This is a genomic window from Vibrio sp. 9-16B-A1, assembly GCF_056726165.1.
In genome coordinates, this window is record NZ_JBSDZD010000002.1 from 1 (window position 1) to 57,671 (window position 57,671).

Here is a 57,671-nt window from a genome sequence, read left to right on the forward strand (position 1 = left end):
TCTGACCGAGCAGATTGGGAGTCATCCCATCTAAGTATTCTTTTGCAACGATGAACTTAAGTTCTCGACTGTATTTGGACATAAAAGATCCCCAATAATTGGTGTCCAACTATTGGGGGTCAGTTCACCTCCGTGGGAATACATACCGGCGTTAAACCGTAGAAGCGGTAGCTAACTGCATGTCAGATATGCATTACCACGCGGAGCGTAGGAACGAGATAGCTGGGGTCCGCGGTACTCGGCGCGCGGGGAGAAGAATGACACGAAGATGCAGGGAAAGGGCTTGTTCCGCGAACCTAGGACCGAGAACCGCGAACCCGCCCCCCAAGGGGGCGTTACAACATCGTCAGCGCCAGTTTCGCGAGATTATACGCATCATCAAATCCGCTGTGATGACGCCCTTCCCACTCGATGCCTTTGGCTTCCTGAGCGGCTTTGTGGCCGATGCGTTTGTCTTTCAGACGGTTCTGAATACGGTAGATGGTCGCCAGGTTGATGAATTCGTTAAACGGCATCTCCAGCCCTTTATCCTGACACTCTTTTAAAAGGATCAGATCATCGCGCCCCCAGGCGGCATAGATCTTATTCGCGCCACCGAAGTTTTTAATCATCGATTTCAGAACATCCGCCAGCGGGCGGCCCTGCTTTTCGATTTTACGCGGGGTAATGCCGGTCAGTTCAGAGCAAAACAGGGATACTTCATCGTGCTCAGGTTTGGCAAAATACTGGGCGCGTTTCACCACCTCGCCTTTCACAAGATCGATCTCTGCCAGGCCGACCTCGATGATTTCGCCGGTCGTTCCGACGCCATCAACATTCCAGCAGCACATTTCCAAATCAAAACAAACGACGCGATTGTAGTTCATCACCAGCCTTACTCTTTAAATTTTGCCGCATTCTACCCTACCCGGCCGTCAGGTTGAACCCACCGGCAGCCGATCGGTGATTTACTGGCTATTATGGCTGACAATGCGCTCAACACGGCGGTTTTTTAAGCTGTCAGACCTTAAATGACAAGGGTTTGTCAATTATTCTTCCGCCCTGTTGACTTGAATATGGTACAGTTCGCCCTTATTTCCGCTATATCGGGCATGTTATTGCATATCGCAAAACACACTAGCTATAGAGACTGAATTTATGAACTTTGACATAAACCTGATCCCAACCACCTTCGACATGCTGCACACCGGCCTTGCCGCGTCCAGCGTTGCACTGCTTCTTCTGGCTGTTTCCCGTAAATCCAAAGTGATCGAGAAAGTGGTCGAAAAACCGGTTGAGAAGATTGTTGAAGTAGAAAAGCCGGTCGAAAAGATCGTCGAAATTGAAAAAGTGGTAGAAGTAGAAAAAGTTGTCGAGAAAGTTGTGGAAGTAGAATCCAAACTGGCAACCGCGTCTACCGACTCTGCGCTGCAGCTGCTGTCTATTATGCAGCAGGAAGCGCGTCTGATTGATTTTCTGCAGGAAGACCTGACCCACTTCGCTGATGACGAAGTTGGTGCTGCTGCACGTGTGATCCACACCGGTGGCCAGAAAGTACTGAAAGAATACCTGACTCTGTCTCCAATCCGCAGCGAAGACGAAGAGACCCGCATCACGGTTGAAGAAGGCTTCAACCCACAGCAGATCCGTCTTACCGGCAACGTAACCGGCAATGCGCCATTCTCTGGCACCCTGGTTCACAAAGGCTGGAAAGCAGACGCGGTTAACCTGCCAAAACTGGCAGAGAACTATGACGCCAGCGTAATCGCTCCGGCGGAGGTAGAGCTGTAATGGAGCAACATATGCAAGCCAAATACTCTGTTGGTATTGACCTTGGCACCACCCACTGCGTGATGTCATTTGTCGATACCACTATTGAAGACGCTAACGTTGAAGTAGTAGCGATTCCTCAGCTGACGGCACCGGGTACCGTTGAGAGCCACAAACAGCTTGGCTCATTCCTGTACCAGCCTCACGAGCACGAAATGAACCCGGCTTCACGCGTACTGCCGTGGAGCAGCGAGCCAACCGCTCTGGTGGGTGCTATCGCCCGCAACCTGGGTTCGAAAACTCCTATTCGTCTGGTCGCCAGTGCCAAATCCTGGCTGTGCCACGGTGGTGTAAACCGTCGCGACGCATTCCTGCCGGCAGGCAGCCCGGAAGAAGTGGCAAAAGTGTCACCGCTGCGCACCACCGAGCTTTACCTGGAGCACCTGAAAAATGCCTGGGATCATAAAAACCCGGAGCACCCGCTGTGCGATCAGGACGTCACCATTACAGTACCGGCGTCATTTGACCCGGCAGCCCGTGACCTGACTGCAGAAGCAGCGCGCAACGTTGGTTTCGCTCACCTGACTCTTCTTGAAGAGCCTCAGGCAGCCCTCTACAGCTGGATTGACAACAGCAACGATGAGTGGCGTAACGAAGTCGAAGTCGGTGATGTGGTACTGGTGGTCGATATCGGTGGTGGTACTACCGACCTTTCCCTGGTTGAAGTAACCGAGGAAGACGGCAACCTGAATCTGAACCGTATCGCAGTCGGCGAACACATTCTGCTGGGCGGCGACAACATGGATCTTGCCCTGGCCTACCGCCTGAAAATGAAACTGGCACAGGAAGGTAAAGAGCTTCAGCCATGGCAGGTACAGGCGATGACTCACGCCTGCCGTGACGCCAAAGAAGCACTGCTGAACGATGCAGAGCTTCAGTCAGTGCCAATCGTTGTACCGAGCCGCGGTTCTAAACTGCTTGGCGCGACACTGAAAACCGAACTGACTCAACAGGAAGTACAGCAGACTCTGGTCGATGGCTTCTTCCCGCAGGTAGCTGTCTCTGAGCACCCGGCTCAGCGCAGCCGCGGCGCACTGACTCAGATGGGCCTGCCTTACGCGCAGGACGCCGGCATTACCCGCCATATCGCCGCTTTCCTCAGCAAGCAGGCTAACGCCCAGGGTGGCGCAGAACAAGGCGACCAGAACGGCGGTTTCGACCCGTTTGCCAATATGCCAGGTATGCCGGGCATGGCGCCGCAGAGCAGTGACTTCATCAAACCTACCGCTATCCTGTTTAACGGTGGTGTACTGAAATCATCCCTGCTGGCAGAGCGTCTGTCAGGCACCATCAACAACTGGCTCTCTTCTGCAGAAGCGCCAGAAGCCAAACGCCTGAGCGGCCTGGATCTGGATCTGGCAGTAGCCAGCGGCGCGGCTTACTACGGCTCTGTTCGTCGTGGTCAGGGCGTTCGTATCCGTGGTGGTATCGCATCGGCTTACTACGTGGGTATCGAAAGCGCTATGCCGGCTGTACCTGGTATGGCTCCTCCAATGGAAGCGCTGTGTGTGGCTCCGTTTGGTATGGAAGAAGGCTCAGCAGTTAACGTTCCAAGCCAGGAGTTTGGACTGGTGATCGGTCAGCCGGTTCACTTCCAGTTCTTTGGCTCTACCACCCGCCGCGACGACGAAGCCGGTACTCATCTGGACCACTGGGCTCCGGAAGAGCTGGAAGAGCTGCCGGAGATTCAGGTAACCCTGCCTGTTTCTGAAGGCCGCCGTGAAGGTGAAGTGGTGCCGGTCACCCTGGCATCACGTGTGACTGAACTGGGTACCCTGTACCTGGAAGCCATCGCAGCGGATAACGGCCAGAAATGGCACGTAGAGTTTGATGTGCGTGAAGATGCCCGCGATGAGAGTGAAGAAGGCCAGCAAGAGCCTGATAACCACTCAGCACAGCACCATTCAGCGTAATTTGAAAACGGCACCTCAGGGTGCCGTTTTATCAGGAGTTTTTCATGTCCTCTCCCCGTTTTCTGGTCGGTATCGACCTCGGCACAACCAACACTGTTGTTGCCTACTGTGAAATTACTCAAGACTTAGAGCACTCCCCGGTCTCCCTGTTTGATATTGACCAGCTGATCGGCCCCGGTGAAGTCGTCCGTAAGCCTCTGCTTCCTTCATTCCGTTATCACCCTGCCGAAAGCCAGGTCGCCCCGTCTGACCTGACCCTGCCGTGGGACCACCAGCAGGTAGAGGGCGACATTAAAAACGTCATCATTGGTGAATGGGCACGCGATCTGGGCGCCAAAGTCGAAGGCCGCCAGGTATCGAGCGCCAAAAGCTGGCTCTCCCACTCTGCCGTTGACCGCAGTTCTGAGATCCTGCCATGGGCGGCCGGCAATGACGTTGAGCGTGTCTCTCCGGTTATCGCCAGCGCCAGTTACCTGAATCATATCCGCCTGTCGTGGAACTACCGCAACCCGGGCAACAAGCTCGAAGATCAGGAAGTGGTCGTGACCGTTCCTGCCTCGTTTGATGAAACCGCGCGTAAACTGACCCTGGATGCCGCTAAACTGGCTGGCCTTGAGAATATCGTCCTGCTCGAAGAGCCTCAGGCAGTATGCTACGACTGGTATGCACGTCACCAGCAGACCGCGCCGGAGCAACTGGCAGAGCTGCCGCTTATCCTGGTATGCGATGTCGGCGGTGGTACCACCGACCTCAGCCTGATTGAAGCAAAACACGATCAGCAACTGACCCTTGACCGTATCGGTGTTGGTGAACACCTGATGCTCGGCGGCGACAACCTGGACCTTGCGCTGGCCCATATGGCCGAGCAACGCTTCAACCAGAGCAAGAAACTTAACGCCGCAGGCCTGACCAAACTTATTCAACAGACCCGTCAGGCAAAAGAGCAACTGCTTTCCGGCAATGCGCCGGAAGAAGTCAAAATCACCATGCTTGGCAGCGGCTCAAAACTGCTTGGCGGAACCCGCAGTATTGCCCTTTCAAAACAGGAAGTGCACCAAATCGCGCTGGACGGCTTCTTCCCTGTCACCGGGTTTGAACAACTACCGGATAAACGCCGCAGCGCCGTAGTAGAATTTGGCCTGCCTTACGTTTCTGACCCTGCTGTCAGTAAACACCTGGCTGAGTTCCTCCACCAGCATCAGCAGGTCTCCAAAGCCGCGCTGGGAACAGACGCCAGCCCGGCTATCCCGGTTGCAGTGCTGCTTAACGGCGGTGTGTTTAACAGTGAACTGGTGACAGGCCGAACCCTGGAGCTTCTGGAAAACTGGCGTGGTGGCCCGGTTACCCTGCTGGATAACCCGCACCCGGATCACGCCGTTGCCCTTGGCGCTGTCGCATTTGGTAAAGCCCGCCGCGGCGCACAGCTTAAAATCGGTGGCGGTGCTGCCCGCTCCTACTTCCTGCATCTGCAGGAGAAAGGCCGTAAAGGTCAGGCGCTGTGCCTGCTTGCCAAAGGCACCGAAGAGGGACACGAAATCCGCCTCAGCGGCCGCCGTTTTAACCTGACTCTGGGTGAACCGGTCAAGTTTAACCTGCTGACATCCACTCACGACCAGGCAACCGACGGCACCCGGCTGCAAAACGGCGTCATGCTGAACGTTGACCCGGATATGTTCGCCCCTCTTCCGCCATACATCACGACCCTCGAAAGTGAAGGTGCTGAGCTTCAGGCAAACCAGAAAGAGCGGGTGGAAGTACAGCTCGCTTGTCAGCTGACCGAAGTGGGTACGCTGAAAATGGAGTGCGTACGCTGCGACGACGAAAACAAACGCTGGCTGCTGGAGTTTGAAGTCCGCAACCAGCAGGCAGATGAGGCCGAAGAGAAACAACGCGACCCGAAACTGGAACAGTGCCAGGCGCTGATCACCAGTCTCTACAGCGGCAACAAGCAAAACGCCGATGCCAAAGCGATAAAAACGCTGGCCAAAACCCTGGAGAAACAGCTCGGTAAGCGGGACAACTGGGACTTCACCCGCCTGCGTGCCCTGTTTGATACGTTTGCACAGGGACGCAAACGCCGCCGCCGCTCAGAAGCGCACGAGAAAAACTGGCTGCGCCTGGCAGGCTTTGCCCTGCGCCCGGGATTTGGTGACGCGACAGACTCCTGGCGTATGGAGCAGGTCTGGAGCCTGTACCAGCAGGGTATCCAGTTTAAGAACCATCAGGGCTGGAGCGACTGGTGGGTATTCTGGCGCCGTATCGCCGGTGGCCTGGACCAGGAACAACAGGAAACCATTCTGGCCGATATCGCCAAGTATCTGCACCCGGGCGCGATGCGCAATCCAAAAGCCTGGCAACAGGCTCAGGATATGGGTTATGAAGCCATGGTTCGCCTGTCGGCTTCGCTTGAACACCTCGAAGTGGAAGACAAAGTGCTGCTGGCCACCTGGTATATGAACAAGGCGATGAACCAGAGCCAGTTCGAGCAGGCCCACTGGTGGGCACTTGGCCGCCTCGCATCACGTACCCTGCTCTACGGAAGCCAGCACAACGTGATCCCACGTGAACAGGCCGAACAGTGGCTGCCTAAGCTGCTGGAACTGGACTGGGTTAAAGAGCCAATGGTCGCCTTCGCGACTGTGCTTATCTGCCGTAAGACCGGTGACCGCCAGCTCGATATCAGTGATGATTTCCGCGCTCAGGTTATTACAAAGCTGAATCAGAGCCGCGTTCCGGAAGGCTGGCTGACACTGGTCAGCGAAGTGAAAGAGCTGTCTGAAAACGAAACCAAACGCGCGTTTGGTGACGCGTTGCCGGTTGGGTTGCATTTGGTGCGGTGAGGGGGTAACTCTCTGGGCTGAATGCGTTCATAGCCGGCTTTCAGATCGCTATATGAGATCCCGGCTCAAGGCCGGGATGACGAATTTTCATATATAACAACAATATAAGAACCCGTCATCCCGGAAATTCTGCCCACTGAAGGTGGTGTGAGGCACACTGCCCGAACAGAATTATCCGGGATCTCGCAAAGCGGGCTATAGCCTTTGCAGTTACTCCCGCAGAGCAACAAGTTCAACCCACCAGATCCCGGCTCGCGCCTGCCTGTGAGTGTGTGAGCAGTACAGTGGAGCGCGTCTGGGATGACAAAAATCTTTTTACAAATAACAAGTTAAACGCTCACTCGCCCCTTCCCCACTAATCAATTACCGCAATCAAAGCTGATCATAAGTCAGATTCACCATCACATCCTGCATGGTATATCAAACCCTGAATCCTGCATTCCCAGCCAGCAGGTTTCGAGTTCGCTCATCACCACCAAAAACGAAAAGCCAAAACATTCGAAATCGAACAGTTCTTGCGTAAATATTCGATTTCGCGCCCCGGTTACTTTCGGTTTCTCACATAGCGGGAAAGCCTGCTTTTTCCTATGCTTAAAGTGTGGTCAGATTACTTACATCTTTGACACTTAGCAGTGGATCATCCGGCTGTTCCTGCCCGGGCTGCTCTCTCAGGCGCACTCTATGGAAATATTGTTTCTTATCTGTCTTATAGTTTTAAATGGCCTGTTTGCCATGTCTGAAATCGCCCTGGTCGCGGCTAAACCCGGACGACTTAAAGCCATGGCTGAAACCAGCAAATCCGCCCAAATCGCACTTCAGCTTAAAGACAACCCTACCCGCTTTCTCTCTACTATTCAGATTGGTATTACCGCTATCGGCCTGCTGAGTGGCATCGTGGGTGAAGCAACGCTGTCAGAACCCATGGCAGAGCTTCTTGTCTCGATAGGCGTTCAGCAGCAAAGCGCCGGTATTGTTGCCACTGCGGGCGTCGTGATCACCATCACCTACTTTGCAATTGTTGTCGGCGAACTGGTTCCCAAACGCCTCGCGCAGGCCAATGCCGAGCGGATCGCCGTTCTCGCCGCACGGCCGATCAGCTGGGTTTCCTGGATAGCCGGGCCATTTGTGGCTCTGCTTTCAAAATCTGTCGGGCTTTCTCTCAGGCTATTTGGCCGAAAAGACGAGAACCAGGATCTGGTGACAGCAGATGACATTCATGCCGTGCTGAGCGAAGGTTCCGAATCCGGCGCCATCGAACCCCGCGAGCAGGAGATGATGAAAAACATCCTCCTTCTGAATGACCGAAGCGTTTCGTCCCTGATGACACCCCGCGCTAATATCGACTATATCGACCTCGCACAACCACCTGCGTCAGTGCTGAAAAAAATCCGTAACAACAAACACAGCATCTTCCCGGTTTATCTGGATAACGTCGACAACGTTATCGGCACCCTGTCAGCCAAAGATCTGCTTCGGCAGATCCATCAACTTCCACAAAAGGGACTCGGCGCACTGGTTAAACCGCCGGTCTATATCCATGAGTCTGTACGGGGGCTTCAACTTCTGAATTACCTGCAAACCAACCGCACCGAAATGGCGCTCATCATTGATGAATACGGTGATTTGCAGGGGCTGGTAACCTATTACGACCTGCTGGAAGCCATAGCGGGAGAGCTCTCCCTTTATCCGGAAGATATCTGGGCCAAAGACGCCAGTGAAAACAGCTGGATCATGGACGCGCTAATCCCGGTCGCGGAGCTCAAACAGAAACTCAATGTCCAAACTCTGGAAGGTGAAGAGCAGGAAGGCTACCAAACCCTGAACGGCCTGCTGCTGTGGAAATTCGGCCGGGTGCCGGAGAGCGGCAGCATCGTCGTTATACAGAACTGGCGTTTCCAGGTGCTGGAAGTAAAAAACCACCGGGTACTGACGGTTGAAGTGACGCCGGCACCGGAAGAACCTTCAGCATAATCGCACAAATCCATCAAAGCGTCTGACTGGCATTCGCCTTTTTTGCAGGTACACTAACGCCTGTTAAGTAAAAGAAATACAGAGAGAATCCGGATGTACCACGCTCATGTCTACTTTGCGCTCAAAAACATGGATGAAGCCAAAGCGCTTCACCAGAAAATCAAACAGGAACGCAGTGATGTCACCGCCATTTTTCCTCTGGTTCCTCAACTGGTGGGGCCGCATAAAATGCCGATGTTTGAGCTGCACTTTAACAACGATGATCAGGGTCTCATCGCCTGGCTGGATCAGGAGCGTGGCGATATGCCGGTGCTTATCCACCCGGTCAGTGACGAGCATCTGGCTGACCATACTGAGCGTGCTGTCTGGCTTGGGCGCGAACTGGGTGTTTTCGAAGATAAACTATGACACAGTTTAACCCTGACACATCAGACTCCGCTATCGATGTACTGCTCTTGTCGTCCTCCAGGCCGGAGTTTGATGCGCCAGTTCACTGCCACAACAAAGGCCAGCTGGTTATGCCTGTCACCGGCTCAATGGTGTGTGAAGTAGAAAATGAGATCTGGATGGTTCCAGCCGGTTCCGCTGTCTGGATACCAGCCGGGTTGATGCACAGAAATGCTCCGGCCGCTTCTGCCACGTTTAGCTTTGTTTTCTTTGAACCAGAAAAGACCACACTGCCCGATAAGTGCTGCACACTTTCCATCACTCCGCTGATCAAAGAGATGGTGCTTCATCTTGGCGCCCTCTCTCCCGAAGAAGCAGCGCATGATAACACTGCAATGCTTACCGAAGTGTTACTGAACATGCTGGGGCAGATGCCAACAGAGAAGCTCAATTTTGCACTGACTTCAGATACCAGATTACGAAAAGTCGCCACGGCCCTTATCGCCAATCCGGGTGACCGGCGTACTGTCCGGCAATGGGCTGACTGTCTCGCGATGAGCGAAAAAACGTTCTCCCGCCTTGTTCTCAGGGAAACCGGCATGACCTTTGGCCTGTGGCGTAAACAACTGCACATCGTCGTCTCACTGCAAAAGCTGCTGGAAGGCGAATCGGTACAATCTGTGTCGGAAGTTCTGGGGTATGAGTCAGTCAGTGCCTTTATCACTATGTTTAAGAAAACACTCGGTAAATCTCCCAAACGCTACATCAGTAGCTCACCTCCTCCCGCCAGCCAGCAGATTGACCGTTTTTAGTTATCTCTAGTCTATTTATCTAAATTCAACCAATGATATCGTCGTTAAGATAGGCCGCTGAAGTTAATCCAATTTAGGTGTTTCTATGTACCCTGCATCAGTGATCAGCGAGCTGCGACTCGGCAAAGCTAAGCCATTCTTTTCGATAAAAAGCGCGATAGACAAAAGCCCGGCCGGACATTGCCAAATTGAATCAACCGGCCTGGTGGGAGATGAGCAGGCGGAGAGCTTTCATGGGGGGCCTGAGCGGGCTGTGCTGCAGTTTGACTCCGGGCATTACGCACAGCTGCAACAAAGGTATCCAAATTCTGCTGACCTGCTGACAGCAGGTGGATTCGGAGAAAATCTGGTTGCCGCAGGCATGAATGAACACAATATGTGTATCGGGGATGTGGTGTCAGTAGGCAGCGCGGTGCTTGAAGTCACCCAGCCAAGGCAGCCCTGTTTCAAACTAAACCACCGCTTTAAACAGCCAGACATCTCCCGCTACGTGCAGGACAACGCCAAAACCGGCTGGTTCTACCGCGTACTTCAGCCCGGCACAGTCAGAGCCGGAGACCCGATAAGTGTTATCCACCGCCCATTCCCGCAATGGAGCATCGCCAGAGTTCAGCACTACCTCTATCTGGAAACAGAAAACCGGGAAGCCACTAAGCAACTTGCACAACTGGTGCCACTGGGTGATGAAGTTAAAAGCGTTTTTCAGCGCAGGCTGGAAAGCGACAATGTCGAAGACTGGACATCACGGCTGTCGGGTAAGGAGTCAGTTCTGGAGATGCGCATTGTAAAAATCGAGCGCGAAACTGACAGAGTAAAACGCTTTTTCCTCAGCCGGACAAATCTGGCTGAGCTGGAAAACTTCTCTGCCGGAGCCCATATTACCCTGCAGCTTCCAAATGGATTATCGAGAGCATACACACTGTGCGCCCCTCTGAGTGACGATACCTATCAGATTGCGGTTAATCTGGCTGATAAAAGCCGGGGGGGCTCATACTATCTGCATCATGAAGCCAGAGTCGGCGATACGCTGCTGGTTTCCGGGCCGGCAAACGGATTCAGAATGGCCCGGGATAAGCGCCACATCTTTATCGCAGCGGGCATCGGTATTACGCCGTTCATCACCATGATAAAAGAAGCCCGGCACCATTCTGAGGAGTTTGAACTTCACTACTGCGTCGACAACCCGCAAGAGTACGCTTTCATGCACTATCTGGCAGAATATCCGGGGAAAGTGTTTGTCTACGATGCCAAAAATCCGCTGGATATCGAAGCGCTGCTCGATAACCATACGAGAGGTTGCCACGTATACAGCTGCGGAAGCCCTGCATTTACAGAACGGGTCAGAGAAAGCTGCAGTCACTGGAGTGAGCAGCACGTTCACTTCGAACACTTCTCTGCTCCGAAAAACCACTCAGAGGCTTTTGTTGTCACTATCGCCCAAACCGGTCAGAAGATAGAGGTCTCTGAGGATCAAACGCTGCTCAATGCTCTAAGAGATAACGGAATTACTGTTGATTCTGCATGTGAGACCGGCGTATGCGGTAAGTGCAGGGTCAGCTACAAAGGAGAAGCTGACCACAGGGATTCTGTTTTAACCAACAGTGAAAGAAAGAGTTGTATGACACCCTGCGTTTCAAGAGCCAAAGGGAAAGCACTGACTATCTCTGTTCCCTGAACTGCGGCTGTTCACGCAGTGATGCCACGAACCTCTCCACCAGCGGGTTGGGCTTATCACCATTCCAGATAAGCCCGACTTCCCAGTTTGCGTGAGCGCCTGTCAGCGGTATATAACGGATATCAAACTGGCTGAGCCTTTTGGCGCTCGACGGGATGATGGTATAACCCAGCCGGGCTGAAACCAGTGCCAGCAGGGTCAGGATATCATCGGTCTGCTGATCTGCTTCCGGCTCAAGTTCATGCGCCAGAAGGTAGCGCTCTATCTGGCGGCTGAGGCCTGGCCCCCGCTCAGGGTTTAGCTTCAGATAATTCAGTTCAGACAGGGACTCCCACAATGCGCTCTCATCAACATGCTCCCCGCTGTGCACCGCCACTACCAGTTCATCCTGACAGAGTAGCAACGACTGCAAAGGTGCTCTGACCGGCAGGCGGTTAAAACTCAGATGCAGCTCACCGGTCTCCAGAGCGCGGAGCTGCACCTCAGAGGGAATATCGTTCAGGGAAATGCTCACCTGAGGATAACGCTGCTTGAAACCGGCGATATAGCGCGGTGCTTCGTAATAGGTCGAGACGCCAAAACCAATCCTGAGCTGCCCGCACATACCTTCTGAAGCAAGCCGGGCATAGCCTTTAAACTGGCCAAAACTCCCCACCAGACGACGGGCATCTTCGAGAAGTGTTTCCCCGACAGGCGTCAGCCTCGCGCCCTGCCTGCCCCGCTCAAAAAGCGCCGAGCCAACCTGCTCCTCCAGACGCTGGATCTTTTTAGTCAATGCGGACTGTGTAATACACAAGCGCTCTGATGCCAGCCGGTAGTTACCCGTACCGGCCAGTTCGCAAAACGCCCTGAGCTGATCAATATCCATTCCAAACACTCATCATATGTAGACTTTATTTCATTATAAGGAATGGAACAGATTAACTAAACTGGCTTCAGTTCAAAGCAGAAAGAGAAATTGTGATGAAAGATATTCGGGTCGCGTCAGTACAGTTCAACCACCGCGCTGGTGACAAATCTTATAACCTGTCTGTAATAGGAAAATACGTATCTGAAGCTGCGCAGCAGGGTGTTGAACTGCTGGCTTTTCCGGAAATGTGTATCACCGGCTACTGGCATGTCAGTAAGCTGAATAAACCGGAGATTGAGCAACTGGCAGAGCCTGTACCCCAGGGTCCGTCGAGCCAGAAACTGCTGGAGTTGGCAGATAAAACCGGCATCAACATCGGCGCAGGCCTTATCGAGAAAGGTGAAGATGGCAGGCTTTATAACACCTGGTTGTTTGCCATGCCCGGCGGCCAGTATGCCAGGCACCGCAAGCTGCATACTTTTGTCAGCGAACATATGAGCAGCGGCAGTGACTACACCGTGGTCGAGACCCCGCAGGGCTGGCGCGTAGGGATACTCATCTGCTGGGATAACAACCTGGTGGAAAACGTGCGGATCACCGCGCTCAAAGGCGCTGATATTCTGCTGGCTCCACACCAGACCGGTGGCTGCCACTCGCGAAGCCCGAACGCGATGGGCCTGATCGACCCGGAGCTCTGGCATAACCGGGACAAAGACCCGGAGGCCATCCGCGCCGAAATGCAGGGTAAGAAAGGCCGCGAGTGGCTGATGCGCTGGTTACCGGCCCGCGCGCACGACAACGGACTGTTCCTGATTTTCAGCAACGGCGTCGGCGTGGATATGGATGAAGTCAGAACCGGCAACGCGATGATCCTGAACCCTTACGGCGAGATCATTACTGAATCCAAATCTGTTGAAGGTGATATGGTCGTCGCCACCCTGAACGCAGAAGAGCAAACCATGTGTACCGGCCGCCGCTGGATAAGAGGCCGCCGCCCTGAGCTCTATCATCCCCTGACTCAACCGCTGGGTCACGAACTGGACCCGCGCCGGGCAAGATTTGACGAAGAGTAAACACCGTCGGGCGAGAGGTGGCGATTTTTACTGTATCTGAACCAGCTTTAGCGTTATGTTAGCCGGGCAACACCAACTTCCGGAGCACATAACCGCCGATGTCCGATACGGTAATCACCATCGCTCTCCCCTCTCTTATCCATCGTATTGGCGGAGAACGGGCCAAATCTGCCCGCGATCTGGCGCAGCTGTACCACTGTAAGATGGCCCGGGTTCGCCGCTCACGAAACTGGCAGATCACAGGCCCGGCAGAGCAGCAGTATCAGTTTTGTCAGCAGATAAAATCTGAAGCGCCGGAAGCGATGGCGTTTTTGATCCGTAAACTGGAAGAAGGGCTGGAAAAGCACAAAGACAAGCTTGAGCCCATGGAGGCCCGGTTAATCAGACTGATTTCAGAGAACCCGGCAATAACCCTGAATGAGCTGATGGCAATGACCAACTGCTCAATTGGTGAGGCGCGAAAAGCGCGGTTTGAGAGTGAGGAGTTTTAATACCCCCTGTATCTGTACTTCACGGCCCTGAGCACTTATCAATAAACCTTACTCAGCTCCCTGCGCCACTCCGGCTGCGTATCTTCAAACGCCCAGTACGTCTCCATTCTGGCGATACGGTTTTCTTCAAAAGTAAAAATACTGGTGGCGTAGAAACTGTCCGGCCAGGATGGGCTGGTAACGTAGACCACGCTGATCACCTTATCTGATGTGGTTTCCTCCAGGCAACGCAGTTCAAAGGTCCAGTCCTTACCGAACACTTCATTCACGGTGATAAACTCATCGACGGTTTCGTAATACTCCCGGCTGGTCGGCCAGACGACTTTCACCGTATCGGCAAACAGCACTCTGGTGCCCTCATAGTCACCAGCACCAAAATTTTTCCATAGAGTTGTTACCACTTCAGAGTGATTCATCGCTTTTGCAATCCCTTGATTAGTGTGCGTTTAGTCAATATCTTCGAAGTCAGAACACTGTGCACGCCTTTTGTTTTGATTCTGAGTTTTGCATCGGGGAACGAAGAAAAAAAATCTGACAACTACTTATATTTCCGTCAACAGAGATACAACACCCCATATCATTTAATAATCAGCAGGTTGCATAACGGATTATCAGTTTCCCCTCTGGTTTTCAGCCCCAAAACTCCCCCATAAAACCTCTGCCGCCCTCCGAAAAAAGCATCAAACTTCAATATTTTATCTATGCTTGTCTATATCCGACCTCACTCCGGACCAGGAGAAAATCATGGGACAGTTATCTCTTAAAATTAAACTGCTGATCACCACGACGCTTATACTCATACTGACACAAGTCATCAGTACCTACCTCAGCACCAGCTCCATGGTCAGCTCCTCACAACAAACCAGACAGCTGGTCAAAGATGCCGTTGACGAAAACGCGAACAGGCAACTGCATTTCCAGGCGGAATCTGCCGCAAGTCAGGTCGGGGCTTATCTTAATCACTCTTTTGTCGTACCCCTATCGCTGGCAGAAACGCTTTCCGTTACTTCAGTACACTCAAACGGAACGCCTTATTCCCGTGAGAACGTTAAGCAACTCAATCGCGACATGTTGGTGGCGAATCCCGACATCAGTGCCATCTACAGCCAGTTTGAGGAAAACGGATATGACGGTTCAGATCAGAACTATGTCAACAACACCGATCACAGCACCCCTGTTGGTACACTGGAACTCTATTGGGTTCAGGAAGATGGCGAGTATGTTTTCTATCACGTTGAAGATCCTGACGAAAAATACCTGAGTGAGAAAGATGAGTTCGGGCAGCGCGAAGCCGAATGGTACCTGTGCAGCCGGGATTCGGGCAGGCCCTGTATCATCGAACCCTACTGGGAAGAAATCACCGAAGGAAATAACGCTCTGATGACCAGCCTGGCTGTGCCGGTAATGGCCGGAGGTAAGTTCCGGGGACTCGTGGGAGTCGATATTCACCTCCCCGAGCTTCAGGAGATAGTCAAACAAATCGCCAGTGAGATAGACCGCTCCGAAGTAGTACTTTTAACGGCCCAGAACCGCCTGGTCGCCAGCACGCACATGCCGGATAAACTGACCCGTCCGCTTAAAGAAGCAGACCCGGCTTTCGCTGCAATGATCAGCAGCGGCAGCAATGATGAGTACGTCCTCGCGACTGCGACGATTGATATTGCAGCCGCCAACACCCACTGGACTATCATCATTCGTCAGCCAACCACCGTTGCCATGGCTGACTTTACCGCGCTGGATGCACAGCTTGCCCAAAGTGGCGACACCATTTTGACCAAGATGATGGTGTTCGTGGTTATTGCCGTCTCCGCAGCGGTCCTTATCTCTCTGATGCTGATAAACAGCTTTATCCGCCCGATGACCCGCATCGCCAGAAAGTTTGATTCACTGGCAAGCGCCGACGGTGATCTCACCCAGTCTCTGAAGGTCAGTCAACACCGCGAACTTATTGATATGTCTCAAGGGTTTAATGCGTTTACTAATAAACTCAAAGAGATGATCCTGGCGACTAAAAACCAGTCCAGCCATCTTGCTGAAGAAGCCGTAGTCCTGACTGACACCGCCACCGCCAGCCGCCATGCAACGGACGCTCAGAAAACCGAAATTGTGAGTGTCGCGGCTGCAGTTGAAGAAATGTCAGCCTCCAGCCATGAGGTAGCTGACCTGGCAGCAAACGTCTCACACGATGCAAAAGAGGCGTTCCACTTCCTGAAAGACACCCAGAAAGCCGTGAGCCAGACTACCGAGGATATTGATAACCTGGCCGATGAAATGAACGCCACCGCTGAGCAGATGTCTCATGTTTCCATGCGAAGCGAAAGTATTAACGGAATACTGGAGACCATCCGGGGCATTGCAGAACAAACTAACCTGCTGGCCCTGAATGCGGCCATTGAAGCGGCTCGTGCAGGTGAACAGGGTCGCGGGTTTGCTGTTGTTGCCGATGAAGTAAGGGGCCTTGCCTCACGAACTCAACATTCAACCGTTGAGATCGACGAGCTGATCACACAGCTGCAATCTGATGTCTCTGAAACGGTCGCGCAAATTAAACACAGTCAGAGCCGGATAGCAAAAAGCGTTGAAGACAGCCAGCAAAGCAACCAGCAAATTGGCCTGGCGACAGAGCATATAAACACCATCAACGACAACGTCATTCAGGTTGCCACTGCAGCGAGACAGCAAAGCGCTGTGAGCATAGAGATCAGTAATAAACTTAATGGCATCAGTCACTCAGCAGATGATCTGCTTAATCTGGCCGGACAGGTAGATGAGGTAAGTGAGCAGCTGCAGTCTGTTGTGGTAGATCTCAACGATAAGCTGTCCACATTAAAGGTGGTATAGCGCCCGGAAGCTGAAATGAGAATAAGGCTTCATTCACCAGAGTTTGGAGCCTTTTGTTTTGCACATAAATAAACCTGTCTGCCCGCAGTCCCTTCTTTCCTTGCTTACCCGACTGACCTGGAGCACGAATTCCTGGTTCCGTTCACACTCACCGCTTCCCCCGCATGATAAAATCGCCGTTTTGCAGCAGAAATAACCCATGAGTCACGAGCACTTCAAAGGCAAATACGAAGCGGAACTGAAATATCGCCTGCCATCAAAATCAGAGTTTCTTGAAACCCTGAGCCTCATACCCCATCAGGTCATGTTTGAAGATAACACCGAAAGTGACCGGTACTTTGACTTCCCCGACAAATCTCTGGAAACGCAAAACATAAGCCAGTGTATCCGTACTATGGAGCCGTCCGGCATCCGGCTTTGGATCGTAAAAGGACCAGCTTCTGACCAGTGCGAAGCCACAAACATCAACGACGCAGAAAACGCGGTGAGCATGCTGAAAACCATGGGTTATGAAGTGGTATTACACGCCCGGAAAGTACGCAGCATTTACTTCGTTGGCGAATTTCACATTACGGTAGATTCACTGGATGGTATTGGTGATTTTGCTGAGTTCGCCATCATGACCGATGACGAATCGAAACTGCCCTTCTACAAGACAGAGCTGGAAGCGCTGGCAGGCCGGTTTGGCCTGACGCCATCCTCGTTACAGACCAAATCGTACCGGCAGATGTTTGAAGAATTAGTTCGCTGACACCAATAAGGGCTCAGACAAATCCAGATAAACTACAGAAGGAAAGTACAAAGGGGACGTGAGGCAAAATACTTCTGCCTCACTATCGGAGTGTTCCCGGAACTCAGACGGCATGCGCCATCCACTTGCAGGGCTCCAGGGTCATATCGGTGAATCTTGCTGTAAACGAAGACTTCGATGGACTGCACGCATACACGCCAAAGCTTACGCTGTTAACTGCGGGCAGAGGTGGGTTGCACTGGCCCATTTCAGCAGTGGTTTCACCAAGTTTGTGCAAATGGAAAACCCGCATCTGCTTAAACACAATCCCGTCATACGAAAACTCAATCAGAAAATCCGGTCCGCGACGACTCAGGCGGTACCAAATCTCATCAGGCAACGGGATATCTGACGTTGCCCAGTCAGAGTAACCCAAATTGGTAACAACGCTCCCAAGCCTTGAGAACTCCGCGTTCTCGTACTCAATGGACGCCTTAAACCAGTTTTCACTGTCGAGATAGATGATCAGCCCGCACTGATCGAACAGCGCTTTATAGTCAAAACTGACTTTTGCAGTAAAAGTGAAATTGTCATCCGACTCAATCTGAAGCGCAGGCGCATTATCGTTACGAAACCCATAGTAAGAACGCTGCCAAAAGTCCGTTTCAGGCTCTGTTGTGATAGAGACTGACTCCCTGGTTACTTCGCTCTCTTTCGGCTCAAATATCCACTTACCTGTTGTAAAATCTACCATTATCTAATCCAACTTAATTATTATCCGCTCAACTGTCAGGTACGCACCTGCTGAGTCCAATAGCTGTAAAGCCCCTCAACATCACCAGAACAGAGGTATTCCATACACTCTTTAAGCGCACTTTCAGGCCAGTCCCACCACTGCATTTCAAGCAGCATGGCGATTTGTGACTCCGGAAAGCGGAACTTAATATGCTTTGCCGGATTCGAGCCCACCACTTCATACGGCGCGACATCTTTGGTGACCACGGCTCTGCTGGCGATAATCGCGCCATGGCCAATGTTCACACCTGCCATAATCATGGCTTCAGAACCGATCCAGACATCATTGCCAATAACGGTATCGCCCGCCCGCTTGAAACCATCGCTCGCATCGGCGAAGTTCTCATTGTCCTGATAAAAAAACGGGAAGGTGCTGATCCAGTCGTTTCTGTGGCCCTGATTACCGGCCATCATAAAGACCGCGCCGGAACCAATGGAACAGAAACTGCCGATAATCAGCTTGTCTACATCGTCCCGATCCGGGCTCAAATAGCGGGCACAATCATCGAAGCTGTGCCTGTGATAATAGCCGGAGTAGTAGCTGTGTTTCCCGACAACGATATTTGGATTCGTCACCTGCTGCTGTAGCGGGATACCTGAAAATGGGGATTCAAAGTAATTCATTCTTTTAGTTTTTCCCTGATGCCATAAAGGTCTGATAGTTAGCTGCGATGAGGATACTCTCAAAGCATGTCAGCGTAAACGCAAGGCCATACACCGGGCTTGTTACTTCCGTTCCTGTTCTGCAGGAACCAGCTTGTTCAGATCCTTATCAAACATTGCCACCAGCAACAGCTCGCCTCTATCATCGACACGAAACTGCCCGTACTCTGCAGGTTCGTACACTTCAGCATGCCCTTCCTGGAAGAAAAAAGCATTGGTGGCAAATTTCACTGCGCCGTTACGAACGCGGTAACGCAAAAGGACTTCGTTCTCTGCAAGGGGCTGATCTTTGAAAACCCCCTTGAATGTAGCTATGTTTCGCTCATCCAGACTGGCGACCACGAAACCATCTGACGCTGCAACATCATGTTGCCACCACTGGCTGTCTTCTGTTTTTGGCAGAACCTCATAAACCTCATCAGCCAGACGAAAGCGCAGCGCCATGTAATCGCCCTGCATCAGGGAACGGGGATCCACGGGAGCAAGCTGAAGGTAGACCTCCTGCCCTTCAGCCAAATGCTTTTCCTTTCCGGCAATAGACCAGTTAACAAAAGCCAGAACGATAAGAAGTGAGGCAACAGCAATTATTTTATTCATGTGGCACCTCATCGCATGCTCGAATAATCCGGTTCATCAGCCACCGGCCAAAAAGCAAAGCAAGACCAACAATGAGCAGAGACAGGGACTTCTCCATCAATGTCGCATCGAGCAGATAGTAGTAGGAAGAGATATAGAACAGCAGGGACACCACTCCGGATCCAAGCAGAAGACGATTTGCACAGAAAAAGCCCAGCCAAATGATCACAATACCCACCGTGATCCCCTGAGCATTCATGGATAACAGGCCAATGAAAAGAGTTGCCGACAAAGCAGCTACCGACAGTCGGCTTTTCACTGGTTGCCCGTACCGCTGTAATAAGCCCCACACAACGTATAACGTAACCAAAACGATCAAAAGCTCACCAAACCATGGCTGGGCGAACAAGCCTCGTTCGTCAGAGAAGGCCAGGTCAAACATTCTGTCGCCAAACAGGTTCGCTCCTTTCAATACCACCAGAGCAAATGCAAGCCCGTACCCGACAGCTCTTATCTTTTTGATATAACGCGGATAGCGAAACTCATTGAGCCAGCAATACGAAGTACCGAACATCACAATGCCGCCAACAATAAATGGGATATGCATTTCAGTAAGTGCCATCGACAAAGCAACGGATGCAAGAAAAGCAGAAATCAGGCTATGCAAAAAACCAGGCATTAACGCAACCAACACCGCCTGCAACGCAACAATGAGTAGCCAAGCAGCGGCTCCGTTGTAGCTGGTAAGCTCGAATATGGCGTAGGTAATAAAAGCCTGCCCGGCAAAACTCGTTGCCAGGCCCAGGTGTTGAAGAAACTCGTTATCCGAACTTCGCAGCACAGAATATGCACCGGCTACCATTAAAATCCCGGTGATACCTGCCACACCCGCATTATCGAAAACCAGCTCAAAAGCGATAGCGACAAACCCAAAAATAAACAGTGCCGCCAGCCAGCCGGAAAAAGCCATGAGGACTTTCACATACCAGGGCGTGTCTGAAATCTCATTTTCTGGTCGCTCACCCTGAACAATCCCCTGCTCGCGCAGCTCAACCCATACATGATCCTTCATGACTGACACTCCTTGTGAACATGCTTAAGCCATAGTGCGGCCCCGCCGCCCATAAGGATGACGAAAAAAGCAAGAGTCAGAAAAGCCCCCGCATCGCCACCCTGCAGCATATGTTTACTCAGGAACACAGTGATAACCGTTATTGCAGACAGGCAGCATCCGGCGAGCATGAAGAGTTCTGGTTGCCGCTTCCTGTAGATCCAGTACATAACCCCCAGCCACAGCATCCATAGCAGCCATGGGTAACCGGCCACATCCCGGTATCCGGCAATCGACAGTAAAACCAGCCAGGTCAGAGGGGTACCGGAAGCGACAGCCAGCAGCCGGACTGCCCATTGCTGAGCCAGCCATTGCCAGTTTTTTGCCAACAGCTGCCACACAACAAACACCAGGGTATTAAAAAGAAATGAAGTCCACAGCATGACGAACTCAGAGCCGAACCCAAAAAAGAATATCCCCGGAAAGGTCGTGTAATACAAAACGATAGAGACATTAATGAGCGCAACCCAAACAATCCAGATAGCGGAGAAGCAGCCAATAATCGCCCACGGCAGCATCAGCAACGCCCAGTTAAAAAACAACTGCCAGGGATCTGCCCCTGTCTGATAGGTCTGACCGTATAATGCCAGCAAAACGCCCAGCAGGATCGTGGCAACCAGAAGTGATACCTTACCGGCGACAGAGCCATCAGCCAGCTTACAGTAAGCAACGACGGCCAGAACGATAAGCCCCTCCACCATACCGAATTTGGCAAAGCGTCCTATGTCCTGCCAGTTATGCGCAATAAAGAACATGACCGAAAAGGCCAGCGCGAGACCACCAAGCCAGAGCAGGAGATGATCAATAAAAGTCCGCCAGCTTTTGCCATCAGGTGTCATCTTTACGACGGACAGTGCAGCATCGATTTTATCTTCAGGAATGATGCCCTGCTCTATCAAACCAGTTAACTGCCTGCGAGGTATGCTCATATTTTGAACCTTTTCCCTGGTTGTTTTGTCAGCCAGACGCCCGGTCTGCCGGCTGCCGATATGCCTCATGTACAACGATGCTATCCGGTGACATAAATAAAGTCCGTGATCCGACTCCATATAAAATATACAGCATATCAGGCCGTTGATTGAGGTGATTGAAGCTGTAATTTATTGAGGCTGGAACCTGTAAACCATCTTCCCGGTTTGTACAAAGCTGTTTCTCCCTCCTTCAGCAAGCGGGCCGCGCAGATGGGGAGTCAGAGGGGTTCCGCAGCGATCGCACAGCAAAACAGCCTATCCTGGACCGGACAGAAAACTCCGCAGGTCAGGCACCTGCCGACTAACAGTCGGCAAACAACTATCGCCATTCACTCATCACCTGATTCTGCCAGCTAACGCAGCCACCTTATTCAGCCAGGCTTCCCTGTTCTCAGCGTCAGAGCTAATCACCGGGCCAAAGTAAGCAGAAGAGATGTTTTTAATGCCGGAGAAATCCAGCACAGAGTGCTTCAGCTGTTTGTATATGGCATTTCCTTTGACGTACTTATACCAGAATGGCGGGGTGTCCAGTGTAATGATCAACTCTGAAGTGCGCCCTTTCAGCAGCTTTTGCGGGATTGTTTTGCCATCAATGTATTTGAACGAAAAGCCAGGCAAAAACGTCCTGTCGATAATGCCTTTAAATTTTGCCGGTATCGTCCCCCACCAAACAGGGCTGACAATCACCACATGATCAGACCACAAAATCTTGTTTTGAAAATCGACCAGGTCTGGCTCAAGCGGGGTCACTTTGTCGTATCCTTCATCCAGACTTAGCTGGAAACTGAGCTCTCCGATATTTACAGACCGGACCTCATGCCTGTTTGTCGCGGCAGACGCATACTCCTGTGCTAAAGACTTACACAGACTGTCAGGCTTGAGGTTTGCGTTGATAACCAGAACTTTTTTCATAAACTTACACATCCTTATTGCTCAGAAAGTGCAAGTGTAAACCCTGACCTACAGGTCAGAGTCAAGCCCCCGAAGACAATTATCAATCGACGTCCGGCAATCTATGATCCGCTGCTTTTGCTGCTCTAACTCTTTTATATTCTGTTCAACTTCTTCCTGTTTTTTCACCAGAAAATCAAGCACGGACTGCCAGTCAAAATCCTCTTTGCTGCTTTTTAAAGTCACCATATCGGAAAGCGTGACCCCAAGTGTTTGCGCTTCCTTAATAATCTTGATCAGGTTTATGTTTTGCTGGGTGTAAACCCGGTATTTTCCCGATCTGGAAACATCCAGTAGCCCCAGAGACTCATATAGCCTGATTGCTCTTTGCGTCGCTCCTGAGAGGTTTGATGCTTCTTTAATATACATTTGAACTTCCTTGTTCTGCCGACTCCAAAACCGACAATCCCTGCTCCTGTTATCCGGTTTTCTCCGCGATGACCAATCCGTGGTTACTTGACCCCAACAGAACCGGCTCATCACAAACAGAGAGATGATAATCAAGCCAGGTCTGGTATTGAGATGGATTGAAGTGATTAACGCCATCTGAAATATAACGCCCAAAACCATCGGTAGCTGAATGACTGGCGATGCCAAAGCCAGCATTCCGGACGAGATCTTCAATTTCATCAGGTGCAGCAAAGTAACCGACCCTGAAAAAGCTGTCAGCCTTTTGCGATGACACAGTGCCATGCTGGTGCAGCTCTAAAAGCACTTCAGGTGTGATCAGCTCCGGGAACTTCTGTGCAAACAGCCCTGCCACAAAGAATCGCGAAATATACGCCACCGCCAGCACACCATTTGGCTTCAAAATACGCGTGGCTTCCCTAATCGCCAACACTCTTTCCTGCTCCGTTTTCAGATGATACAGAGGGCCAAGTATGACGCATACATCCTGAGAATTACTCTCTATAAATGGAACATCGCAGGCATTGCCTTCAAAGGCGCTAAGCGTGATGTTTTCCTGCTCTGCCTTGCTCTTAAGTATCTCTACCTGCTCCGGGGCAATTTCTACAGCCGTAACATCGCAGCCCATTTTGGCGAACGTCAGTGAATAACGACCGGTTGCGGCGCCAATTTCACATACTTTGCTGCCACTGCTCAAACAGGGAGCCAGCTTGTGCATCGTGGTATCAAACTCTAACTGGGCGATGTACTGTCTGGTGAGTCTTGAGTCTTCATCTGCGCCTGTATATTGCGCTATCAGTTCTTGCATAGGGAATTACTCCTTTACCAACTAACGAATGACCTGGTCATCCAACCGGGTACTGTCACAGTTAAGCAATCACTGACAGGACAGGAGATGCCAGGTCTGATTATTCTTACTCTTGCGGAGCAAATCTGGCTGAACGCCATTTGACCCTTTGCGGTATTAAACAAACAAAAAATTCGTTCAATACAAATCTGAATGCAGAAATAAGCTATTGAACACAATAGCTTATTTGAATTTATAATATACAGGACAGGAATGCACGCAAAACGTACCATTCATCATACTGCCAGCGGAGAAGGAAGAGATTCGCGGGCTCCGGACCCTGCCCTGAAAGATGCAGAGCAGGACATTTTGAGTTTTGCAGGCCCCTGTCAGGGTAGCCATCAGGCGCTGCGGTTTGGTAAGCGCTTCAAAAGGGATTCCAGTTCGTACTGATGCTCACCGCCAAGCATGGAGATGGGCAGCTTAATCTGACCGGTTGGGAGTACCAGTATAATGACCCTGCCATTGCCTTCACCGGCATAGCGCTTTTCCTTCACAGCCAAAACTGCTGAAAAGTCACAATGTCTGGGCTTTCCAAACAGGCTTCTCATCGTGAGGCTTTCATTACTGAAAAACACCATAACACTGAGATGCTGAAGAGAGATCATGGCAACAGCCGAGATAATAAAAAGCATAGACAGCACCATATACACCGAGCCCGGCAGGTCTATAAGCAGCTGTGTAAACAAAATCAACGAGACAAAAATCGAGAACCAGCAAATGAGCGCCCCCATCAGAGACAGCTGCACACTCTTCATCCCCGCATACTCTTTTCGTACGCGCTTCCTGTAACGACTAATCACCTCAAAAGCGATTAAAAGGCAGAATGGAATCAGGGCTCTTGAATATTCGATACTTTCCATCACTCTTCCCCGTTAGTAACCCCGGCTAATCACAGTATTCAGACCACCCTTCCTCAGTGAGCTCAAAGCCAGCTTCTTTGGCCAGTTCCCACGGACGTTCACATTGCTGAGTTTTGTTACACCAGCTATAACCCGCCGAACCGAGGCATCCGTGCTCATCTCTGTCATTGCCCACTATAACGTCAGAGCCCGGCTCCTGAGCCGCGCAGCCGGTAAGAACAGAGGCCAGGATAAATGAACCTGAGATTAGTTTGATCATAAAATGTACTTTCTTATTGTGATGAACTTGCTAAATTGTAAGCTGTTTAAAGGTTTGTGCAATCCGTCTCTGACACCTGCAGGAAAAAGGCAAAACCTGAACCCACTAGTACACCCTATTTTATAGAGATACTAAAAATCTCATTGTTTACTCCACCAATAACAATCGGTGTCGCTATTTGCTCTTGCTGCACCAAAATAGTCGTGCGCAACTCTCGACTTGATTTATGAGATTTGCTTTCCCGGACGACCAACACATCTACTATGTAATCCGAGTGTTCTTTAGTCACTGAACCAGACAACTCCACATTTTCATCGTCATTACTTTTTATTGCTTCAAACCTTCTGTTTTGATGAATCTCCGTCGAAACAGATGAGTTTCCGTAGGTCAGAATCACTGATGTTGGTTCTGTGTTTTGACTACCTGAGGAACCAAATGCTACGAAACACATTGTAAGTATAAATTTTGATTTTAACTTCATTCTCTGACTTCTATTATTTACCAAATGACTACCGCTAAGCTAAGTAACGCACGCAACTCTTCAAACCACATAAATTATCGGGCTCAGGTCTTGATTCTTGCCAGTAAAAGTAAAGAGCGGCTCCTTATCGGTTAATTACAGCGGACTACTCCGGCCAAAACACTTCTTCACCAACTTCAACAACAAAACCAGACTCAACCACACTTGTCATCACAATCACATCTTTCGCAGCTACGCCAAAGTAATCCGCCAGTGCCTGAGCAAGGCCAATCTGCAGTTGGCTGATACCCTCTCCGGACCAGACAGAAGCAACAGTAAGCTGAGCGGTTACCGCATAAGCATTACCATACTGAGCGCTGCAAGGGATCAGGTTGACGACCATATGCTCTGTAGACTTATCCGAACACTTTCCCCATAGCTCTATAAGTTCCCAACCCTGAACTGTCTTCGGTTTAGCAATCTCCGGTGAGATAAAGCAGTTGGCAACTGGCATGGGTGACCTCCTTTTAATCGTGGCTGTGACAGCAATTAATCCAACGAGTCATGCACCAGATAGTCATCAATCCCGACCTTCTCATAAGTCCCTTCATCGATCTTGATTGTATGAAACTCGTATTCCCCTGATGGGTTGACGAAATTCACTTCCAGCCATAACGCGTCATACTCATCAATTAGCCAGACTTTCCAGAGCAAATCAGACTCAGCCAGCTTCTGATAGATTTCGAATGTCCGGTATAGCTCAGACTCCTTCGATTCAGAAGCTTCAATAAGATCACCTGGGATACTGGTTACATGGACCAGATAATCAATTTTCTTCATTTCTTCCCCTTTACTTAAAGCAACTGTACTTCAAACAAACATACAACAGCCAGAAGAACCAGAACAGCTCCTGCCAACTCCGTTCTTAGTGAGCCCACAGAAACTGCGCTGGCCCCTGGCGCATCAATACTACCAACGAGATCGCTACTCAGGTAACAACTGTCCACGTTAGAAATGGAGCAAATGCAATCGCTTCGTTCACTTCCCTTTTGAGACTTGTAACCATGTTCCCGGCTTGTACAGCTTGGGATACTTTTATTATCCACATGGAAAATATATTGATCCACAATCATTCTACTTATACTATACACCCGGACAATATACACAGACCGCCGCGCCCACCGACCAGGAAAGTAAAGGACAGATATGAGATATCGTTTTGCACTGCTCTTCACAGCACTTACCGCATTCTGCTCACTGGCAAGTGAAAACGAACAGACTCCCTCTCCACAGGGGGATCTGCTCAGACACCGTATGGAACTTGAACAACAGTCAGAAGAAAACCCTTTCACTCTGTCTACCCACAAAATGAACTATATCCTGCCGATCACCTATATGTCGGACATCAATACCAGCGTCTATGACGAAATTGATGATAAGGGACTCACTGATAACTTCAGAAACACCGAAGCCAAGTTCCAGCTCAGTTTAAAAATGCCATTAGTGAAGAACCTGTTCACCGAAGACAGGATATACTTCGGCATGACACTCAAATCTCACTGGCAATTCTACGCCCAGGAAGTATCAAGACCCTTTCGCACCACCGACTACAATCCAGAGATCTTCTATGTGATGCCAGTTACCACTTTTGAAGAAAAAAGTGGGCTGATTGCGATAGGGCTTGAACATGAGTCTAACGGAGAGGTGCAATACTTATCACGCAGCTGGAATCGCGCTTACGTTCAGTTTGTTAAAGACAGTGGCCACAACTATGCCGTCGCGCTAAAGCTGTGGCACCGCTTTAACGAACCCACCAAAGAGTACCCATACGACCCTGTAGGGGACGATAACCCGGACATTATCGACTATTATGGTCACGGTGAAGTGTCGGCGGTACTCAGACGTGATGAAGCCAATTACAACCTTGTAGGACGTTACAACGTCAACACAGGCAAAGGCTATCTCGAACTCGGTGTCACCATTCCACTGTTCGATAACGTTAAACTCTACACGCAATACATTAACGGGTATGGTGAGAGCCTTATCGACTACAACGTGAAACAAGAGCGCATCGGGATTGGGTTTGTGTTCTCAGATTTGATCTGATGCCAAATGCATCATAAAACGACACGGGCTCTCACTACATTTGGAGTCACCCATCATCACACTCCCTCTTTGCAAGCGGGCCGCGCAGGTGGGAGTCAGAGAGGTTACATAGCGATCTCGTAGTAAACTGGGCCAGCCAAAAAACACCGGATATCAGTCGGTTGTGGGGATCAGGCAAAAGGCAGGACCCGGCCCTCATCACTGCAATGAAACATTAACTCTCCTTGTCAGGCAAAATTTTCAACGTTCAACTCATAAGTTGTAAACTTATCGCCCAACATCTCTGTAGGAAACACCCTTCGAGACATTCTGCGTAAGAAATCATACTCTGGCCGTGTATGTAATAAATGGATATACACTGCCTCATGCCCATAGCTTTTAGACCAGGACATTAACGACTTAAACACCGCTTTACCAATACCCCAACAGCCGTCATCCAGTACTATTGCAATTTCAAAACCTAATTCTGATGACTGGATACCACACCAACCGACTATACTCCCGTCGAGCTCCACCGCTCTGACCATACAGCCGTCAATCCTGTCTTCATCCTGTTTGTCGTTAATCCAGCCTCTGAGTGAAACAGAATCAAACTCTTCGTGGGCTACAAGATGCTTGCGGGTACTTAGCTTGTTTAATATCGGGAGAAGTTTCTCTGCGTCAACTTCATCGAGAGGAACGTACTGAATTCTGCTCATTCGTCACCATTTTGCGTAAAGGCCAATTAAACAGCGGCTAACGCCACGAAACTTATACCATGCCACCATAAACACCGCTGCAACCAGCCCCCCAAAATGCCACAGGTTGGCAGTCAGGTTTTGCGATTGTTATGTTGTTGACCTATCGGTACAATCACGAACCTGACAACACAGGCGACCTACCATGCTATTTAACAACGATATCGACGAAATGATTTGCTATTTAGAGCGTTTTTGCAAAGAACCGCATATAAAAGCACTGGATAACGTTTCAGACGAGCAAATCAACTTACTACTCGATTTCTTAACGCTCGCTCACAAGTTGAAGTGTGATATTTACGCAACCAGAAACATAAATGTGTCGCATTTTATCGGTATTGGAGAGTTCGCTCTAACTCAGGACAGACCACCTCAGGGAAACCTGTTTCTGAAAGTGGAATCTGAGCGTCTTTACCTTACATTCGAGTTAGATACCTGTAATGAAGACAACTTACTATCACCGATCCGGGTCATTGACGCCCTGGTCTATCTTGCTGAAAATACGGGGCATTCTCTATTACCAGAGAGTTACCGCACCTCCGGGGTCCGGTCTTGATTCTTGCTAACAAGAGAAAGACCTGACCCAAGGTTACCCGGAACTGTTATTTAACGCCTGAGAAGTTCGTTATAGATCTCACAGGACAGATCATAGTTATACTGCCTGGCGATTTTCTGAGAAAAGAACAGATAAGGCAGTTCAACCAGCACTAACAGCATAATGATGTAAATGGCCGAAGAGTACCCTGCCACCAGAGCCACGATACTTATGATAAGCAAAGTCAGCTCAACAGCAAAATGCACGTACCGGCCCAGGTAAAAATGGTGAGCGCCGCCGAGGAAAAACCAGTTCAGCGTTGCGTAGGTGTCGGGATCTTTGAGCTTTTTCGACTGAGTTTTGTAAAACTCCTTTCTTTGCTCATCAGGTAACGCGTTAACTCTCTGCCTGAGCAGCTCTTCATTCTGCTCAAGTTGTTCCAGTGGTTCAAGCAGCCTCACTAAGGCACCTCGTCATAGATCTTTTTAACTAAGTCAGGCTGGCTGCAGCGCTTGATTCGGGCAAGCCCCAACCGCCAGCCCTTTAACGCCCCATATTTCTCAATACACTGCTTTGTGTACTCCGAGCATGAGGGTTCAAAGTTACATTCGATATTTAAGAGTTTTTTTGATCCACCAGCAGACTGATAGCGGTGGATCAATTTAAGAGAAACGAACCGAAGCAAACTTATCGGCCAAGTGTAATGATGGCAGCTTCACGGTTCCAGAACAGCATATAGCGTTTTTGTTCTATAACCTGAAAAACAAGCTGCCAGCCGTCCTGCGCATACATGTTCAGCTCAGCTTCAATTTTCTGCAAAGGAAGGCCACTTGAGCCAAGCAGGAGAGTACCGCAGCCACCTTCTGCAATATGGACCACTTTATACTCAGTAAATTTTGTCATTTTTAATACCAACTGTTTGAATAAAAACAGGATGTTACAACAAAGGATTAAATGCATCAATACGAACACCCTCATTGATGCACTGCACCCATGCAATATATCTTCTCAGGCTCAGACCTCAAAACCCTGAACACTCCGCCTTCCGGATAAGGATTTTCGAGCTCCAGTATTGAACCCTGCCAGCAAAAGGCAGGAACTCCCCTGTTCGCATTCGCTTTTGATACTTGTAAACCATGCTACCGGTTTGTTTTGTAAACTATGTATCCGGTTTGTACAGGGTTACACAGCGTTCTCATAGCAGCACAGCGGAATCGCGGACTAGCCACAAAACATGGCAAATCAATCGATTATGGGAATCAGGCAAAAGGAAAGACCTGACCTTAATCGATTTTGTCGCTTATTAGTCAAATAGGTCGCCGTTGGTTTGCTCGAGCGCTTCCAAGTGAGACACGATAAGTTTTGGTCGCTTGGCTGCAATTCGACCTTTTTCGTCGAGCCGGCTAACAGTACCTACTAACTTACAGCGCAAGAACAGAAGAGGCTTATATTTAACGACACTACCCACATCTGGATAAGCAGTAAGAATGTGACCTAGGTATTTAAAACCTAGAGAGTTTGATGTTTTATTTTCTCTTGTAACCTCGCCTTCAATAACAACCGTTGTACCATGCACTAGCTCAGGTAAAACCAAAACATCATCGTCATCTTCACTGTCATCTTTACAGAAAATAGCCTTGTCTTGTTTACCAATAGTAACTTCATCCTTAACTCCATCGTTGTATGTGCCAATTTTTAACGAGCGCCCTTCGGTTACATTACGAGCTAATTCTTCTAACAATTTTGAGTTGGAGTCCAGATAAAGATCTAATGCAGGCTTAGGAACATATATGTACTCCCCTTTCTTATTGGGAATTCCGATAAGTTCGTTATTATTTTTAAACTTTAGGTTTGACAGGTCTTTTTTCCCAGTCTCTCCTAGATGTTTGCTGATACGCGCAAACCACTTTATTCCATCCAGTGCTTTCGAAAAAATAGAGGAGAAACCAAAGTTTTCAAAGTCTTTTTCTGCCATTTTTGATGCGGCTTTGCTAAAATAGGCAGTCGCTACAACTCCGAGTCCGGCTTGCGCCCATCCGGCGACGGTTTCTGGTACTAAAGCTTCCCAAGACCCCTTTTGTACCCTCATTGGAATTTCAAAGTCGATATGCTTTAAGTCTGGTGCTTGTTTAGCAATAAGCTCTCTAACTGCTCCATCATACGCGAGTAGAGCTTTGGCTTGCCTTCTTGCATCCATTAGCCCGTCTTCTACTAGTTCGCCATCATACTTTATATAACCCAAATACTTTTCATGTTCCATTGTTAAACCTCAAAGTCATACCGATTTGAGACTGATATAGCAACGAACCAAAGTAGTAGCTATACATCAGTGCTTTAGCGAAAACCGCTCTTATGACACTACTCTGGTATGAAATTGAACGCAATAATAGAAGCGTGATGTGCCCAGCGAATTCATGATGCTAGCACTTAAAAAACATAACGCCTGCAAAAAGGTGTGCCCCACCAAACAAAGCGCACCCAAAAACCACCGAGTACACTTTCGGGGTCAAGTCTTGATTCTTGCTAGCAAAAGGAAAGACCTGACCCTCATCATATTGCTGAACACTCCGCCTTCCGGATAAGGATTTTCGAGCTCCAGTATTGAATCCTGCCAGCAAAAGGCAGGAACTCCCCTCTTCGCATTCGCTTTTGATACTTGTAAGCCATGCTACCGGTTTGCTTTTTAAACTATGTATCCGGTTTGTACAGGGTTACATAGCGATCTCGTAGTAAATTGGGCCAGCCACAAAACGTCGGATATCAGTCGGTTGTGGGGATCAGGCAAAAGGCAAGACCTGACCCTCAGCGATTTTTTAGGGCATGAATGAAATATTTTGTGGGGATCCTTCAGGACCTGACCCCTCATCGATTCACTTGACCCTCTTCGCTCTGCGGATAAGGATTTTCGAGCTCCAGTATTAAATCTTGCCAGTAAAAGGAAAGACCTGCCCTCGGCTGGCTAATGGGTGACTCTGATAGATCCTTTGCTATACTTTCGCAATAAGCAACGGATTATTATGAAACCTTAATACGCTTAGGCTAACTTCAGTCCCGACTTCCCCAAAAAAAGCATTAGCCTCTACCCCCAGTAATTTATTATTATATTTAAAAGGCTGAAGCAACTTTCGTACAACAAGTTTAGAAAATTCTTCCTCATTCTCTTTTATCCACGAAGATATGCGATAAAAAAGATGAACATCCTCAGTTACCTTATCAATAATTACTTCATTTACCTCTAATGAATCTAATCCAAACCAAACTCTACATGTGATGAAGTTTTTAGTTCCTGACGGACGCAATTCGATAAATAAGTTACTTTCTGACAAATCACCTGAGTTCCAGTTAGCTAAGAAACTAATACCACATTTAACATTTGCGACTTCCACGTCGCCATTTAAATTCACACCATCAGCAAAGTAAGTAACTCTAGTTTTGCAAACCCTAGCCCAACCGAGTTTGCCTGTACTTTCAATCATACAAATATATCTATTAGCTCTTTCGAGCTCAGTTACTCTCCCTTCAATTGACCATGAAACTAAGCTCTCTTTTTTTTGAGGCATTAAAGTATAGTTAACTGTAAAGTATTCACCCTCAACTCTAGTAACCTTACATTTAGTATTTATTTTAGATCTGCATGATTTTTTAATAGTTTTCTTAAGCCTTCCTATCCTAACACTTCTTTTTTCCTCAAGCATTCTTGCTTCGACTTTCTTCTTTCGACGGCTTTCATTCTCCTTTATCTTTACATCAACCTCTCCTAACGAGCTAATTAAAGAACTGTATTCTTTAACAAAAGGGTAAATTTTAACTTTCATATCGACTAGCATTTCCATGGTAATTTCACATCTCTTGACAGTCCACTTTTCGACAAGACTTTCCACTTCAAATACAGACTCTCGATCAACTACAACACTGGACTCTAGATTGTATGTTCCCCCTAGGGTTAAATTTTGACTACCGATACTTGCAAATTGTCCCGGAACCAAGACCACCTTTGCATGCAACCGTTCTAAGTAATATAAATTCACTCCTGATTTTTTTAGTTTGATAAGAGTGTCAATCGATGAACTACCACACGCAAAAAGTTCTGCAGTAAACAGTGTATACACATCACATTTGCTAGGTTCGACTTTATTTATAACTGTATTTGCACTTGGCGATGTTATATACGGAGAAAGCACTATTAATTTTTCTGCATTTATAGCAGCAGACTTCCATCTCCGAACAATGCTTTTGAAATATAACTCCATCAGATACCCTCAAAAATATAATGCTAAGTTAAGCTGTTTGCACACTATAATAAACAAACCCGCAAATTATCTAGGTCACCCATTAACCAGAAATCACAACGATTTTCTACATGAGCGCCTGATCTTTTTAACTTAATTTTCATTGCTATCTCAGTCGATGAAATGACTTTTGCTCAATACCGACTCCTAAAGTTGCTATCGTGGTCATAATAATTTGCCTCGTTTGGCTGGATTCTCACCTTTACCTTAGTAATTACCGATGAATCGAACCATTTCATTAAGCCTGACCCTCAGCGATTCAACACACTTTTGGGTGCAGATTTTTCTTGCTAGCAATAGGAGAGTCCTGACCCTCGTCTATTTTCTTGTGTTAAATTACTTGTACGGGAACTCATCTACTTCATATAGAGTTAAATCGCTACCGTCTTCAATACTGACTTCGGTGAATTCAATAATAGCCTTCTTAGTTTGATCGTAAGAAAACGCAATAGAAGTATTATAAGTTTCATCAAAAGTCATTTCTTTAGTGATGGTAGGAATATAAACATACTCTTTATCCACACCGTCCCAAATTGCATGTTCATAGTCTTCTCCTGATATATCTGCCAAGATACTGAACGATACTTGTAGAGAAACATATGCATTGTGATCATCGACTTCTATGACATGGATATCATCGATGTTGATTCGATTTAGCCCAACCCTTGTAACTTCAGCATAATTTCTACCCTCAAAAATAAAGCCTGAGCTCATGAACTCTTCTGACACAACCTCCTCTATCCACGATAGGTCTTTGTCAATACACTCGTGAACTACAGAAGTTAGTAACTGTTCTGCTTGGTTGTATATTTCGAGAAACTCCGAGATAGTTTTAAGGCTATGGCATTGCTCTGATGTATCGCAGTAACCGATCAAGTCACCATCACCGCTAATGACATAAACCTGCTGCTCATTGACGTCAAGCCAAGCTTGTAGGCTTAATAACGATATTGCATCAGGAAACTCATCTTTTTTCTTCCCTTCACTAAATGGGAACTTAGCGCCAAAATACCTTGAAACTAGCTCTTTTACACTGCATTGGTCTGCATCCAGTATCGTTACGTTACTTTGAAACAAAAACAAGTTCCAACCAGCGTAGACTTTACCCTGTATTGACTTATCATTGAAATCTTTTAGAGCTTCAACAAGTTCATTTGGTAAACTGCTTTCAATAAATGCGAGATCTTTAGTAAATCGTTTTTTCGAATTTATGACCTGCGCACTTTTATCATTCAGCTTACTTTCAACTTCACCTTTAACTATCTCGGAGATATAGATATTGATTAAGGAGTACTCTCCTAGCTTCGATAGTTTTTTCAGCACACCCGAATCAAAGCGAAAGCCCTGCTGCATGAATGACTGAGTGTCTATGAATACGTTCCTAGTTTTCATAATATCCTTACTTTATTCGTAGAAGCCTGAGAGTAATTTAACGCCGTGCATAAGGTGCGCTACGATGGACTCACTAAACCCACTTAACTTCAAACCAAAGCCGCCGAGTGTAAGGCGTCACCTTGATGCATTTGCTATGTTCATATGTTGCGGTGAAACAGGAGGGAATGTATAACTCAATGATTCTCTTAATTTAAAGTTAGCATATTCAGCGGCACCGGTAAGATCTGGAAACAAAGTTAAATGATTAATATTCATTTTATCAAGTGAGTTTAAAGCTCTTTTTTTCTCTGTTACTGGTATCAAGACTTTAGCTAGTGCAATATTGCCCGTTACTTTAAATTGGTTTATCCAATCAGATATACACATCATCTCAGGAGCTCGAACAAACAGCCCTCTTTGATTAAGTAACCTAGCATTTTCATCTAAGTATGGCCTTAGAAATTCAAGATGATGATGCTGAGCCAACCTTGCAACTTCAGGATATTTATTGATGTTCTTTGCTAACATCCAAATAGCTACATGCGTTGTATCATGTGATTCTGAATTGAATGCAAAATACGCAGCCACATAAGGAGACTCAGTCCAATCAAGTAAAGGTGTTTTTAAGCCAAAATGTTGACCAAGTGCCCACCATTCATTCTCTGTTAATTGAGCAGGATTATGTCCACGTCGCCCCAAACAAAAGCTCTTGAAGTGCTCAAGTATATCTTTTTCTGCATTCTGAACGTTGTAAGAGTTAGATGTCTCCAAGTCTCGCTTAAGTGTAGATTTAAGTTGCCAGTTCGCGGATGCATGTCCTCGAAAGCAATAAGCATCACTTAGATTCAAGGCATCTTTACTATGTAAAAAATCAATAAAACCAGCCCAAGAATCACATGTGACTTCAGTTCTAAGTGGACCTAATGCAATCGAATTCCAACCGTGACCATTAGTAATATATGTTTGACTCAATTTTCACCTCTTTTGAACATAACACTTGATCAACGGCACCCCGAAGATCTCCACCATAAACAAAGGCTTAACACCGCAGATCCCTGCCAGAAGTCAGGATCTGCTGCGAAATCCATGTCTAATCTTTAGGATTACACGGCAAAATGCCACCTAACATCATGATACTACTGAGACCAAAAGTAGCTCGCCATCAAACAATTCCACCAATATACCACAAACCCCCTACGCACCAAGTTGAACTGCTCACAAAACCATCCCTCTCACAAATCCCCTCACCCCATGTAAACACCCCTCCCCCCCACCAAACACTGGCATCCCCCACCCAATCCCCGTAAAGTACCCCAAACACCAACCCAACAAAGGCACCACTCATGGCAAAACGCTCCCCCATCGTTGAAATGACTTCCTGGGGTCTCTACTCCACCTGGGATTCGGGCTCGAAAGATCTGCCTAAAATTCAGGACTTCACTACGACTGTGGTGGCTGACGAAGAGGTCGAGTTTGGTTTTATTGTGAACATCAAAAAGGCCAAAGGGGAAAAGATGCGTTACTGCATTTATCACCCGGGGGTGATCAACAAAAAGGGCCAGACGCTGGCACCGTTTGATGGCGAAGAATACGTTGGCAGTAACGACTGGGATTTTTACCTGGGAGACACGATTCAGCTGCTCCACCCTGTCGATGGCCTTGAGAGCAACCTTGGTGACTGGCGTATGGTGCTGGAAATGCAGGGGCGCGTAGTGGCGGAGAAGACGTTTAAAGTGGTCGGCCGTGATGAGGGCCAGTTCTGGAAAAAACGCGGGTTTTAAATACATTATCAGCGTTGCTTCTTTGGTTGCTTCTGATACTCCGAAGAGTCTAAAAGCAACAGATTGGAAAAACCTTAATAAAAAAACCGGCACTTAAGCCGGTTTTTGTGTCTGATCGATGTCTAGTTTGCTGCCTTATACTTAAAGCTCTGTGAGTTAAGACAAGTCGTGTCAAGCGTCTGCATGGAAGCCGGGGTGTTCACTGCTTCGGTGATAAGAGCTCCGAGACAATCTTTAGACTCTTTAATCGCATCTTCCATCACTACATGCCCGCCCACATCATAAGTCAGCGACAGCTTGTTGCTGAAAGCTTTCGCCGATACTTCACCCCAGGCAGGAGGTGTCTGCCCGTCATTTGCACCATTTAGTATAAGTACAGGATAAGAGACAGCCATTGGTGCCTGATAGTAACTGGCTGGTACAGTTTTCACGTTCCAGGTTTGACAAGCTTCAGCGCTCAGCCCCATATGATGGCTCGAATCAATCGCCCTCATCACATTCTCGCCCCACTTACTCCGGCTCGGGTGCGATGAATAGTAAGCTGGTTTTACTGGCTCTTCAGAACAGATGTTTGACAGAGACATTCCAACAAAAGAATCCGGCTGCGTGGGATCATATGAACCTCCCATAATCCTTTTCGCCGCTTCTACCTGACTGTTTGTATCCAGCCTGACATAATCCACAGGGTTATAACCCTTCCAGGATGACTTGCTTTCCGTCAGCCGCATGCTCACCTGGATGAGGTAGTTAACCACCACCTGGTGATACTGGCTGTCAATCCGGCCAAACATGTCATTCAGGCTGGTCTTAAACTCATCCTCGTCACAGTAAGGAGCACTACGCTTGCAGACTTCAAGCAAACGGTCCAGCGACTGATAGTTCGCCCACGGGGTGTCTTTGATACCATTTACCTCTACCGGTAGCACACCGTCCAGCACCATCATATCTATCGCACCTTCAGACTGATAATGTTCCTGGATCTGCTTCTGTTCCTCACGGGCTATAGTCATCGCCAGGCGGGTACCATAAGAGGCACCGTATAGTTTCCAGTGGCCATTCAACTGATTCGCCTGGGTAAGCTTTTTCTCCAGAACAATAAAGTCCCAGGCATTGAACTGATTAGTGTACTGGCTCAGGTCATAACCTTCGTTCTCATACTTATTCTTACACGCTGTAATCTGAGCCTGGGTACCCGTTTCGCCAAAATCACAAAACAGAGAAGGAGTTGAAAAACCAGTACCACGCTGGTCTACGAAATATACGTCGTGGTTAAGATTAATGGCCGAACCGCGAAAATCATCCATTTCCACAATCGCACTGCCACCCGGTCCACCAGACAGAAACACAAACGCGCCTTTCTTATCCAGGCTCTGGGATGACAACTTAGCCACAGCAATTTTTATCGTTTTCTCTGTTGGTCTGGAGTAATCCTCAGGAACTTCCAACTGCCAGCAATCACCCCCATCAGCCATCCGAACATTTTCAACTTGCAGGTCACTGCACTGTACCTTAGTCAGTGTACTGCTTAGCGCTATCGAGCTGAGGTTAACCGCCGGTTGTGTTGGCTGGGACGTTGTTGAGCTGTTGGAACCGGATTCGCTGGAACCACCGCCACAGCCAGCAAGCAGTGCTGCGGTCGCTACCAGTAGTATTCTAGTTTTCATGAGGCTTATCCTTGGGGCAGATACGATTAATGCGAGGCTATTAGATAACAGCCGTCCCCCCAGGTCTGTCACTATCGGTCAGAATTTTGTCGCGAAAACTGCCCCCCGGTAGTCAACGCATCTGTGTTTAAGGCTGGTTTGTACCGAAGTTCAGGTATCAAAACAGGCTTTAAAAGCCCATCTCTCTCCCAAAGTCGCCCTCCTACCAGTACCTTAATCCCAGATCATCACTACCAATATGCTCCGCAACTGATAAAATCCGCAGGGAACAATAAGCTAAGCAGTTTGGGAAACGATGGAAGAAATCTATTTTGCCGGAGGATGCCTGTGGGGTGTGCAGGAATATATGCGTCACCTGCCGGGTGTGTTGTCTACTGAGGCTGGCCGGGCGAACGGAACTGCTTCCACCACACAGGGCCCTTATGACGGTTACGCAGAGTGCGTGCGCACCTGTTTTGACCCGCAGCAGGTCAGTGTTGAAGAACTGATGGGCTATTTCTTTGAAATCATTGACCCTTACAGCATTAACAAGCAGGGTGAAGATGTCGGCGAGAAGTACCGCACCGGCGTGTACAGCCGTTCAGAACACCACCTTGCAGCAGCCAAAGATTATATCCAAAGCCGGGATGATTCGGCCAAAATCGCAACAGAAGTGCTTGCGTTATCCAACTACGTGAAAAGTGACGATGAACATCAGGACCGGCTGACACGCTGTCCGGATGACTACTGTCATATCCCCCAGAGCATTCTGCATAAATACAAGCGCTGACCCCGGCGAATGGGGTGCCACACAATGACTATGAACGATCTTAATAACGATGCCTCTCAGGCAATAAAAACGCCCAGCTCTATCCGGCTGGATAAAGTATGCCTCGATATTCAGGGCAAACGGATTTTAAACGAGCTCTCTTTTTCCACCCAGGTAAGACGGCTTGGCATTATTGGCCGCAACGGCTCGGGCAAATCGACCCTGTCCCGTGTGCTTTCCGGGCTGATTGAAACCAACTCCGGGCGGCTGGAAGTCGCCGGTGTGAACCCGTTTAAAGACCGCAAAGCCGCGCTTTCAGAAATCGGGCTTCTGTTTCAGAATCCGGATCATCAGATCATCTTCCCGACCGTACTGGAAGAAGTGATATTTGGCCTGCGCCAGATGGGTGAGAAGAAGAAAGCTGCAGAGCAACTTGCGCGTGAAACCCTGGCAGAGTTTGGTAAAGAGCACTGGGAAAATGTGCACACCTCTGCGCTCTCTCAGGGACAAAAACACCTGGTCTGCCTGATGGCCGTTGCCGCCATGCAGCCAAACCTGATTATTCTGGATGAGCCGTTTGCCGGGCTGGATATTCCGACCAAGCGCCAGCTTCAGCGCTACCTGGACAAGTTCCCGGGCAGCCTGATTCATATCAGCCACGACCCGACTGACCTCCACGGCTATGACCAGCTGTTGTGGCTGGAGGCCGGAGAAGTCGCCGCGCTGGGCACGCCGGAAGAGGTGTTGCCTGAGTATCTGGAAGAAATGTACAAAATCGGGGACAGCGATGATATCTCTAACCTCGCCCATTGAGACCCGTGCCCACCACTGGAGCGCCGGGCTTAAACTGGGACTGCTGTGCGCCACCACGCTCGGGCTGTTCTTTATTGAGAACCTGATCTTCCACCTGGCGTTCCTGCTCGGCGTTATGGTGATGTATGCCCTGCCGGGCAAAGCGTTTTTCAAAAGCGGATTTCAGCACCTGACCGTACTGTGGCCGTTTATCCTGGTGGTCGCGGTATGGCACCTGTGGACCCAGGAAATCGCGCTGGGTGCGACGGTTATCATCCGGCTGGTTTCTGCGGTGGCACTGGCAAACCTGGTGACCATGACCACCAAACTGTCCGACATGATTGAAGTGGTGCACTTTCTGGCGCGCCCTTTCCGCCGTCTGGGGCTGAACACCCGGGCGCTGGAGCTGGCGATTGCGCTGGTTATCCGCATGACACCGGTACTGGTGTCCAAAGGACAAAATCTCTCGTGGGCCTGGCGGGCGCGTTCAAACAAACGCTCAGGCTGGCGAATCATCTTACCTTTTACCGTTCTTGCACTTGACGATGCAGACCACGTAGCGGAAGCCCTGCGCGCCCGCGGTGGTGTAACAAACATGGAGAAATAACTTATGGAAAAGAACCTCACTTACACCGCCCTGTTCGCGGCCCTGATTGCTGCGCTTGGCCTGGTGCCTAAACTCACCCTGGCGTTTGGCGTGCCGATCACCGCGCAAAGCATGGGCATTATGCTGTGCGGCACCATTCTTGGCGCACGTCGCGGCGCCCTCGCGGTACTGCTGTTCCTGCTGTTGGTTGCCCTTGGTCTGCCTCTGCTTTCTGGTGGTCGTGGTGGTCTGGGTCTGTTTGTTTCTGCCTCAGGCGGCTTTCTGATCGGCTGGCCGATAGCGGCGTTTGTAACCGGTCTGATTGTTGAGAAATGGCGCAGTGGCTCTCTGGCCGTAATCGCGACCGTGGCCTCGCTGCTTGGCGGCATCGTGGTGATGTACGTGTTTGGCATCGCGGGTATGGCGATTGTGCTGAAGAAAACCCTGATGGAAGCAGCAGCGCTGACGCTGGCCTTTATTCCGGGTGATATTGTTAAAGCAGTTATTACCGGTCTGCTGACTTCGGCGGTTTACAAAGCGCGCCCTGCCAGCGTGCTGTCCCGCGCATAGCCTGTACCTTATCCACCAGCCCTGACGGAGTGAACGTGACTGTCCTTATCTACACCGACAATGTATCGAACAACCATATTCTTTACTGGTCGCTCGGCAGACTGCTGGGCAAACAGAACGTTTACTTCGTCAACGCCAGTGAGATCCTGGCTGGCGCCCTTACCCCGGATGTTGACCTGTTTGTGATGCCTGGCGGCGCGAGCCGTTATAAGTCTGACAAACTTAACGGCCGGGGCTGTGAGCTTATCAGAGAGTATGTCGCAAACGGCGGGCGCTATCTTGGGATTTGCGCCGGAGCCTATATGGCCTGTGAGCAAACTATCTGGGCCAAAGGCTCTCCGTTTGAAATCATCACCGGCAACGCGCTGGCATTCTTTCCCGGAACCGCCGAAGGACCGCTTGAAGCCTTTGGCCGTGGTGACAACTATAACGCTACCAGGGCCCGGGTCGTCACGCTAAATGTTGGCGGCAATACAGAACGTTCGCTCTATCTGGGTGGATGCGTATTCAAACCAGAGTCAGGCTCTGGCTTTGAAGTACTGGCAACATTCAGCGAACTGCCGGATACACCCGCAGCCATTGTAGGCGGCCAGTATGGCAAAGGCCTGTGGGTGCTTTCTTCTACCCATCCGGAATATGATCAGCAGGCGATCGAGCTGATGAGCTTTGATGTGATCGGCAATGAGTATGAAGAGTATAAGCAGCTCAGCCCGGACTCCGGATTGAATCTGGATCTGCTGGAGTACCTGCTGAACTGGCGCAAAAACTGAGCCTTCTTCCCGCTACGCTTTGTTTCCTTTCCCGAGCTGACTTTCACTGTTTGACAGGTTGATAAGATCCGCCGTTTCCGCCATGGACGCAAAAAAGCGGGTGATATGCACCAGGGCATAAAATGCCAGCCCATGCTGAGGGGCGATCGTGGTTTCAAGTTCAGGGCGGATCAGTTGCTCCCAGGCAGAGATAAACAGCACCATAAAGGCCATCGCCAGTTCAATTTTGGGAAACCGTAACCAGCGGATAGCACGCTCGGCGCTGCGAACCATGGTTTTCCGCGCCGCTTTACTGGCAAAGTAAATGGCATCCATCAGTTCGCCCAGGGTTTTTACTATGATCATGGCACCGACCAGTACCAGGTTCCAGTGCCACACCTGGCCGAGTTCGACTTCATCGGTAAACTCCTGAATCGCCTCACTCAGGCCGATAATGACCAGCAGCACAGCGATCAGAATATGTATCAGGGCAATAAAACTGCTCCTCTGCAGCCACAGGGGTTTATCGTCCTGATAAAAGTTGTCCGCAGAATCTATCATAAGATCCACGCTTTCCAACAACCTCAGGATGGCTTTTAACAACACCCAGCCCCCCAAAAGAAACAACCCTCTTGCACCGCTTAACTGGTGCACCTCCTCAACGGTAAACTCAAACAGTGCAGTAATAAGCACAAAGATACCAATGACCAGATCCACCCAGGGATTCTCGATCCAGCTGACCAGCCAGCGCCGAAAACTCACGAGTTTGGATACAGTCATGGCATCTCCTTTCCTTAGCTGTTTATCGGGCGGCCAGTGCCGCCCTTTCCTGTGCAGGCTCTTCGCCGGTTAAGCGTTCAGAGCCTGTTCCAGTGATGAGTAGAGCTCAATTTCGCTGAACATTTCACTGTTTTGCAGCGGCTTCTGTACGGTTTCATTCACCGACACGAAGCACATGCGCTCATCTATAGCCAGTTTCTGTTTGATAAACAGCAGCTCGCGTATCGCCGCAGGGCACAGGCTGCTCAGCTCACTGCATTCAACGATCAGGCGATTGCTGCCCTCCATTTCACCGGCATGTTTACTGAACATTGGGATAGCACGCTCATCAAAGTCACCGCTCAGGCGCACAATGCACGCATCGGCCTGCTTTTCGACTTCCACTTTAAAGTGCTCTACACCGCTGGTCGGCGTCAGCCTGACTTTTACTGAAACCCGGTTATCAGACTGCGGCAGCTCAACGGTCAGTTCGTTGGCATCAAACTTGTCGTACGGCTGGCCGTCAATCAGTACGGATTCAATGGCAATGGAGCCTTTTGGCAGAATGTCCGGTGCCACGCGAAGTATCCTGTCGGTGAATCCGTTCGGCAGAGGCTTGAAGTGGAAGTCCATTGGCTGCTTGTGGATCAGCAGGTTGCCGTACACCGCCGCCAGGTAGCAGAGCTCGAATGAGTGGTAGCCGCTCATACTGTGGCTGCCTTTCTCCCTCTCCTGCCCCAGCAGGTACGGCAGACCGTTAGCCAGTACGTTGAAGTACACACCGCCGTTGTCCGTATCCAGGAACCAGGCGTTGTAGAAAGACTGGGACTCACGGGCGTATTTCAGGTATTCGTCTTTACCCAGAACGCCGTGCAGGATCAAATACGCCAGTATTCCCTGCTCCTGCTGCCACCAGGCTTTGCGGTCATGCCAGGCGAAGCGGTGGAATGATTCCCCGTCTGCCAGTTCACGCTCAACGACGTCATACCAGCCGGTGCGCTGTTTATCCATGCCGTGGTCCGGCATCAATGCTGCAATATGCTCAGCCATTTCCTGATAGCTGCCATCCTGTTTGGCAGAGATGATTCGCATCAGGTTCCAGGCGATCTTCAGGTTATGACCCACCACCGCACGGTTTTGCTGCCAGCCCCAGGTCTGGTCCTTGCTCCAGTCTTCATGGAATTTTTCCTGCACAAAGGCGCTGTGCTCATAGTCCTGGAAGTGATCCACCACGGTATCGGCGCAGTATGTCAGCATATCCAGATGCTGCTGTTCGCCAGAAGCCAGGTAGAGGTTAATCAGATACGCTGGCGCATGGTCACCCACTGAGTTCCAGTTTTTTCTGGCTCTGTCACGGGTCAGGCTGTCTGCTCTCGGGTTGAAAGTGATCGGGTCAACATGAGAGAAGTAGCCGCCCTGCTTATGGTCTTTAAAGTACTTCTCAAACAGGTTAATGGTCATACGGGCATCGTTAAAGATCTCCGGATCGCCACTGATACGGCAGGTCTGAACCGGCCCTGCCAGTGCATAGATCTGCTCATAGGCTGGGATGGCATCGTAATCATCACCAAATTCGGAGGCGAGGATCTTACGGGTTTTACCACCTTTCACATCAATCGCGTGGTACCAGTAAGTAATATCCTGCTGGGTATCACGGGCACGGAAGTTCTCGCGCAGGTAGAGGGTGCCTTTTTCTGCTGCTTCCAGATATTTGTCTTTACCCGTCAGCAGATAAGCCGAGGCGAAGCCGTAAACCAGGCGGGAAATGGTATCCGTCTCCTGACGCATATCCAGCTCATGACGGCCTTCCAGTGTCAGGTGAGTACGATATTTTTTGTAGTCAATTTCGCCTTCACCAAACTGGGCGTTGATATAGAAATCGGCCAGAGAGTCGATCTGCTCTATCCACCAGTTGGCTTTCTCAAAGCGATATTCCCCGGCGTTCTGACCAAGGAAAACCATATGCTTGGCTTCAAACGGCTTATCGGTTTCCGGGTAGAACACCCCGTATACAAACAGGAAACGGCCCGGCTCCAGCATATCGCGGATGTTTCCGGTGCAGTCCTGGTAAGCTTCGCCCAGATTGCGCACCACTTCGGCAAACACCGTGTCGGTGAGCTTGACCTGGAACTCGCGGCCATCGGATGTCTGCATTACAGCCACATCGGTCTTGAAATCAAATGACTGCACATAGCCTGCAATCATGTCTGAAAAGGTAAAATCTACGTTTAGCATTCTGCTTACTCCTTGCAACTGTTCTTATTTCGAAACCAAAATGACGATGCTGCGACCACCGACGTTAATGCGGTCTTCTCTCACTTCGGGACGTTGTTTTTCCTGATAAAAATTGTCTGGCGATGAAGCGGCAGTATCGACAGCGACATGCCATTTCCTGCCTTTCACCTGCGGCAGGTCGAAGCTCTCGGTCTCCCAGTACATGTTGATCATGATATGCAGATCAGCTTCTTTCCCCTCTCCTGCCAGGGTATACGAGAGCACCCTGGCGTTCGGGTCATCCCAGCCTGGTTTATTGAGTTCAATCCCGTGCCAGCTGACGCCAGGCAGGCCGCGGGCATTCTCAGTGCTGTCCGGGAAAGCGTTGGCATACAGGCAGGGATTGGATTTTCTGAAGCTGATAAGCTCGCGGAAAAAGCGCAGCATCTCCTGATTGGCATCGGTGAGATCCCAGTCAAACCAGTTGAGCGCATTGTTCTGACAATAGGCGTTGTTGTTACCCTGCTGAGAGCGGCGGATCTCGTCCCCTGCCACCAGCATCGGTACGCCACGGCTTATCATCAACAGGGTGGCAAAATTTCGGACCTGCTGACCGCGCAATGCGTTAATTGCTTCGTCATCCGTCGGCCCTTCAGCGCCGCAATTCCAGCTCATGTTGTCGTTGTTGCCATCGTTGTTGTGTTCACCATTGGCAACGTTGTGTTTTTCGTTGTAACTGACCAGGTCATTCAGGGTAAAGCCGTCATGACAGTTGATAAAGTTGATGCTGTTGACCGGTTTTCGCCCGGAGGGCTGATAAAGGTCAGCGCTGCCCGATAAACGGTTGGCAACCGCACCGACCAGACCTGCATCCCCCCTGACAAAGCGGCGCATGTCATCACGGAAGCGTCCGTTCCAGTCAGCCCAGCGGTAACCGGGGAAATGCCCAACCTGATAAAGGCCCGCAGCATCCCAGGCTTCGGCGATTACTTTGGTGTCAGCCAGAACATCCGAAAGTTCTATTTGCCACAGCACCGGCGGATACTCCATCGGTCTGCCATCCATATCCCGGCTCAGTACCGATGCTTCATCAAAGCGGAAACCATCGACGTGCATCTCTTTCACCCAGAACTCCAGGCTCTCTACCACCAGCTTCTCCACCACCGGCATGTTGCAGTCAAAAGTATTACCGCAGCCGGTGTAGTCCATGTAGTAGCGTTTCTGCTCAGGGTTGAGGTCGTAGTAAGTCGGGTTGTCGATGCCTTTAAAATTGAACACCGGCCCCTGATGATTTCCCTCATCGGTATGGTTAAACACCACATCCAGGATCACTTCGATACCCGCTTTGTGCAGCGCTTTGACCATATCCCGGAACTCATTGATATGACGCCCCTCTTCTGGCGACACGCAATAACCCGGGTGCGGGGCAAAGAAGCTGATGGTGCTGTAGCCCCAGTAGTTGGTCAGTTCGGTACCGTCATCATTAGTGCGAAGTGGTGTGATTTCATCAAAGTGCATCACCGGCAGAAGCTCTACCGCAGTGATGCCAAGCGATTTCAGATACGGGATCTTTTCAATGATCCCCTGGTAAGTACCGGGATGCTCTACCCCGGAGGAAGGTGAACGGGTAAAACCGCCTGCGTGCATTTCATAGACGATGGTTTCGTTCATCGGCCGGTTAAGGGGCTGGTCGCCCTCCCAGTCGTACTTTTCAATATCTATGATGACGTTACGCATGGAGGTTGCGAGATTGTCTGTATCCCCGCAGGCATCGCCGCGCACAAACAGCTCTTCTGTGGCACCAAAGCCATACGGGTCGAGCAGTATTTTGGCCGGATTAAACAGCAGCCCCTGATCTGGCTCGTGCGGGCCGTCGACCCGGTAGGCGTAGTGCATGCCGGGTTTCAGACCTTCAACAAACACATGCCAGAAAAAGAAGGTACGGTTTTGTGCCGGATCCAGAGCTATGGTTTGCACCGGTTCAACCGCGTCGTGCTGGTCAAACAGAAGCAGCTCCACAGCCGTGGCGTGGCGGGAAAACAGAGAAAAATTCACGCCAGCATCGGTCACCCTTGCACCTAACGGATGCTGGCTTCCCCTGCTGGTTGTATAAGAAAGCATGGTAATTCCCTCTTCATAAGGGTTAAACATCGCTCTGCCGCGGGGCAGCGCATTAACCCATTATCCTTTACAGATCACCGGTTCATTGGCTCTGCAGTGGTGGCGGACTGGCTTCATCCTGATAGCCCTGATTCAGCTCGACGATATTGCCGTCCGGGTCTTTGACCCAGGCCACCGTCATTCCGGGGATAAACTCACTCATATCCAGAGGCCCCAGTGATAGCTCAGCAGCGCTGGCTATCTCTTTCAGCAGGCTTTCAAGGTCATCCACTTCAATGCAGAAGTGACGCATACCGGTAAAGGCGTAGCCGTCTTTTTCCGGTGCAGGAATGGGCCTCTCATCGGTTGAACGGAACAGCTCCAGATAACAGTCACCGAGCTTGATCATCACCACCTGGTCTTCACCCGGGGCATAAACCCTGGCCCGCTCAAAACCGAAGTACCGGCTGTAAAAAAGCTCGGTGGCTATCGGGTCCTTACAGTTAAGCGCTACGTGGGAAAACTTAAGATTAGCCATGGCCTTTCTCCCTGCTCTCAAGCATTTCAAGGATCTTTTGCGCGAACAGATGACAGTGCATCCCGGTACGGGCCGTTACCAGATCCCCGTCCACCACCACATCCTGATCCACGTACTCAATCCCATACGCTTTGGCATCACCCAGCAAGTTGTTGTGCACGACGGCTTTGCGTCCTTCCACCAGGTGAGCAATTGGGGCCATCAGCCACATACCGTGGCAGATTATGCCTTTGATAAGGTTGGGGTTAGCAAAGGCGCGCTCCAGCAACCGGCAGGCCGGCGGCAGTTCTTTCACGTCTTCGGTGTAACGCAGACGGTCCGCCACTATGCCGGATGGCACGATAAGGGCGTCAAACTCTGCCAGTTTTTCATCGGTCAGCGCTTCAAAGCTCTCACTGCAATCGAGCGGCACCTTGTACTCATGGCCGGTAAACGTAATCGACGGCTGCCCCCACATGCGGCTCATCAGATGGAGTTCATAACCGGCTTCAGGGAAACGGAACTGGTAGTAAAAGATCTCTTTCTCGAAATAGTCACTTTCGATCAGTACGGCAATTTTCTTACTCATGATCATTTCCCCTGACGCTTGAGTTCATCGAGAAACGGCTGCAGCTTTTTGCTGTCGAGATAGTTTTTCTGCTTCACGATTTTGCCGTTCTTAACCTGGTAGACATTGCATACATCTACTTCTACCGCCTCGCCACTGGCGGTGACCGCAGAGATATGGGTCTGGGCACAGGCATGCTCACCGCTGACAAAAAACGACAACAGCTTGTTCTGGAACGAAGAGTAAACGGTGGCCAGCACTTTGGTGCCGTCTGTCAGTGCCTGGATACCATCGATTGTACCGATTGGCTCTTCGATACTGGCGTCATCGGCAAACAGGCTCAGCCATGTCTGCCAGTCTCCGGCGTTAACCGATTCAAAATAAGTAAGTACGACTTCCCGGGTTGTCTTTTCCTGCATAGCTGACTCCTTATTCAACCCTTGTGAGAATGGTGATGATGTCTTCTTTGCTCAGCGCTTTTGCCGTGCCAACGCCACCAAAGCGCAGGGTGCGCTCGGCAATGGTTGGGATAAGGCCGGTGTCCACACCGCTGGAAGAGAGCGACAGGTTGATGCCAAGCTCCCGCCAGTAATCTTTTGTCGCTTCAATCGCGGCCTGACCGTACGCTTCATCACTTCTGCCGTTTCTCGGCAGTTGCCAGATGTTTTCGGCCATCGCAACAAAGCGCGATGGTATGGAGGTCTGCACTTCAGGCATCCAGCCTGAGTAAATCAGCGCCATACCGTGACCGTGGTTGAGGTCCGTCAGCGCTGTCAGTTCATGTTCGATAAGGTGGGAAGACCACTCAGGAACTGAGCCGCACATGTTCTGATCGCAACAGGCCCAGGCTGCGGCATAGAGCAGATACGCCCTGGCGTCATAATCATTGGGGTTTTCCAGTGCACGCCGGCCGGATTCGATAACGGTACGAAGCAGGCCCTCTTTGATCCTGTCGGTTGCCAGCGTATTGAGCGATGGTGAGAAGTACTGCTCCAGGTAATGGGTCATGATGTCTGCCACACCAAAACCGGTCTCGTCTTCCGGCAATGTGAACGTCAACGCCGGATCATCAATACAGAATTTGGCGTAGATATCCTTGTTGATGACCATCAGCTTTTCTTTGGTCTCCCGGCGTGACAGCACCGAAGTGTAGTCAAACTCTGAGCCGGTACCGGCTTTTGTCATCACGACCGCAAACGGGATCACTTTGCCGACCGGGTACTTCACCGGATAGTCAGGGTTATGCATCACCCGGTTAAAGTCTTCGTATACGTCCCAGACGTCATACTCCAGCGGCGCACCAACCGCAATGGCTTTGGCAGTATCACTGACGCTGCCGCCACCCACACCCAGTACAAAGTCCAGCTTGTGCTCACGTACCAGTTCAATCCCGGTTTCCACCAGTTTGTACCTTGGATTTGGGTGTACTCCTTCAAGCTCAACCCACTCGATTCCCGCTTTACGCAGCTGGTCGGTTATCTTTTCATACAGGCCGGTTTGCTTGGCATGATGCTGGCCATATACCAGCAGAATACGTTTGCCAAGCGGTTTGATCTGCTCGGCCAGCTGGTCAATCTGGCCGTTGCCAAACAGCATTCTGACCGGGTTGTAATAGTCAAAATTCTCCATTACTTACTCCTTTATTTCGTAAGTAATACCGTGAACAGAGGATGAGACTTCAAAGGCAAAGCCAGCCGCTTCCCTGTGCACCGGATTATTGAAATAGGCGTGGTAGTCATCTTCACTGGCAAAATCCGCCAGCACACACAGATCTTCGGCGTCAAAAACCGCCGATGAGTCTGGTTTGTTGGGGCAGACTTCTATGTGCTGAATGGAAGAGATGACCTCACGCATGTGGTTAACGTTGTGCTGTATGCGGGCCTGGATTTCAGCCTTATTCATACCGTTGAATTCTTCTTTGAGACGAAATAGAGCTATATGTCTGATCACGAGTCTGCCTCCTGATTGTTCCGAAGTTCTTTCACCTGATAACGGGCGATACGCCAGTGTCCCTGCTCCTTAACCACCTGCCAGAGCTGCATGGCGTCAAAGTCGAGCCGGGTACAGAGTGGTGAGTCACTGCTGCGCTGGCTGGCCTGCCAGTTCACCCAGACGGCGATGTGGGCCTGGTCAGAGCTTTCCATAATGATGTCCAGATGACGGATCACATGCTGCTGATTAAAGAACTGCTCACGTACCCCTTCATACCAATTGCTGAACTCTTCAGCGTTAGTGAGCGTGGCTTCCGGAAACGCCAGCCGAAAACCCTCTGCCAGCATTTCCAGCAGCTTCTCTTCACGGCGCTGGATTGTGATGGCAAAGAACCAGTCACGAACCAGCATGCTGATAGCAAGTTTCTCTTCGCAGAGCGCCTCTGCGGTCATCGCATTTTGATTACTGTCCACACTTCACCCCCACCTGAGACGGGTCGTAATCGCCGTCTAATCTGAGTTCCACTAAAAATGGCTTGTCGTCTGACAACATGCGGTCGAGTGCTGCCGGCACCTCGTCCCTGTGCTCAACCCGCAGTGCTTCAACTCCCATTGAGCCTGCTATCTGGCAGAAGTCGATAGCGGGATAAGAGAGGTCAAAACAGGTCGGATGCTGATGCGGATCCATCGACTGGGTTTGCCAGTAGTTGTCGATATTGAGTTGCAGCAGACGATAAGAGCGGTTATTGCACACCACAAACTTGGCCCCCACTCCGTGACGAACAGCGGAATAGAGCGCCTGAATGGTGTACATGCTGCCGCCATCACCGCTGAAGCCCACTACGCATTTATCCGGCTGTGCCAGCTTAACGCCGATGGCTCCAGGGAAGCCCACCCCCAGAGAGCCACCCCGGGTGATAAAGCTCTGCCCTGTCTGCTTCGGTTTGAAGTAGTGAGCAAGCTGAGGAGAACTGGTCAGCGCTTCGTCGAACACCACCAGCTTGTCGTCATCCACCAGCTCAGTAAGCTTTTCGGCAAAATCGGCCATACAGAGGCTGGTTTTGTTTTTCTGATCCGCTATCTGATCCTGCTCGACCTGGTTGCGGCGCTCAGACTCCTGACGCATCTCATCCAGCCGTTTGGCTGCACCCTGTTTTTGCTCAGGGCTCTGCTTCTGACGGATGTAGTCACACAGTGCCTGAAGTGAGCGCAGGGGATCGGCAACCACGCCAATGTCCACACGGTGGTTTTTGGCAATCTCATACGCGTTAAGGTCGATATGGGCCACGGTTGCATCGTCGGCAAAGATGTCCCCAAGCTCAGGGAAGACTTCCGGCACCATGTAAGTACCCACCACCAGGTTCATATCACCGGAGCGGAGAATAGGCAGGCTGTGCTCACCAAACATGTGGCCTGTCATGCCCTGCCAGCAGATATGGTTCATGTCCATATTCACTTCACCGGCATCGCAGCCCCAGACCTGGGCGCCGGTCAGCTCAGCCAGGGTCGCCAGCGCTTCCCCCGCCTGTGAATACGCTACGCCGTCACCGCAGTAGATCATTGGTTTGTTCGCACTCAGCAAGTGATCACCGATCTGCTCAATGGTCGGGGCCGCAGGCAGTACCCGGGTCGAGGGAATGGAAGTTGGGATGAGTGACTCTTCGTTAATAGCATCGAGCACATCCGCTGGCAGGCAGATATACACCGGCCCCATCGGCGGCGTAGCCGCTATTTTGATTGCTCTTCGCAGGGTGCGCAGCAGTGAGTGACGATCCAGCACCATGGTGGAGTACTTGGTAACAGGCTCCATCATAGCGACCAGGTCACCCGCCATCTGGGCATCCATATTCATGTACTTCAGCCCGGCATCACCGCCAATAACCACCAGCGGCGCATGCCCGCGCATCGCCTGGTACAGCGCGCCAACAGCGTTGCCAATGCCCGGTGAGCTGTGAAGCTGCACCAGGGTTGGTTTTTGAGTCGCCCTCGCATAACCATCAGCCGCCATAACGGCGATGGTTTCCTGCAGGGTAAGGATGTATTTGATATCCGGGTATTCGTCCAGGGCATCAAGAAAGCCCTGTTCGACAGTCCCCGGATTTCCAAACATGTGGTCCAGGCCATCCAGCGCGAACTGCGCAAGGATAGCCTCCTTTCCGGTTTTTTGTGACATGGTTTACCACCCGTAACGTGTAAGGCCCTGCTCCAGAACTTCTGTCATTTTCTCGCCGCATTTCACGGAAGAGGCCGTCGAACGGCTGGTAATAAACGGGTAATCAACAATGACACTGGTACGGTTGCCCACGTTGCTGTGGTACTGGCCGTCAGGGCCGGTAGCATCACGCAATATGTACTCCAGAGGATAAGGCGGTGGCCCCATGTTAAAGTCCACACCAAGGAATCCGGTGCCGTCTTTGTAATCGTATTCGAGTGGGTGGCCGGTAACGTGTTTGCCCCAGATGATGCTCTGTTTGTCCCGGCAGTCGCGGGCAAACGCCAGCACAGCTACACCATAACACTCTGCGGCAATCAGCTTATTGGCTTTGTAGAACGCGAGCACCAAATCGTGTACCCGCTGGTTGTTGACCATGTCCACCACCGGTCCGCTTCCGCCGACCAGCAGCAGCGCATCGTATGACTGCAGTTCCTGTTCGGCCTGCTCTAACTGGTGATAATAATTTTCCAGTGAATGGAGGTAATTTTCGGTGCTGAGGTATGGGCGCTCGGGAATGAGCTGATCCAGCGCCATTGGGTTATTGAGACGATCAGAAGCTTCGAGCTGTTTTACTGCCGCTTCCATTTCCTTCGATACCACAGGACGGCCCAGTGGCGGGTCAATGTATCCGGCATCCATACTTGGTGGCAGGGCGTGAGCCCGTTTGCCGGTTGGCGTGGCAAAATCGACAGTGTATTCCTGCTTATCCAGAGCCTGCAGCGGCCCTACAAGCTCTTCGCCCCAGTACCCATACTCGGACAATACAGCCAGTATTTTCATGTTTTAACTCTCTTTTTTATTTAGTTATGAAAGCTAATAAGTTGACAAAATGGTCAGCTTTTAGCCTGTTCTGACGTTTTAGCTATATGAGAGTAGAACAGCTTTATAAAGGGGAATGGAAAGCGGGCTAAAGTTTTTTATGCAATCATTGATATATTGAACGGGCTCCAGTTTCTGAAGTTTTGTTTGAAAATAGTACTCATCAGCCATGGAAAAATCGTCACACCATGCTACCGGTTGAGTATTTAGTCCTAATGCTCTGAAAAAACAGAAATATTAAAAAACGCTCAGCCATAGCATGAGCGTTTTAACTTACAGCTGAATTTATAAAACTGTCGGAATTCAGTCTTCTGAATCAGAACTGTCGCCGGCATCCACCGCCGCTTTCGCCCGGTACAGCTGCTCCAGCACCGCATCCATATCCGGCTCTTCGGTGAACGGGCTCATCGGATAGGATTTAATCCCCAACAGATTGCGCTTCTCATGGGTGGTCTTGTATGACTCAGTAAACGAGAGCGTTGGCGTTCCGTGCAGCTCGGCCTCACGCAGCACATAGTGCGCGATAGCGCGGTTGTACTGATTGATGCTGTCAGTAAAGCCGGCCGGAACCTCATCATGCAGCTCGCGTTCGTACCACAGCCGTCCCTGCTCATCGTATTTGCCCTGCGGGTAGAAACGCAGGTCAGTGACAAACGCGGGGTTATCCCGGTTGAGTAATGCAATGTCGGGTGATTTTTCTATACGGGTACGGAAGTAATCTGCCACGGAGAGCAGATAAAGGATCAGGGACTCATAACCCTCTTTACCCAGGGTAAGCATGTTGGCCAGCGCCTTTTGCGCATAGTTAGGCCGGCTGGATTCGAGAGTAAAAGTGCCGGGCTGATAGCCGTCTCCGTGATAGAGGTACGGCATATCACTTTTGTATTTTTTCAGCAGATTGAAGTCATCGCGGCTTTTGACAATAAAGGCACTGCACAGATACGGCCCCCAACCGGTTTTATGAAAATCGATCCCCACTGAATCAGCATATTGCAGCTCAACCATTTTCGACACAATAAAGCGAATAGAACGCTGAAGGTTCTGAGAGAGGCCATCCAACTCTGTATCACCCTTAAACGTCAGATAGGGCCAGCCTATTACCGCATCCGCATGAACATGAATGGGGTAATCCAGCTCCTCGCAGATCCGGTCACGCAGCGCTACAATCTCGCGAAGCGGGTCGATGCCAAATGCATCTGTGGTTCCCATGGTGGCGTAAATACAGCCGATTTTTGCGCCTGATGCTATCGCCTGGCGCATCTCTTTTTCAAGCAGGTCTACCCGCATGGTGTTGTCATCGTTGGTTGGGATCACGCAGATATTGTTTAGCCCTACCCCTGTCCAGATGGCGGATGATTTGATGCTGTAGTGAGAGACGTCCGAACAGAAAAATACGACCCTGCCCCGGAGCCCGGTGTATTTGGCGTCCGGGTCCGCTTTTTCAATTCCGATGCGCGAAGCATACAGATTGCAACCGGTGCCACCAAAGGTGAAAATACCGCCCGCCTGTGCCTTATTAAAACCAATCAGATCCGCCAGCATGCCGGTGGCGATGACTTCGGAGCGGGCCGCGCTCATTCCGTAGTGATCCCAGATTGAGTTTTCGTTATAGCGCGCAGAAAGCGCCTCCGTGACAATGGAAATCCGGGTTGGATCCGGAATGACGTTCGACTGCATCTGAGGGTGCCCCCACAGGCCAACGCCCTGGTAGAGTTCCAGTATTTCCTTCAGGGTTTCGGCTTCACCCTGCATCTCTTTCGGGAAATGACTCTCGTTAAACATCACCTGATAATCCAGCTCAGGCTTTTGGCCAATAATGGTGCCATTGTGCTGCTTTTTCAGCTCACTTAAAGCCATTTCCAGCAGCTCGGTAGTTTGGGATACATGCTCATCAGGTGCGATAAACAGCTTACGGATGGTTTGGATCTTTTTCATCGCTTACTCCTCAAGACGCCGGAGCTCACTGGGCTGGTGCATGAATCAATAGTAAGCAGGCGCGATTAAGACATTGAGAGATAATGCAGTTATTACAGTAAGGATAGTCGAAATAAGAAGTAAGAGACGAAAAGCGAGAACCCAGGACCCAGGACCCAGGACCCAGGACCCAGGACCCAGGACCCAGGACCCAGGACCCATAAAAACCAAAAACTAAAAAGCCGCCGGGGACAACCCCTGGCGGCCTGATTGCTGATACTTAGTTGCGGGTTGGGTTGATTGTCAGCGGCTCAAACGTAGACACCGCATTCACGCCTGCACCCGGGTGATCGACATAGGAGGTGTCCTGCATCAGGGTGTAGTAGACATCGACGTAGTCATCATCATTGGTCAGCACGCCATCCGGGATCGCAGCAATGATTTTGCCAGTGATCTGAGGAATAATCGCATACGCCTGAACTTCCGGATCCGGGATGGCTTTCAGTACCTCTTCAGCCACCTGAACCAGCAGTTTCGCCAGTTCTTTGTAGTCGGTACCGTCATCCTGCTCCATCAGAATCATATCGGCAGCGCCCCAGCGGTAACGCGACCAGTGGATGATGATCTGATTCGGGTAGTAATCCTTGTTGTCGTAATCCAGATACGGCATTTCTACCAGATCCAGCGTTGGCTCGTTACGGCTTGGGTTTACGCCTGTCACAATTGCGTAGACCTCTGCTTTGCCAGAAATCCATGGTTCCTGATCATCGGCCAGGCGAATTTTCGCCAGTTTGGTGGTCGAGATAGGTTTGGTTTCAGTATCTGACATTGCCGCAAAGCCGCTGCTCATCTTAGCCATCGGAGCTGGTTCAGCATAAGGCTGAATATCCGTTGTCTGACCCAGTGCGCGCATCTCTGCCTGCATCGCTTTAAGGCCGGCTTTCAGTTCCGCCTCGCTGTTGTTATCGACCACAATCACAGGCACATCCGGCATTTTGTACACATCCAGCTGGTGCACCTGACCGTACACGTCATAAGCCTCGATGTACTGCCAGTTCTTATCATTACCGGCGGGTTCAAAGGCAAACAGCGGTGACTGGCCTTTTTCCCATGCCTGAAGCATCTCCGGAGACGCCAGTCTCAGTTCCAGCAACTCTTCGGTGTAATCGGTAACGCCCTTCCACTGACGAATTTCTGTATCCGCAGTCTTCATGGCTTTGCTGAAAGCGGCCTGAGGTTTTTCGGCAGAAAGCGTTGAAACCGGAACCGCCAGATTGTCAGCAGAAATACTTGCTTTCAGCGTTGGCTCGATCAGCTGATAGCTTTCGCTCAGCTGCTTTGCCAGCTCCTGTTTGGTTTCAGAAATCGCCGCGGCGTTTTTGTTCGCAATACTTGTGGTGGTGGAGGAATCATCAGACTGGCAGCCAACCAGCGCAACACTGCAAAGGATCGAGAGGGATATCGTTTTTTTCATAGTAGCCCCTGTTGAATTATCAGATGGAGGTAGAGCTTATGCTCTACCTGCTACTAAAGTACCACTATTTTATGCTGGATTTATAAATGCGGGTAATTAATGCACAAAGGATCAAATTTCACATCAGAAAAGAATGATGTACTAAGCCTCATTCTTTCAGTGCCAGTGCAAAATCTCTAAGCACCCTGGCGTTATCGCCTTTCTCTGCGTCGCCACACACCTTACCCTGGTACGTAATATCCGGGCTTGAGTAGACGGGCAGGCTCTGTTTCTCATAGCTCATCACAGTACCGGCGTTACCACATTTGTACGCCCTCGCGTATCGCTTGAGAAAGTGGTGAAATTCAGATAAGTAGATGGATTTCAGCCATTTATCCAAGTTAGGGGTGGGATTGCCGTCACCGTGCTGTGCCCAGGCGAGATGACCGAGTTCATGTTCAACAGTATCAACCGGAGCACCAGATGAAACACCAAAGAATCTCATACTGAGATTTGGCTCAACCTGCCCACTAAAATCGAGAGAAGTCATATATTTCTCAGGAAACACATAGCCATAGAACTGGTTTTTCTCCGGGTAATACACATCCAGATCATCTGTCCCCAGGGTGGCTTCCAGTGCATTGTGTAATGAATAGGATATTGGGTCCGTAAGCCTGTTCTTATCTATCTCGACGTACTTTATCTCACCCAGAGTTCTGGTCATGGGAATACAGGAGTTTTCAAGCACCTTATTGGCATAACGGATTGAGGCCGCCAACTCTTTTTCGACACCTTCCCTGCCCTTGTTCTCCAGCACTTCATTGTCAACGAGGAAGTTAATTTCCGTTTCCACCGGGTCACTGATTTCACACTCGGGCAAAACCAGCCCGCCTTCGCCAGGTTTTAAGTACACCAAAAGCGCAAATACAAACACTAATGAACCGATAACGGCTGCATTTTTTCTGTTCATTTTTTCTTTCCTGCCAAACTGATAACACGCCTGCTGTGCAGGCCATGAATTACCAATTTACCGTGAAGCCAGAACAGAACAATTTGCCATGCACTGAACAGAGACCGGAGATTAATTTTTATGCAACCAGTTTGCACGTGCAGCGGGTATTTGCGAGGCAGATAAACAAAAGCCGCGTCAGTGAAACGCGGCTGGTTGATAAGATTCGTTAGTGCGCAGCTTCGCCAGGGTTAGTACCAAACTGGCTTTGGCTGTAGATATCGGCGAGCGATTTTGGTCCGCTGTGCCGGTTGGATTTGCGGCGATGGGTGAAGACATGTTCTTCATTTTCAATCGCCTGGGCATGTTCCTCTGCAGAATGAAGGAACTCCGGATCCGCCATGGCTTGTTTCCGTAAGCGGTTTACCTGTTCGAGTTTTTCCCACAACATCATACACCTCCCACAAACACTGTTTATATAAACAGTATAGGCGTGTATTTCTGTTGGTCAAGAAAAACCTGTATGTTTAACCAGTACCGCCTGGAATAACCACCTGCAGGGAATGCGGGATCACCGAGAACTGAACCGGCAACTGCCCCACCAGCTCCCCATCACACTGAAAACTCCACGGGTGGTCGCTGTGAATATAGAGCGCTGGTGTCTTATCGGTCAGCACCGCCGGATGGGCATTGATCTTACCGTTCCCAAGGGCGGGCAGGCTCACCAGCCTTTTGAGCAGCGGCATATCCGAAACTGCCACCAGGTCAAAACAGCCGTCACTGACACTGGCATCAGGCGCAAAACGCATCCCGCCGCCGCCATACTGACCAATACAGGCCATCACCAGCAGTCCGCGCAGATCGGTGTTTATGTTTCGTCCCGAGATATGAAAACGGTCAGCCCTGTAAGTGAGCAGGCAGGAAAGCAGAGTGAGATAGTAGCGCCAGGAACGCCCGCCAGCCGGGCCCATTTTCTCGAGAATAAGCGCATCCAGGCCGGTGCCC

General features: G+C 50.2%; 60 protein-coding genes (1 of these 60 running past the window's edge). 19 read left to right on the plus strand and 41 right to left on the minus strand.

Annotated elements, in window-relative coordinates:
• Positions 1-335: 335 nt before the first annotated feature.
• Positions 336-866, minus strand: coding sequence for a 3'-5' exonuclease (locus tag ACVB80_RS03665; RefSeq protein ID WP_481079916.1), 531 nt, complete (start codon positions 864-866; stop codon positions 336-338).
• A 271-nt stretch (positions 867-1,137) separates the two neighbouring features.
• Between ACVB80_RS03665 and ACVB80_RS03670 the strand changes: the two genes are divergently transcribed.
• From ACVB80_RS03670 to ACVB80_RS03700, 7 genes are all read left to right on the plus strand, one after another.
• Complete coding sequence (locus ACVB80_RS03670) at positions 1,138-1,770, plus strand: DUF2760 domain-containing protein (RefSeq protein WP_481079917.1); 633 nt, start codon at positions 1,138-1,140, stop codon at positions 1,768-1,770.
• Positions 1,770-3,722 (plus strand): Hsp70 family protein, encoded by a 1,953-nt coding sequence (locus ACVB80_RS03675; protein ID WP_481079918.1) that lies wholly within the window; start codon positions 1,770-1,772, stop codon positions 3,720-3,722. The genes ACVB80_RS03670 and ACVB80_RS03675 overlap by 1 nt, the downstream gene beginning before the upstream one ends.
• Before the next feature lie 44 nt (positions 3,723-3,766).
• Complete coding sequence (locus ACVB80_RS03680; protein ID WP_481079919.1) at positions 3,767-6,562, plus strand: Hsp70 family protein; 2,796 nt, start codon at positions 3,767-3,769, stop codon at positions 6,560-6,562.
• A 681-nt stretch (positions 6,563-7,243) separates the two neighbouring features.
• Entirely contained in the window at positions 7,244-8,533 is a 1,290-nt protein-coding gene (locus ACVB80_RS03685) for a hemolysin family protein (protein WP_481079920.1), read from the plus strand.
• A 93-nt stretch (positions 8,534-8,626) separates the two neighbouring features.
• Entirely contained in the window at positions 8,627-8,941 is a 315-nt protein-coding gene (locus tag ACVB80_RS03690) for a DOPA 4,5-dioxygenase family protein (RefSeq protein WP_481079921.1), read from the plus strand.
• Positions 8,938-9,732 (plus strand): AraC family transcriptional regulator, encoded by a 795-nt coding sequence (locus ACVB80_RS03695; protein WP_481079922.1) that lies wholly within the window; start codon positions 8,938-8,940, stop codon positions 9,730-9,732. The genes ACVB80_RS03690 and ACVB80_RS03695 overlap by 4 nt, the downstream gene beginning before the upstream one ends.
• Positions 9,733-9,817: 85 nt before the next feature.
• The gene (locus ACVB80_RS03700) at positions 9,818-11,407 is read left to right on the plus strand and encodes an MOSC domain-containing protein (protein ID WP_481079923.1); all 1,590 of its coding nucleotides are present in this window, start codon (positions 9,818-9,820) and stop codon (positions 11,405-11,407) included.
• Here ACVB80_RS03700 and ACVB80_RS03705 read toward each other — a convergent pair.
• Positions 11,391-12,275 (minus strand): LysR family transcriptional regulator, encoded by an 885-nt coding sequence (locus ACVB80_RS03705; protein ID WP_481079924.1) that lies wholly within the window; start codon positions 12,273-12,275, stop codon positions 11,391-11,393. The genes ACVB80_RS03700 and ACVB80_RS03705 overlap by 17 nt on opposite strands.
• Positions 12,276-12,367: 92 nt before the next feature.
• Here ACVB80_RS03705 and ACVB80_RS03710 point away from each other — a divergent pair, with 92 nt between their 5' ends.
• Positions 12,368-13,330 carry a nitrilase family protein gene (locus ACVB80_RS03710; protein ID WP_481079925.1) on the plus strand — a complete coding sequence of 321 codons (963 nt, stop codon included), beginning with the start codon at positions 12,368-12,370 and terminating at the stop codon, positions 13,328-13,330.
• A gap of 98 nt (positions 13,331-13,428) precedes the next feature.
• Positions 13,429-13,821: a ribosome recycling factor family protein gene (locus ACVB80_RS03715; protein WP_481079926.1), complete on the plus strand. Its 393-nt coding sequence runs from the start codon at positions 13,429-13,431 to the stop codon at positions 13,819-13,821.
• A gap of 38 nt (positions 13,822-13,859) precedes the next feature.
• On the opposite strand, the gene ACVB80_RS03720 is transcribed toward ACVB80_RS03715, so the two are convergent.
• Positions 13,860-14,237 carry a nuclear transport factor 2-like protein gene (locus tag ACVB80_RS03720; protein ID WP_481079927.1) on the minus strand — a complete coding sequence of 126 codons (378 nt, stop codon included), beginning with the start codon at positions 14,235-14,237 and terminating at the stop codon, positions 13,860-13,862.
• 328 nt (positions 14,238-14,565) lie between these two features.
• On the opposite strand from ACVB80_RS03720, the gene ACVB80_RS03725 reads away from it, so the two are divergent.
• Complete coding sequence (locus tag ACVB80_RS03725) at positions 14,566-16,662, plus strand: methyl-accepting chemotaxis protein (protein ID WP_481079928.1); 2,097 nt, start codon at positions 14,566-14,568, stop codon at positions 16,660-16,662.
• Between the two features lie 199 nt (positions 16,663-16,861).
• Positions 16,862-17,413 carry a class IV adenylate cyclase gene (locus ACVB80_RS03730; RefSeq protein WP_481079929.1) on the plus strand — a complete coding sequence of 184 codons (552 nt, stop codon included), beginning with the start codon at positions 16,862-16,864 and terminating at the stop codon, positions 17,411-17,413.
• Between the two features lie 103 nt (positions 17,414-17,516).
• Here the strand turns inward: ACVB80_RS03730 and ACVB80_RS03735 are convergent, their stop codons facing one another.
• From ACVB80_RS03735 to ACVB80_RS03795, 13 genes are all read right to left on the minus strand, one after another.
• Positions 17,517-18,146 (minus strand): DUF1349 domain-containing protein, encoded by a 630-nt coding sequence (locus tag ACVB80_RS03735; protein WP_481079930.1) that lies wholly within the window; start codon positions 18,144-18,146, stop codon positions 17,517-17,519.
• Between the two features lie 35 nt (positions 18,147-18,181).
• Positions 18,182-18,811: a type B chloramphenicol O-acetyltransferase gene (catB, locus tag ACVB80_RS03740; protein WP_481079931.1), complete on the minus strand. Its 630-nt coding sequence runs from the start codon at positions 18,809-18,811 to the stop codon at positions 18,182-18,184.
• Between the two features lie 102 nt (positions 18,812-18,913).
• Positions 18,914-19,447 (minus strand): GDYXXLXY domain-containing protein, encoded by a 534-nt coding sequence (locus ACVB80_RS03745; RefSeq protein ID WP_481079932.1) that lies wholly within the window; start codon positions 19,445-19,447, stop codon positions 18,914-18,916.
• A complete protein-coding gene (locus ACVB80_RS03750) occupies positions 19,440-20,498 on the minus strand; it encodes a DUF4401 domain-containing protein (RefSeq protein ID WP_481079933.1) in 1,059 nt (352 codons plus the stop codon). Before ACVB80_RS03750 ends, ACVB80_RS03745 begins: the two co-directional genes overlap by 8 nt.
• Positions 20,495-21,466: a DUF2157 domain-containing protein gene (locus ACVB80_RS03755; RefSeq protein ID WP_481079934.1), complete on the minus strand. Its 972-nt coding sequence runs from the start codon at positions 21,464-21,466 to the stop codon at positions 20,495-20,497. The genes ACVB80_RS03750 and ACVB80_RS03755 overlap by 4 nt, the downstream gene beginning before the upstream one ends.
• 378 nt (positions 21,467-21,844) lie before the next feature.
• Positions 21,845-22,420, minus strand: coding sequence for an NAD(P)H-dependent oxidoreductase (locus tag ACVB80_RS03760; protein WP_481079935.1), 576 nt, complete (start codon positions 22,418-22,420; stop codon positions 21,845-21,847).
• A gap of 48 nt (positions 22,421-22,468) precedes the next feature.
• On the minus strand, positions 22,469-22,828 hold the full coding sequence (locus ACVB80_RS03765) for a MerR family transcriptional regulator (protein WP_481079936.1): 360 nt from the start codon (positions 22,826-22,828) through the stop codon (positions 22,469-22,471).
• A 49-nt stretch (positions 22,829-22,877) separates the two neighbouring features.
• Positions 22,878-23,675, minus strand: coding sequence for a class I SAM-dependent methyltransferase (locus tag ACVB80_RS03770; protein WP_481079937.1), 798 nt, complete (start codon positions 23,673-23,675; stop codon positions 22,878-22,880).
• 380 nt (positions 23,676-24,055) lie between these two features.
• Positions 24,056-24,580, minus strand: a complete 525-nt coding sequence (locus ACVB80_RS03775) for a hypothetical protein (RefSeq protein ID WP_481079938.1) — start codon at positions 24,578-24,580, stop codon at positions 24,056-24,058.
• 22 nt (positions 24,581-24,602) lie between these two features.
• On the minus strand, positions 24,603-24,836 hold the full coding sequence (locus ACVB80_RS03780; RefSeq protein ID WP_481079939.1) for a serine protease: 234 nt from the start codon (positions 24,834-24,836) through the stop codon (positions 24,603-24,605).
• Between the two features lie 115 nt (positions 24,837-24,951).
• Positions 24,952-25,317, minus strand: coding sequence for a hypothetical protein (locus tag ACVB80_RS03785; protein ID WP_481079940.1), 366 nt, complete (start codon positions 25,315-25,317; stop codon positions 24,952-24,954).
• Between the two features lie 145 nt (positions 25,318-25,462).
• Complete coding sequence (locus ACVB80_RS03790) at positions 25,463-25,810, minus strand: hypothetical protein (RefSeq protein WP_481079941.1); 348 nt, start codon at positions 25,808-25,810, stop codon at positions 25,463-25,465.
• 35 nt (positions 25,811-25,845) lie between these two features.
• Positions 25,846-26,136 carry a hypothetical protein gene (locus tag ACVB80_RS03795; RefSeq protein ID WP_481079942.1) on the minus strand — a complete coding sequence of 97 codons (291 nt, stop codon included), beginning with the start codon at positions 26,134-26,136 and terminating at the stop codon, positions 25,846-25,848.
• A 366-nt stretch (positions 26,137-26,502) separates the two neighbouring features.
• Between ACVB80_RS03795 and ACVB80_RS03800 the strand changes: the two genes are divergently transcribed.
• Positions 26,503-27,402: a phospholipase A gene (locus ACVB80_RS03800; RefSeq protein WP_481079943.1), complete on the plus strand. Its 900-nt coding sequence runs from the start codon at positions 26,503-26,505 to the stop codon at positions 27,400-27,402.
• A 227-nt stretch (positions 27,403-27,629) separates the two neighbouring features.
• Here ACVB80_RS03800 and ACVB80_RS03805 read toward each other — a convergent pair whose 3' ends face one another.
• Positions 27,630-28,100 (minus strand): hypothetical protein, encoded by a 471-nt coding sequence (locus ACVB80_RS03805; RefSeq protein WP_481079944.1) that lies wholly within the window; start codon positions 28,098-28,100, stop codon positions 27,630-27,632.
• A 184-nt stretch (positions 28,101-28,284) separates the two neighbouring features.
• Here ACVB80_RS03805 and ACVB80_RS03810 point away from each other — a divergent pair, with 184 nt between their 5' ends.
• Complete coding sequence (locus tag ACVB80_RS03810; RefSeq protein ID WP_481079945.1) at positions 28,285-28,695, plus strand: hypothetical protein; 411 nt, start codon at positions 28,285-28,287, stop codon at positions 28,693-28,695.
• A 50-nt stretch (positions 28,696-28,745) separates the two neighbouring features.
• Here ACVB80_RS03810 and ACVB80_RS03815 read toward each other — a convergent pair whose 3' ends face one another.
• The 7 genes from ACVB80_RS03815 to ACVB80_RS03845 form a co-directional block, all read right to left on the minus strand.
• Positions 28,746-29,135, minus strand: a complete 390-nt coding sequence (locus tag ACVB80_RS03815; RefSeq protein ID WP_481079946.1) for a TM2 domain-containing protein — start codon at positions 29,133-29,135, stop codon at positions 28,746-28,748.
• Positions 29,135-29,359 (minus strand): membrane protein insertion efficiency factor YidD, encoded by a 225-nt coding sequence (gene yidD, locus ACVB80_RS03820; protein WP_481079947.1) that lies wholly within the window; start codon positions 29,357-29,359, stop codon positions 29,135-29,137. Before yidD ends, ACVB80_RS03815 begins: the two co-directional genes overlap by 1 nt.
• 2 nt (positions 29,360-29,361) lie before the next feature.
• Complete coding sequence (locus tag ACVB80_RS03825) at positions 29,362-29,577, minus strand: DUF4177 domain-containing protein (protein WP_481079948.1); 216 nt, start codon at positions 29,575-29,577, stop codon at positions 29,362-29,364.
• A gap of 400 nt (positions 29,578-29,977) precedes the next feature.
• The gene (locus ACVB80_RS03830; protein WP_481079949.1) at positions 29,978-30,934 is read right to left on the minus strand and encodes a hypothetical protein; all 957 of its coding nucleotides are present in this window, start codon (positions 30,932-30,934) and stop codon (positions 29,978-29,980) included.
• A gap of 727 nt (positions 30,935-31,661) precedes the next feature.
• Positions 31,662-32,924: a phospholipase D-like domain-containing protein gene (locus tag ACVB80_RS03835; protein WP_481079950.1), complete on the minus strand. Its 1,263-nt coding sequence runs from the start codon at positions 32,922-32,924 to the stop codon at positions 31,662-31,664.
• Between the two features lie 375 nt (positions 32,925-33,299).
• Complete coding sequence (locus ACVB80_RS03840) at positions 33,300-34,355, minus strand: PIN domain-containing protein (RefSeq protein WP_481079951.1); 1,056 nt, start codon at positions 34,353-34,355, stop codon at positions 33,300-33,302.
• Between the two features lie 117 nt (positions 34,356-34,472).
• The gene (locus ACVB80_RS03845; RefSeq protein ID WP_481079952.1) at positions 34,473-35,309 is read right to left on the minus strand and encodes an FRG domain-containing protein; all 837 of its coding nucleotides are present in this window, start codon (positions 35,307-35,309) and stop codon (positions 34,473-34,475) included.
• A 371-nt stretch (positions 35,310-35,680) separates the two neighbouring features.
• On the opposite strand from ACVB80_RS03845, the gene ACVB80_RS03850 reads away from it, so the two are divergent.
• Positions 35,681-36,118 carry a DUF3859 domain-containing protein gene (locus ACVB80_RS03850; protein ID WP_481079953.1) on the plus strand — a complete coding sequence of 146 codons (438 nt, stop codon included), beginning with the start codon at positions 35,681-35,683 and terminating at the stop codon, positions 36,116-36,118.
• Between the two features lie 122 nt (positions 36,119-36,240).
• On the opposite strand, the gene ACVB80_RS03855 is transcribed toward ACVB80_RS03850, so the two are convergent.
• Positions 36,241-37,782: an alpha/beta fold hydrolase gene (locus tag ACVB80_RS03855; RefSeq protein ID WP_481079954.1), complete on the minus strand. Its 1,542-nt coding sequence runs from the start codon at positions 37,780-37,782 to the stop codon at positions 36,241-36,243.
• Positions 37,783-38,077: 295 nt separating this feature from the next.
• Between ACVB80_RS03855 and ACVB80_RS03860 the strand changes: the two genes are divergently transcribed.
• From ACVB80_RS03860 to ACVB80_RS03880, 5 genes are read left to right on the plus strand one after another with little or no spacing between them, the layout of a single operon-like run.
• Positions 38,078-38,551, plus strand: coding sequence for a peptide-methionine (S)-S-oxide reductase (locus ACVB80_RS03860; RefSeq protein ID WP_481079955.1), 474 nt, complete (start codon positions 38,078-38,080; stop codon positions 38,549-38,551).
• A gap of 24 nt (positions 38,552-38,575) precedes the next feature.
• Entirely contained in the window at positions 38,576-39,343 is a 768-nt protein-coding gene (locus ACVB80_RS03865; protein WP_481079956.1) for an energy-coupling factor ABC transporter ATP-binding protein, read from the plus strand.
• The gene (locus ACVB80_RS03870) at positions 39,318-39,929 is read left to right on the plus strand and encodes an energy-coupling factor transporter transmembrane component T family protein (protein ID WP_481079957.1); all 612 of its coding nucleotides are present in this window, start codon (positions 39,318-39,320) and stop codon (positions 39,927-39,929) included. The genes ACVB80_RS03865 and ACVB80_RS03870 overlap by 26 nt, the downstream gene beginning before the upstream one ends.
• 3 nt (positions 39,930-39,932) lie before the next feature.
• Positions 39,933-40,478 (plus strand): biotin transporter BioY, encoded by a 546-nt coding sequence (locus ACVB80_RS03875; protein WP_481079958.1) that lies wholly within the window; start codon positions 39,933-39,935, stop codon positions 40,476-40,478.
• 35 nt (positions 40,479-40,513) lie between these two features.
• On the plus strand, positions 40,514-41,248 hold the full coding sequence (locus ACVB80_RS03880; RefSeq protein ID WP_481079959.1) for a BPL-N domain-containing protein: 735 nt from the start codon (positions 40,514-40,516) through the stop codon (positions 41,246-41,248).
• A 12-nt stretch (positions 41,249-41,260) separates the two neighbouring features.
• Here the strand turns inward: ACVB80_RS03880 and ACVB80_RS03885 are convergent, their stop codons facing one another.
• The 16 genes from ACVB80_RS03885 to ACVB80_RS03960 form a co-directional block, all read right to left on the minus strand.
• Positions 41,261-42,007, minus strand: a complete 747-nt coding sequence (locus ACVB80_RS03885; RefSeq protein ID WP_481079960.1) for a hypothetical protein — start codon at positions 42,005-42,007, stop codon at positions 41,261-41,263.
• Positions 42,008-42,076: 69 nt separating this feature from the next.
• Entirely contained in the window at positions 42,077-44,221 is a 2,145-nt protein-coding gene (locus ACVB80_RS03890; protein ID WP_481079961.1) for an STAS domain-containing protein, read from the minus strand.
• A 24-nt stretch (positions 44,222-44,245) separates the two neighbouring features.
• Positions 44,246-46,321 (minus strand): glycogen debranching protein GlgX, encoded by a 2,076-nt coding sequence (glgX, locus tag ACVB80_RS03895; protein ID WP_481079962.1) that lies wholly within the window; start codon positions 46,319-46,321, stop codon positions 44,246-44,248.
• Between the two features lie 82 nt (positions 46,322-46,403).
• Positions 46,404-46,838: a VOC family protein gene (locus ACVB80_RS03900; protein WP_481079963.1), complete on the minus strand. Its 435-nt coding sequence runs from the start codon at positions 46,836-46,838 to the stop codon at positions 46,404-46,406.
• The gene (locus tag ACVB80_RS03905; protein ID WP_481079964.1) at positions 46,831-47,406 is read right to left on the minus strand and encodes a DJ-1/PfpI family protein; all 576 of its coding nucleotides are present in this window, start codon (positions 47,404-47,406) and stop codon (positions 46,831-46,833) included. Before ACVB80_RS03905 ends, ACVB80_RS03900 begins: the two co-directional genes overlap by 8 nt.
• Positions 47,407-47,408: 2 nt before the next feature.
• Positions 47,409-47,804, minus strand: a complete 396-nt coding sequence (locus ACVB80_RS03910; RefSeq protein ID WP_481079965.1) for a nuclear transport factor 2 family protein — start codon at positions 47,802-47,804, stop codon at positions 47,409-47,411.
• 10 nt (positions 47,805-47,814) lie between these two features.
• Positions 47,815-49,014 carry an iron-containing alcohol dehydrogenase gene (locus ACVB80_RS03915; RefSeq protein WP_481079966.1) on the minus strand — a complete coding sequence of 400 codons (1,200 nt, stop codon included), beginning with the start codon at positions 49,012-49,014 and terminating at the stop codon, positions 47,815-47,817.
• Positions 49,015-49,017: 3 nt separating this feature from the next.
• On the minus strand, positions 49,018-49,335 hold the full coding sequence (locus tag ACVB80_RS03920; protein ID WP_481079967.1) for a Dabb family protein: 318 nt from the start codon (positions 49,333-49,335) through the stop codon (positions 49,018-49,020).
• Positions 49,332-49,790 (minus strand): nuclear transport factor 2 family protein, encoded by a 459-nt coding sequence (locus ACVB80_RS03925; protein WP_481079968.1) that lies wholly within the window; start codon positions 49,788-49,790, stop codon positions 49,332-49,334. The genes ACVB80_RS03920 and ACVB80_RS03925 overlap by 4 nt, the downstream gene beginning before the upstream one ends.
• Positions 49,780-51,489: a thiamine pyrophosphate-binding protein gene (locus tag ACVB80_RS03930; protein ID WP_481079969.1), complete on the minus strand. Its 1,710-nt coding sequence runs from the start codon at positions 51,487-51,489 to the stop codon at positions 49,780-49,782. The genes ACVB80_RS03925 and ACVB80_RS03930 overlap by 11 nt, the downstream gene beginning before the upstream one ends.
• 3 nt (positions 51,490-51,492) lie before the next feature.
• Positions 51,493-52,311 carry a type 1 glutamine amidotransferase domain-containing protein gene (locus tag ACVB80_RS03935; protein ID WP_481079970.1) on the minus strand — a complete coding sequence of 273 codons (819 nt, stop codon included), beginning with the start codon at positions 52,309-52,311 and terminating at the stop codon, positions 51,493-51,495.
• Positions 52,312-52,653: 342 nt separating this feature from the next.
• A complete protein-coding gene (locus ACVB80_RS03940; RefSeq protein ID WP_481079971.1) occupies positions 52,654-54,285 on the minus strand; it encodes a pyridoxal phosphate-dependent decarboxylase family protein in 1,632 nt (543 codons plus the stop codon).
• A 259-nt stretch (positions 54,286-54,544) separates the two neighbouring features.
• The gene (locus ACVB80_RS03945) at positions 54,545-55,738 is read right to left on the minus strand and encodes a DUF3103 domain-containing protein (RefSeq protein ID WP_481079972.1); all 1,194 of its coding nucleotides are present in this window, start codon (positions 55,736-55,738) and stop codon (positions 54,545-54,547) included.
• A 148-nt stretch (positions 55,739-55,886) separates the two neighbouring features.
• A complete protein-coding gene (locus tag ACVB80_RS03950) occupies positions 55,887-56,687 on the minus strand; it encodes a hypothetical protein (RefSeq protein ID WP_481079973.1) in 801 nt (266 codons plus the stop codon).
• 208 nt (positions 56,688-56,895) lie between these two features.
• On the minus strand, positions 56,896-57,117 hold the full coding sequence (locus ACVB80_RS03955) for a hypothetical protein (protein WP_481080367.1): 222 nt from the start codon (positions 57,115-57,117) through the stop codon (positions 56,896-56,898).
• Between the two features lie 76 nt (positions 57,118-57,193).
• Positions 57,194-57,671, minus strand: the 3' portion of a protein-coding gene (locus ACVB80_RS03960) for a diacylglycerol/lipid kinase family protein (protein ID WP_481079974.1). Its footprint extends 434 nt past the window's final position; 478 of the gene's 912 nt are visible here — the last part of the coding sequence; the start codon falls outside the window, past its right edge — the gene reads right to left on this strand; the stop codon is at positions 57,194-57,196.

Coding starts and splice junctions, on each gene's coding strand:
- ACVB80_RS03665 (WP_481079916.1), bottom strand. CDS start 866: ATGAACTACAATCGCGTCGTTTGTTTTGATTTGGAAATGTGCTGCTGG.
- ACVB80_RS03670 (WP_481079917.1), top strand. CDS start 1,138: ATGAACTTTGACATAAACCTGATCCCAACCACCTTCGACATGCTGCAC.
- ACVB80_RS03675 (WP_481079918.1), top strand. CDS start 1,770: ATGGAGCAACATATGCAAGCCAAATACTCTGTTGGTATTGACCTTGGC.
- ACVB80_RS03680 (WP_481079919.1), top strand. CDS start 3,767: ATGTCCTCTCCCCGTTTTCTGGTCGGTATCGACCTCGGCACAACCAAC.
- ACVB80_RS03685 (WP_481079920.1), top strand. CDS start 7,244: ATGGAAATATTGTTTCTTATCTGTCTTATAGTTTTAAATGGCCTGTTT.
- ACVB80_RS03690 (WP_481079921.1), top strand. CDS start 8,627: ATGTACCACGCTCATGTCTACTTTGCGCTCAAAAACATGGATGAAGCC.
- ACVB80_RS03695 (WP_481079922.1), top strand. CDS start 8,938: ATGACACAGTTTAACCCTGACACATCAGACTCCGCTATCGATGTACTG.
- ACVB80_RS03700 (WP_481079923.1), top strand. CDS start 9,818: ATGTACCCTGCATCAGTGATCAGCGAGCTGCGACTCGGCAAAGCTAAG.
- ACVB80_RS03705 (WP_481079924.1), bottom strand. CDS start 12,275: ATGGATATTGATCAGCTCAGGGCGTTTTGCGAACTGGCCGGTACGGGT.
- ACVB80_RS03715 (WP_481079926.1), top strand. CDS start 13,429: ATGTCCGATACGGTAATCACCATCGCTCTCCCCTCTCTTATCCATCGT.
- ACVB80_RS03720 (WP_481079927.1), bottom strand. CDS start 14,237: ATGAATCACTCTGAAGTGGTAACAACTCTATGGAAAAATTTTGGTGCT.
- ACVB80_RS03725 (WP_481079928.1), top strand. CDS start 14,566: ATGGGACAGTTATCTCTTAAAATTAAACTGCTGATCACCACGACGCTT.
- ACVB80_RS03730 (WP_481079929.1), top strand. CDS start 16,862: ATGAGTCACGAGCACTTCAAAGGCAAATACGAAGCGGAACTGAAATAT.
- ACVB80_RS03735 (WP_481079930.1), bottom strand. CDS start 18,146: ATGGTAGATTTTACAACAGGTAAGTGGATATTTGAGCCGAAAGAGAGC.
- catB (WP_481079931.1), bottom strand. CDS start 18,811: ATGAATTACTTTGAATCCCCATTTTCAGGTATCCCGCTACAGCAGCAG.
- ACVB80_RS03745 (WP_481079932.1), bottom strand. CDS start 19,447: ATGAATAAAATAATTGCTGTTGCCTCACTTCTTATCGTTCTGGCTTTT.
- ACVB80_RS03750 (WP_481079933.1), bottom strand. CDS start 20,498: ATGAAGGATCATGTATGGGTTGAGCTGCGCGAGCAGGGGATTGTTCAG.
- ACVB80_RS03755 (WP_481079934.1), bottom strand. CDS start 21,466: ATGAGCATACCTCGCAGGCAGTTAACTGGTTTGATAGAGCAGGGCATC.
- ACVB80_RS03760 (WP_481079935.1), bottom strand. CDS start 22,420: ATGAAAAAAGTTCTGGTTATCAACGCAAACCTCAAGCCTGACAGTCTG.
- ACVB80_RS03765 (WP_481079936.1), bottom strand. CDS start 22,828: ATGTATATTAAAGAAGCATCAAACCTCTCAGGAGCGACGCAAAGAGCA.
- ACVB80_RS03770 (WP_481079937.1), bottom strand. CDS start 23,675: ATGCAAGAACTGATAGCGCAATATACAGGCGCAGATGAAGACTCAAGA.
- ACVB80_RS03780 (WP_481079939.1), bottom strand. CDS start 24,836: ATGATCAAACTAATCTCAGGTTCATTTATCCTGGCCTCTGTTCTTACC.
- ACVB80_RS03785 (WP_481079940.1), bottom strand. CDS start 25,317: ATGAAGTTAAAATCAAAATTTATACTTACAATGTGTTTCGTAGCATTT.
- ACVB80_RS03790 (WP_481079941.1), bottom strand. CDS start 25,810: ATGCCAGTTGCCAACTGCTTTATCTCACCGGAGATTGCTAAACCGAAG.
- ACVB80_RS03795 (WP_481079942.1), bottom strand. CDS start 26,136: ATGAAGAAAATTGATTATCTGGTCCATGTAACCAGTATCCCAGGTGAT.
- ACVB80_RS03800 (WP_481079943.1), top strand. CDS start 26,503: ATGAGATATCGTTTTGCACTGCTCTTCACAGCACTTACCGCATTCTGC.
- ACVB80_RS03805 (WP_481079944.1), bottom strand. CDS start 28,100: ATGAGCAGAATTCAGTACGTTCCTCTCGATGAAGTTGACGCAGAGAAA.
- ACVB80_RS03810 (WP_481079945.1), top strand. CDS start 28,285: ATGCTATTTAACAACGATATCGACGAAATGATTTGCTATTTAGAGCGT.
- ACVB80_RS03825 (WP_481079948.1), bottom strand. CDS start 29,577: ATGACAAAATTTACTGAGTATAAAGTGGTCCATATTGCAGAAGGTGGC.
- ACVB80_RS03830 (WP_481079949.1), bottom strand. CDS start 30,934: ATGGAACATGAAAAGTATTTGGGTTATATAAAGTATGATGGCGAACTA.
- ACVB80_RS03835 (WP_481079950.1), bottom strand. CDS start 32,924: ATGGAGTTATATTTCAAAAGCATTGTTCGGAGATGGAAGTCTGCTGCT.
- ACVB80_RS03840 (WP_481079951.1), bottom strand. CDS start 34,355: ATGAAAACTAGGAACGTATTCATAGACACTCAGTCATTCATGCAGCAG.
- ACVB80_RS03850 (WP_481079953.1), top strand. CDS start 35,681: ATGGCAAAACGCTCCCCCATCGTTGAAATGACTTCCTGGGGTCTCTAC.
- ACVB80_RS03855 (WP_481079954.1), bottom strand. CDS start 37,782: ATGAAAACTAGAATACTACTGGTAGCGACCGCAGCACTGCTTGCTGGC.
- ACVB80_RS03860 (WP_481079955.1), top strand. CDS start 38,078: ATGGAAGAAATCTATTTTGCCGGAGGATGCCTGTGGGGTGTGCAGGAA.
- ACVB80_RS03865 (WP_481079956.1), top strand. CDS start 38,576: ATGACTATGAACGATCTTAATAACGATGCCTCTCAGGCAATAAAAACG.
- ACVB80_RS03870 (WP_481079957.1), top strand. CDS start 39,318: ATGATATCTCTAACCTCGCCCATTGAGACCCGTGCCCACCACTGGAGC.
- ACVB80_RS03875 (WP_481079958.1), top strand. CDS start 39,933: ATGGAAAAGAACCTCACTTACACCGCCCTGTTCGCGGCCCTGATTGCT.
- ACVB80_RS03885 (WP_481079960.1), bottom strand. CDS start 42,007: ATGACTGTATCCAAACTCGTGAGTTTTCGGCGCTGGCTGGTCAGCTGG.
- ACVB80_RS03890 (WP_481079961.1), bottom strand. CDS start 44,221: ATGCTAAACGTAGATTTTACCTTTTCAGACATGATTGCAGGCTATGTG.
- glgX (WP_481079962.1), bottom strand. CDS start 46,321: ATGCTTTCTTATACAACCAGCAGGGGAAGCCAGCATCCGTTAGGTGCA.
- ACVB80_RS03900 (WP_481079963.1), bottom strand. CDS start 46,838: ATGGCTAATCTTAAGTTTTCCCACGTAGCGCTTAACTGTAAGGACCCG.
- ACVB80_RS03905 (WP_481079964.1), bottom strand. CDS start 47,406: ATGAGTAAGAAAATTGCCGTACTGATCGAAAGTGACTATTTCGAGAAA.
- ACVB80_RS03910 (WP_481079965.1), bottom strand. CDS start 47,804: ATGCAGGAAAAGACAACCCGGGAAGTCGTACTTACTTATTTTGAATCG.
- ACVB80_RS03915 (WP_481079966.1), bottom strand. CDS start 49,014: ATGGAGAATTTTGACTATTACAACCCGGTCAGAATGCTGTTTGGCAAC.
- ACVB80_RS03930 (WP_481079969.1), bottom strand. CDS start 51,489: ATGTCACAAAAAACCGGAAAGGAGGCTATCCTTGCGCAGTTCGCGCTG.
- ACVB80_RS03935 (WP_481079970.1), bottom strand. CDS start 52,311: ATGAAAATACTGGCTGTATTGTCCGAGTATGGGTACTGGGGCGAAGAG.
- ACVB80_RS03940 (WP_481079971.1), bottom strand. CDS start 54,285: ATGAAAAAGATCCAAACCATCCGTAAGCTGTTTATCGCACCTGATGAG.
- ACVB80_RS03945 (WP_481079972.1), bottom strand. CDS start 55,738: ATGAAAAAAACGATATCCCTCTCGATCCTTTGCAGTGTTGCGCTGGTT.
- ACVB80_RS03950 (WP_481079973.1), bottom strand. CDS start 56,687: ATGAACAGAAAAAATGCAGCCGTTATCGGTTCATTAGTGTTTGTATTT.
- ACVB80_RS03955 (WP_481080367.1), bottom strand. CDS start 57,117: ATGTTGTGGGAAAAACTCGAACAGGTAAACCGCTTACGGAAACAAGCC.